At 53.2% G+C, this 57,671-nt stretch carries 44 protein-coding genes, 6 tRNA genes, 4 rRNA genes, 1 pseudogene and 1 riboswitch (1 of these 56 running past the window's edge); of the genes and pseudogenes, 14 read left to right on the top strand and 41 right to left on the bottom strand.

Annotated elements, in window-relative coordinates:
* Positions 1 to 199: 199 nt before the first annotated feature.
* Both AC1UKS_RS20860 and AC1UKS_RS20865 read right to left on the bottom strand, forming a co-directional pair.
* A tRNA-Glu gene (locus AC1UKS_RS20860) sits at positions 200 to 275 on the bottom strand.
* A 73-nt stretch (positions 276 to 348) separates the two neighbouring features.
* A 16S ribosomal RNA gene (locus AC1UKS_RS20865) occupies positions 349 to 1,889 on the bottom strand.
* A gap of 627 nt (positions 1,890 to 2,516) precedes the next feature.
* Here AC1UKS_RS20865 and purH point away from each other — a divergent pair.
* Both purH and purD read left to right on the top strand, forming a co-directional pair.
* Positions 2,517 to 4,106 carry a bifunctional phosphoribosylaminoimidazolecarboxamide formyltransferase/IMP cyclohydrolase gene (gene purH, locus AC1UKS_RS20870; RefSeq protein ID WP_482435109.1) on the top strand — a complete coding sequence of 530 codons (1,590 nt, stop codon included), beginning with the start codon at positions 2,517 to 2,519 and terminating at the stop codon, positions 4,104 to 4,106.
* 19 nt (positions 4,107 to 4,125) lie between these two features.
* Positions 4,126 to 5,406, top strand: coding sequence for a phosphoribosylamine--glycine ligase (purD, locus tag AC1UKS_RS20875; RefSeq protein WP_482435111.1), 1,281 nt, complete (start codon positions 4,126 to 4,128; stop codon positions 5,404 to 5,406).
* Between the two features lie 38 nt (positions 5,407 to 5,444).
* On the opposite strand, the gene AC1UKS_RS20880 is transcribed toward purD, so the two are convergent.
* The 8 genes from AC1UKS_RS20880 to nudC all read right to left on the bottom strand — a co-directional run bounded on the left by AC1UKS_RS20880 (position 5,445) and on the right by nudC (position 10,959).
* Positions 5,445 to 6,110 carry a DUF1481 domain-containing protein gene (locus AC1UKS_RS20880; protein WP_482435112.1) on the bottom strand — a complete coding sequence of 222 codons (666 nt, stop codon included), beginning with the start codon at positions 6,108 to 6,110 and terminating at the stop codon, positions 5,445 to 5,447.
* A 125-nt stretch (positions 6,111 to 6,235) separates the two neighbouring features.
* Positions 6,236 to 6,511: a nucleoid-associated protein HU-alpha gene (gene hupA, locus AC1UKS_RS20885; protein ID WP_013200312.1), complete on the bottom strand. Its 276-nt coding sequence runs from the start codon at positions 6,509 to 6,511 to the stop codon at positions 6,236 to 6,238.
* Positions 6,512 to 6,699: 188 nt separating this feature from the next.
* On the bottom strand, positions 6,700 to 7,290 hold the full coding sequence (locus tag AC1UKS_RS20890) for a YjaG family protein (protein WP_013200311.1): 591 nt from the start codon (positions 7,288 to 7,290) through the stop codon (positions 6,700 to 6,702).
* A gap of 65 nt (positions 7,291 to 7,355) precedes the next feature.
* Positions 7,356 to 8,024, bottom strand: a complete 669-nt coding sequence (nfi, locus tag AC1UKS_RS20895) for a deoxyribonuclease V (RefSeq protein ID WP_206404848.1) — start codon at positions 8,022 to 8,024, stop codon at positions 7,356 to 7,358.
* Positions 8,025 to 8,026: 2 nt separating this feature from the next.
* Positions 8,027 to 9,094 carry a uroporphyrinogen decarboxylase gene (hemE, locus tag AC1UKS_RS20900; protein WP_013200309.1) on the bottom strand — a complete coding sequence of 356 codons (1,068 nt, stop codon included), beginning with the start codon at positions 9,092 to 9,094 and terminating at the stop codon, positions 8,027 to 8,029.
* Positions 9,095 to 9,277: 183 nt separating this feature from the next.
* Entirely contained in the window at positions 9,278 to 9,598 is a 321-nt protein-coding gene (locus AC1UKS_RS20905) for a bactofilin family protein (RefSeq protein WP_482435113.1), read from the bottom strand.
* A gap of 54 nt (positions 9,599 to 9,652) precedes the next feature.
* Positions 9,653 to 9,994: a hypothetical protein gene (locus AC1UKS_RS20910; protein WP_482435114.1), complete on the bottom strand. Its 342-nt coding sequence runs from the start codon at positions 9,992 to 9,994 to the stop codon at positions 9,653 to 9,655.
* 191 nt (positions 9,995 to 10,185) lie between these two features.
* Positions 10,186 to 10,959, bottom strand: coding sequence for an NAD(+) diphosphatase (gene nudC / locus AC1UKS_RS20915; protein WP_013200307.1), 774 nt, complete (start codon positions 10,957 to 10,959; stop codon positions 10,186 to 10,188).
* An 84-nt stretch (positions 10,960 to 11,043) separates the two neighbouring features.
* On the opposite strand from nudC, the gene rsd reads away from it, so the two are divergent.
* The 7 genes from rsd (at position 11,044) to thiH (ending at position 17,273) form a co-directional block, all read left to right on the top strand.
* Positions 11,044 to 11,550 (top strand): sigma D regulator, encoded by a 507-nt coding sequence (gene rsd, locus AC1UKS_RS20920; RefSeq protein ID WP_482435115.1) that lies wholly within the window; start codon positions 11,044 to 11,046, stop codon positions 11,548 to 11,550.
* Between the two features lie 118 nt (positions 11,551 to 11,668).
* Positions 11,669 to 11,769, top strand: a riboswitch (TPP riboswitch).
* A gap of 88 nt (positions 11,770 to 11,857) precedes the next feature.
* A complete protein-coding gene (gene thiC / locus AC1UKS_RS20925; protein WP_482435116.1) occupies positions 11,858 to 13,792 on the top strand; it encodes a phosphomethylpyrimidine synthase ThiC in 1,935 nt (644 codons plus the stop codon).
* Positions 13,789 to 14,436 (top strand): thiamine phosphate synthase, encoded by a 648-nt coding sequence (gene thiE, locus AC1UKS_RS20930; RefSeq protein WP_482435117.1) that lies wholly within the window; start codon positions 13,789 to 13,791, stop codon positions 14,434 to 14,436. The genes thiC and thiE overlap by 4 nt, the downstream gene beginning before the upstream one ends.
* Positions 14,426 to 15,187 carry a HesA/MoeB/ThiF family protein gene (locus tag AC1UKS_RS20935; protein WP_482435118.1) on the top strand — a complete coding sequence of 254 codons (762 nt, stop codon included), beginning with the start codon at positions 14,426 to 14,428 and terminating at the stop codon, positions 15,185 to 15,187. Before thiE ends, AC1UKS_RS20935 begins: the two co-directional genes overlap by 11 nt.
* Positions 15,171 to 15,371, top strand: coding sequence for a sulfur carrier protein ThiS (gene thiS / locus AC1UKS_RS20940; RefSeq protein ID WP_482435119.1), 201 nt, complete (start codon positions 15,171 to 15,173; stop codon positions 15,369 to 15,371). The genes AC1UKS_RS20935 and thiS overlap by 17 nt, the downstream gene beginning before the upstream one ends.
* Position 15,372: 1 nt before the next feature.
* Entirely contained in the window at positions 15,373 to 16,149 is a 777-nt protein-coding gene (locus AC1UKS_RS20945) for a thiazole synthase (RefSeq protein ID WP_482435120.1), read from the top strand.
* Positions 16,146 to 17,273 carry a 2-iminoacetate synthase ThiH gene (gene thiH, locus AC1UKS_RS20950; protein ID WP_482435121.1) on the top strand — a complete coding sequence of 376 codons (1,128 nt, stop codon included), beginning with the start codon at positions 16,146 to 16,148 and terminating at the stop codon, positions 17,271 to 17,273. The genes AC1UKS_RS20945 and thiH overlap by 4 nt, the downstream gene beginning before the upstream one ends.
* Before the next feature lie 136 nt (positions 17,274 to 17,409).
* Here the strand turns inward: thiH and AC1UKS_RS20955 are convergent, their stop codons facing one another.
* On the bottom strand, positions 17,410 to 18,894 hold the full coding sequence (locus tag AC1UKS_RS20955; protein WP_265910035.1) for an aminotransferase-like domain-containing protein: 1,485 nt from the start codon (positions 18,892 to 18,894) through the stop codon (positions 17,410 to 17,412).
* Positions 18,895 to 19,065: 171 nt separating this feature from the next.
* On the opposite strand from AC1UKS_RS20955, the gene AC1UKS_RS20960 reads away from it, so the two are divergent.
* Complete coding sequence (locus AC1UKS_RS20960; protein WP_013200299.1) at positions 19,066 to 19,257, top strand: DUF1127 domain-containing protein; 192 nt, start codon at positions 19,066 to 19,068, stop codon at positions 19,255 to 19,257.
* A gap of 135 nt (positions 19,258 to 19,392) precedes the next feature.
* Here AC1UKS_RS20960 and rpoC read toward each other — a convergent pair whose 3' ends face one another.
* From rpoC to AC1UKS_RS21025, 13 genes are all read right to left on the bottom strand, one after another.
* A complete protein-coding gene (gene rpoC / locus AC1UKS_RS20965; RefSeq protein ID WP_013200298.1) occupies positions 19,393 to 23,613 on the bottom strand; it encodes a DNA-directed RNA polymerase subunit beta' in 4,221 nt (1,406 codons plus the stop codon).
* Between the two features lie 133 nt (positions 23,614 to 23,746).
* Complete coding sequence (rpoB, locus tag AC1UKS_RS20970; protein ID WP_265910034.1) at positions 23,747 to 27,775, bottom strand: DNA-directed RNA polymerase subunit beta; 4,029 nt, start codon at positions 27,773 to 27,775, stop codon at positions 23,747 to 23,749.
* A gap of 326 nt (positions 27,776 to 28,101) precedes the next feature.
* Positions 28,102 to 28,467, bottom strand: a complete 366-nt coding sequence (rplL, locus tag AC1UKS_RS20975) for a 50S ribosomal protein L7/L12 (RefSeq protein WP_013200296.1) — start codon at positions 28,465 to 28,467, stop codon at positions 28,102 to 28,104.
* A gap of 71 nt (positions 28,468 to 28,538) precedes the next feature.
* The gene (gene rplJ, locus AC1UKS_RS20980; RefSeq protein ID WP_013200295.1) at positions 28,539 to 29,042 is read right to left on the bottom strand and encodes a 50S ribosomal protein L10; all 504 of its coding nucleotides are present in this window, start codon (positions 29,040 to 29,042) and stop codon (positions 28,539 to 28,541) included.
* A 291-nt stretch (positions 29,043 to 29,333) separates the two neighbouring features.
* Positions 29,334 to 30,035 carry a 50S ribosomal protein L1 gene (rplA, locus tag AC1UKS_RS20985; RefSeq protein WP_013200294.1) on the bottom strand — a complete coding sequence of 234 codons (702 nt, stop codon included), beginning with the start codon at positions 30,033 to 30,035 and terminating at the stop codon, positions 29,334 to 29,336.
* A 3-nt stretch (positions 30,036 to 30,038) separates the two neighbouring features.
* Positions 30,039 to 30,467 (bottom strand): 50S ribosomal protein L11, encoded by a 429-nt coding sequence (rplK, locus tag AC1UKS_RS20990; RefSeq protein ID WP_013200293.1) that lies wholly within the window; start codon positions 30,465 to 30,467, stop codon positions 30,039 to 30,041.
* Between the two features lie 201 nt (positions 30,468 to 30,668).
* On the bottom strand, positions 30,669 to 31,214 hold the full coding sequence (gene nusG, locus AC1UKS_RS20995) for a transcription termination/antitermination protein NusG (protein ID WP_013200292.1): 546 nt from the start codon (positions 31,212 to 31,214) through the stop codon (positions 30,669 to 30,671).
* 1 nt (position 31,215) lies between these two features.
* On the bottom strand, positions 31,216 to 31,599 hold the full coding sequence (gene secE / locus AC1UKS_RS21000) for a preprotein translocase subunit SecE (protein WP_013200291.1): 384 nt from the start codon (positions 31,597 to 31,599) through the stop codon (positions 31,216 to 31,218).
* A 228-nt stretch (positions 31,600 to 31,827) separates the two neighbouring features.
* Positions 31,828 to 33,012, bottom strand: coding sequence for an elongation factor Tu (gene tuf / locus AC1UKS_RS21005; protein WP_013200290.1), 1,185 nt, complete (start codon positions 33,010 to 33,012; stop codon positions 31,828 to 31,830).
* A 114-nt stretch (positions 33,013 to 33,126) separates the two neighbouring features.
* Positions 33,127 to 33,202, bottom strand: a tRNA-Thr gene (locus tag AC1UKS_RS21010).
* Positions 33,203 to 33,208: 6 nt separating this feature from the next.
* Positions 33,209 to 33,283: transfer RNA gene (locus tag AC1UKS_RS21015), tRNA-Gly, on the bottom strand.
* 159 nt (positions 33,284 to 33,442) lie between these two features.
* Positions 33,443 to 33,527: transfer RNA gene (locus AC1UKS_RS21020), tRNA-Tyr, on the bottom strand.
* A gap of 20 nt (positions 33,528 to 33,547) precedes the next feature.
* Positions 33,548 to 33,623 (bottom strand) — tRNA-Thr (locus AC1UKS_RS21025).
* Positions 33,624 to 34,190: 567 nt separating this feature from the next.
* Between AC1UKS_RS21025 and coaA the strand changes: the two genes are divergently transcribed.
* Positions 34,191 to 35,141, top strand: a complete 951-nt coding sequence (gene coaA / locus AC1UKS_RS21030) for a type I pantothenate kinase (RefSeq protein ID WP_013200289.1) — start codon at positions 34,191 to 34,193, stop codon at positions 35,139 to 35,141.
* A gap of 30 nt (positions 35,142 to 35,171) precedes the next feature.
* On the opposite strand, the gene birA is transcribed toward coaA, so the two are convergent.
* From birA to pepQ, 10 genes and pseudogenes are all read right to left on the bottom strand, one after another.
* Positions 35,172 to 36,134: a bifunctional biotin--[acetyl-CoA-carboxylase] ligase/biotin operon repressor BirA gene (birA, locus tag AC1UKS_RS21035; protein ID WP_482435125.1), complete on the bottom strand. Its 963-nt coding sequence runs from the start codon at positions 36,132 to 36,134 to the stop codon at positions 35,172 to 35,174.
* Positions 36,131 to 37,168 (bottom strand): UDP-N-acetylmuramate dehydrogenase, encoded by a 1,038-nt coding sequence (gene murB, locus AC1UKS_RS21040; protein ID WP_482435126.1) that lies wholly within the window; start codon positions 37,166 to 37,168, stop codon positions 36,131 to 36,133. The genes birA and murB overlap by 4 nt, the downstream gene beginning before the upstream one ends.
* Positions 37,169 to 38,215: 1,047 nt before the next feature.
* A 5S ribosomal RNA gene (gene rrf / locus AC1UKS_RS21045) occupies positions 38,216 to 38,331 on the bottom strand.
* Positions 38,332 to 38,559: 228 nt separating this feature from the next.
* Positions 38,560 to 41,467: ribosomal RNA gene (locus AC1UKS_RS21050) — 23S ribosomal RNA — on the bottom strand.
* Positions 41,468 to 41,694: 227 nt separating this feature from the next.
* A tRNA-Glu gene (locus tag AC1UKS_RS21055) sits at positions 41,695 to 41,770 on the bottom strand.
* Between the two features lie 73 nt (positions 41,771 to 41,843).
* Positions 41,844 to 43,384, bottom strand: a 16S ribosomal RNA gene (locus tag AC1UKS_RS21060).
* The 16S, 23S and 5S rRNA genes sit together here with 1 tRNA gene alongside, the layout of an rRNA operon.
* Before the next feature lie 392 nt (positions 43,385 to 43,776).
* On the bottom strand, positions 43,777 to 44,328 hold the full coding sequence (gene hemG, locus AC1UKS_RS21065) for a menaquinone-dependent protoporphyrinogen IX dehydrogenase (RefSeq protein WP_265908473.1): 552 nt from the start codon (positions 44,326 to 44,328) through the stop codon (positions 43,777 to 43,779).
* Positions 44,329 to 44,346: 18 nt separating this feature from the next.
* On the bottom strand, positions 44,347 to 45,798 hold the full coding sequence (trkH, locus tag AC1UKS_RS21070) for a Trk system potassium transporter TrkH (RefSeq protein ID WP_013200285.1): 1,452 nt from the start codon (positions 45,796 to 45,798) through the stop codon (positions 44,347 to 44,349).
* Positions 45,799 to 45,827: 29 nt separating this feature from the next.
* Positions 45,828 to 46,438 (bottom strand): annotated as a pseudogene (locus AC1UKS_RS21075) (IMPACT family protein).
* Positions 46,438 to 47,769 (bottom strand): Xaa-Pro dipeptidase, encoded by a 1,332-nt coding sequence (gene pepQ, locus AC1UKS_RS21080; protein ID WP_482435128.1) that lies wholly within the window; start codon positions 47,767 to 47,769, stop codon positions 46,438 to 46,440. Before pepQ ends, AC1UKS_RS21075 begins: the two are co-directional and overlap by 1 nt.
* 187 nt (positions 47,770 to 47,956) lie before the next feature.
* Here pepQ and fadB point away from each other — a divergent pair, with 187 nt between their 5' ends.
* Complete coding sequence (gene fadB, locus AC1UKS_RS21085) at positions 47,957 to 50,143, top strand: fatty acid oxidation complex subunit alpha FadB (RefSeq protein ID WP_482437068.1); 2,187 nt, start codon at positions 47,957 to 47,959, stop codon at positions 50,141 to 50,143.
* Between the two features lie 10 nt (positions 50,144 to 50,153).
* Entirely contained in the window at positions 50,154 to 51,317 is a 1,164-nt protein-coding gene (fadA, locus tag AC1UKS_RS21090; protein ID WP_482435129.1) for an acetyl-CoA C-acyltransferase FadA, read from the top strand.
* Between the two features lie 100 nt (positions 51,318 to 51,417).
* On the opposite strand, the gene fre is transcribed toward fadA, so the two are convergent.
* Both fre and ubiD read right to left on the bottom strand, forming a co-directional pair.
* Entirely contained in the window at positions 51,418 to 52,119 is a 702-nt protein-coding gene (gene fre / locus AC1UKS_RS21095; RefSeq protein WP_053142087.1) for an NAD(P)H-flavin reductase, read from the bottom strand.
* 27 nt (positions 52,120 to 52,146) lie between these two features.
* Positions 52,147 to 53,649 (bottom strand): 4-hydroxy-3-polyprenylbenzoate decarboxylase, encoded by a 1,503-nt coding sequence (gene ubiD / locus AC1UKS_RS21100; RefSeq protein WP_482435130.1) that lies wholly within the window; start codon positions 53,647 to 53,649, stop codon positions 52,147 to 52,149.
* Between the two features lie 187 nt (positions 53,650 to 53,836).
* On the opposite strand from ubiD, the gene rfaH reads away from it, so the two are divergent.
* On the top strand, positions 53,837 to 54,325 hold the full coding sequence (gene rfaH, locus AC1UKS_RS21105) for a transcription/translation regulatory transformer protein RfaH (RefSeq protein ID WP_013200278.1): 489 nt from the start codon (positions 53,837 to 53,839) through the stop codon (positions 54,323 to 54,325).
* A 24-nt stretch (positions 54,326 to 54,349) separates the two neighbouring features.
* Here the strand turns inward: rfaH and tatD are convergent, their stop codons facing one another.
* The 5 genes from tatD to ubiB all read right to left on the bottom strand — a co-directional run.
* Entirely contained in the window at positions 54,350 to 55,135 is a 786-nt protein-coding gene (gene tatD / locus AC1UKS_RS21110; RefSeq protein WP_482435131.1) for a 3'-5' ssDNA/RNA exonuclease TatD, read from the bottom strand.
* A gap of 76 nt (positions 55,136 to 55,211) precedes the next feature.
* Positions 55,212 to 55,970, bottom strand: a complete 759-nt coding sequence (gene tatC, locus AC1UKS_RS21115; protein WP_265908462.1) for a Sec-independent protein translocase subunit TatC — start codon at positions 55,968 to 55,970, stop codon at positions 55,212 to 55,214.
* A gap of 2 nt (positions 55,971 to 55,972) precedes the next feature.
* Entirely contained in the window at positions 55,973 to 56,620 is a 648-nt protein-coding gene (tatB, locus tag AC1UKS_RS21120; protein WP_482435133.1) for a Sec-independent protein translocase protein TatB, read from the bottom strand.
* A gap of 3 nt (positions 56,621 to 56,623) precedes the next feature.
* The gene (gene tatA, locus AC1UKS_RS21125; RefSeq protein WP_265908475.1) at positions 56,624 to 56,869 is read right to left on the bottom strand and encodes a Sec-independent protein translocase subunit TatA; all 246 of its coding nucleotides are present in this window, start codon (positions 56,867 to 56,869) and stop codon (positions 56,624 to 56,626) included.
* Positions 56,870 to 56,989: 120 nt separating this feature from the next.
* Positions 56,990 to 57,671, bottom strand: the 3' portion of a protein-coding gene (gene ubiB, locus AC1UKS_RS21130) for a ubiquinone biosynthesis regulatory protein kinase UbiB (protein WP_265908460.1). It continues 956 nt past the right edge of the window; the window shows 682 of its 1,638 coding nt (coding positions 957–1,638); its start codon lies beyond the right edge, outside the window — the gene reads right to left on this strand; its stop codon occupies positions 56,990 to 56,992.

The following is a 57,671-nucleotide window of genomic DNA, read 5'->3' on the forward strand; positions in this document are numbered from 1 at the left end:
CTGCTGTTGTAAGCATTTGAGAGACTCGAACATATCGTTAATTTCATTCTTATTACGGAGAATGAAAACGACATGTCGTTTCAATTTTCAGCTTGTTCCGGATTGTTAAAGAGCAAATATCTCAAACGTGACTCGTCCTTGCGGAGAGAATCAGTTTTGAGATACTGGTTGATAATGTCTTTCACTCATTATCAGGAGATGGCGTCCCCAAGGGGATTCGAACCCCTGTTACAGCCGTGAAAGGGCAGTGTCCTGGGCCTCTAGACGATGGGGACTCTGTTACTGTTGCTCATTACGTTTTCTATCAGACAATCTGTTGTGGACACTACGCGGGAAAGTATCTTCAGGTAAGGAGGTGATCCAACCGCAGGTTCCCCTACGGTTACCTTGTTACGACTTCACCCCAGTCATGAATCACAAAGTGGTAAGCGCCCTCCCGAAGGTTAAGCTACCTACTTCTTTTGCAACCCACTCCCATGGTGTGACGGGCGGTGTGTACAAGGCCCGGGAACGTATTCACCGTAGCATTCTGATCTACGATTACTAGCGATTCCGACTTCACGGAGTCGAGTTGCAGACTCCGATCCGGACTACGACGCACTTTGTGAGGTCCGCTTGCTCTCGCGAGTTCGCTTCTCTTTGTATGCGCCATTGTAGCACGTGTGTAGCCCTGGCCGTAAGGGCCATGATGACTTGACGTCATCCCCACCTTCCTCCGGTTTGTCACCGGCAGTCTCCTTTGAGTTCCCGACATTACTCGCTGGCAACAAAGGATAAGGGTTGCGCTCGTTGCGGGACTTAACCCAACATTTCACAACACGAGCTGACGACAGCCATGCAGCACCTGTCTCACGGTTCCCGAAGGCACTAAGGCATCTCTGCCGAATTCCGTGGATGTCAAGGCCAGGTAAGGTTCTTCGCGTTGCATCGAATTAAACCACATGCTCCACCGCTTGTGCGGGCCCCCGTCAATTCATTTGAGTTTTAACCTTGCGGCCGTACTCCCCAGGCGGTCGACTTAACGCGTTAGCTCCGGAAGCCACGCCTCAAGGGCACAACCTCCAAGTCGACATCGTTTACGGCGTGGACTACCAGGGTATCTAATCCTGTTTGCTCCCCACGCTTTCGCACCTGAGCGTCAGTCTTTGTCCAGGGGGCCGCCTTCGCCACCGGTATTCCTCCAGATCTCTACGCATTTCACCGCTACACCTGGAATTCTACCCCCCTCTACAAGACTCTAGCCTGCCAGTTTCAAATGCAGTTCCCAGGTTAAGCCCGGGGATTTCACATCTGACTTGACAGACCGCCTGCGTGCGCTTTACGCCCAGTAATTCCGATTAACGCTTGCACCCTCCGTATTACCGCGGCTGCTGGCACGGAGTTAGCCGGTGCTTCTTCTGCGGGTAACGTCAATCGACGGGGTTATTAACCCTGTCGCCTTCCTCCCCGCTGAAAGTACTTTACAACCCGAAGGCCTTCTTCATACACGCGGCATGGCTGCATCAGGCTTGCGCCCATTGTGCAATATTCCCCACTGCTGCCTCCCGTAGGAGTCTGGACCGTGTCTCAGTTCCAGTGTGGCTGGTCATCCTCTCAGACCAGCTAGGGATCGTCGCCTAGGTGAGCCATTACCCCACCTACTAGCTAATCCCATCTGGGCACATCCGATGGTGTGAGGCCCGAAGGTCCCCCACTTTGGTCCGAAGACGTTATGCGGTATTAGCTACCGTTTCCAGTAGTTATCCCCCTCCATCAGGCAGTTTCCCAGACATTACTCACCCGTCCGCCACTCGTCACCCGAGAGCAAGCTCTCTGTGCTACCGTTCGACTTGCATGTGTTAGGCCTGCCGCCAGCGTTCAATCTGAGCCATGATCAAACTCTTCAATTAAAAGTTCGATTTGCTGAAACAAGTTCAGCGGTGCTCAAGTGTAAAACGTCATAATGAATTTCATTATGTGTTCACTCTTAAGGCTTGATATTTTTTTTCGCCTTGCGGCGCTGATATCAATCCTGCGAGTGCCCACACAGATTGTCTGATAAATTGTTAAAGAGCGTTGCGGTAAGGGCCTTGGCGCCTTACTGCGAGGTGGCGTATATTACGCTTTCCTCCTTCAGAGTCAACTTCTTTTTGGGAAGTTTTTCTCCGGCGATTCAGCTTCCTGAACCTCTCAACCCGATGACTCGTAAGTCGTTGTGCCGTGTTGATGGAGTCGCATTATAGGGAGTTCTCGCACCCTGACAACCCCTAAATTGCGAAAAACAGACCGTTCGCTGCAATCCACAGCAAAAGGGCGGTTTATACGCAGTTATGCACAATCTTATCCACATTCGTCAGCGCCCGGTAAATTAGACAAGCGCCACGCAAACGTTTTCGCTACAATGCCCCCGAAAAAATTTCCGCTGTTAAGGGCGTTACCTGAGGCTGAATTCACTCTTCTTCTATATAGAGGAAGAAAATGGCTAAGCTTGAGGTAACGATCTTATCGATGCGAACCAAAGCCAAGGGATAAACCTCATGCAACAACCTCGTCCTGTACGCCGCGCGCTTCTGAGCGTGTCTGACAAAGCCGGCATCCTCGAATTTGCTCAGGCGCTAACTCAGCGCGGTGTCGAGCTCCTCTCCACTGGCGGTACTGCTCGCCTGCTGGCAGACGCGGGCCTGCCTGTTACTGAAGTGTCTGACTACACCGGTTTCCCGGAAATGATGGATGGACGCGTCAAAACCCTGCACCCGAAAGTGCATGGCGGCATCTTAGGACGCCGCGGACAGGATGATGCCATCATGCAGGAGCACAGCATCTCCCCTATCGACATGGTGGTCGTTAACCTTTATCCATTTGCCCAGACCGTTGCCCGTGAAGGCTGCTCGCTGGAAGATGCGGTTGAGAATATCGATATCGGCGGCCCAACCATGGTGCGCTCAGCGGCGAAGAACCATAAAGACGTGGCGATTGTCGTTAAGAGCAGCGACTACCAGGCAATCGTTGCCGAGATGGATGCCAACCAGAACTCTCTGACGCTGGCCACCCGTTTCGACCTGGCAATTAAAGCCTTCGAACACACCGCCGCCTACGACAGCATGATTGCCAACTATTTTGGCAGCATGGTGCCGGCGTACCATGGTGTAACCAGCGAACCCGCTGGCCGCTTCCCCCGCACGCTGAACCTGAACTTCATTAAGAAGCAGGATATGCGCTACGGCGAAAACAGCCATCAGGATGCGGCCTTCTATATAGAAGAGAATGTCACAGAGGCGTCCGTGGCCACCGCGCAACAGCTTCAGGGCAAAGCCCTCTCTTATAACAACATCGCAGATACTGACGCCGCGCTGGAATGTGTGAAAGAGTTCACCGAGGCAGCCTGCGTAATCGTCAAGCATGCGAACCCGTGTGGCGTGGCTGTTGGCGGTTCAATCCTCGATGCTTACGAGCGTGCTTACAAAACCGACCCAACCTCCGCATTTGGTGGCATCATCGCGTTCAACCGCGAGCTGGACGAAGCCACTGCTCAGGCAATCATCAGCCGTCAGTTCGTTGAAGTGATCATTGCGCCATCCGCCAGCGAAGCCGCCCTGAAAATTACCGCCGCGAAACAGAACGTTCGCGTGCTGACCTGTGGTCAGTGGCAGGATCGTCAGACCGCCCTGGATTTCAAACGCGTCAACGGCGGCCTGCTGGTGCAGGATCGCGATCTGGGCATGGTGAATGAAAGCCAGCTGCGCGTGGTCAGCAAGCGCCAGCCAACCGAGCAGGAACTGCGTGACGCGTTGTTCTGCTGGAAAGTGGCCAAGTTCGTTAAGTCCAACGCCATCGTGTATGCCCGTGACAATATGACCATTGGCATAGGCGCAGGCCAGATGAGCCGTGTCTACTCAGCCAAAATTGCCGGTATCAAAGCCAGCGATGAAGGACTGGAAGTGAAAGGTTCGGCCATGGCGTCTGATGCGTTCTTCCCGTTCCGCGATGGTATCGATGCCGCAGCGGCTGCTGGCGTGAGCTGTGTTATCCAGCCTGGTGGCTCGATTCGTGATGACGAAGTGATTGCCGCCGCCGACGAACACGGCCTGGCGATGATCTTCACCGACATGCGCCATTTCCGCCATTAATTACGGAGCAGACTGAACAATGAAAATTTTAGTGATTGGTAACGGCGGACGCGAACATGCGCTGGCCTGGAAAGCGTCGCAGTCGCCACTGGCAGAAACCGTGTTTGTTGCCCCAGGCAACGCCGGCACGGCACTTGAACCTGCATTGCAGAACGTCGACATCAGCGCCACCGATATTCCCGCGCTGCTGAGCTTCGCGCAGAGTGAAAATATCGGCCTGACCATCGTCGGCCCGGAAACGCCATTAGTGATGGGCGTGGTTGATGCTTTCCGTGCTGCTGGCCTGAAGATTTTTGGCCCAACGCAGGCTGCTGCCCAGCTTGAAGGTTCGAAAGCCTTCACCAAAGATTTCCTGGCTCGCCACAAGATCCCAAGCGCTGAGTACCAGAATTTTACTGAAGTGGAGCCCGCTCTGGCTTACACGCGTAGTAAAGGTGCGCCAATCGTGATTAAGGCCGACGGTCTGGCCGCCGGTAAAGGCGTGATCGTGGCGATGACGCTGCAGGAAGCAGAAGACGCGATTCAGGATATGCTGGCAGGAAACGCCTTTGGCGATGCCGGACACCGCATCGTGGTAGAAGAGTTCCTTGACGGCGAAGAAGCCAGCTTCATCGTGATGGTCGACGGCGAGAACGTGCTGCCGATGGCCACCAGCCAGGATCACAAACGTGTCGGCAATGCGGATACCGGTCCTAATACCGGCGGCATGGGTGCTTACTCTCCGGCTCCGGTCGTGACCGATGAAATCCACCAGCGCGTGATGGATGAGGTGATCTGGCCAACCGTGCGTGGCATGGCCGCCGAAGGCAACATTTATACCGGCTTCCTCTACGCTGGCCTGATGATCGATCAGAGCGGTCAGCCGAAAGTGATCGAATTTAACTGCCGCTTTGGCGATCCGGAAACTCAACCGATCATGCTGCGTCTGCAGTCGGATCTGGTGGATCTGTGCCTGGCTGCCGTGGACGGCAAGCTGAATACCAAAGACTCGGTGTGGGATCCTCGTCCTTCTCTGGGCGTGGTGCTGGCTGCTGGCGGCTATCCTGGCGATTACGCTACCGGCGATCAGATCCACGGCTTACCGCTGGAAGAGACGCCGAATGGCAAAGTCTTCCATGCAGGGACCAAGATGCAGGACGATTTGGTGGTCACCAACGGCGGACGTGTATTGTGCGTGACCGCGCTGGGCGAAGATGTTGCCGCGGCTCAGAAGCACGCTTATGAGCTGGCTAAGCATATCTCCTGGAACGGCAGCTTCTGCCGCAGCGATATCGGCTATCGTGCGATTGGTCGTAAGTAGTTAAGTCATGCTGACGGGGCAAGCTGATTGCCCCGTTATTAAAAGTCCGCTTCTTTCGGTTCCGACAGGCACTGATCTTCCGCAGAAACCAGAATCAGCTGCGTCCCTTTTGGCGCTTCAAGCCATGAAATACTCACCGGTTTACCTGACTCGCGCTGATGCTGAGTGATGTAATGCATAAAGAAGCTATCAAAGGTCGGTTTTTCCTCACCGCCCTGACATAGCGTCACGGTGCCCGATGGTGACCAGTGCCCCTGCTTCAGCCATACCCGCCCATCTATCAGGTCGTCACTGATTTTCAACATCCGCCCTGCATCAAACTGATACAACGCTATCGCATCTGCTGAGAGCGCTTCCCGTCGTCCGTCCAGCTGGCGTTGCATAAAGCTCAGATTACCGTCCTGAGCAAAACGCAGCGTGACGCTTTCAGGATGCTCGCCTTTGGTCTTCCTTTCAATCGACACCAGCTTGTCTGACTGCCACTGATAATCCGTGGTCTCGCTCGTGGTTTCATTAAAGGGGGTATAGATGGTGACCAGATGGCTGGAATGCTGATGGCTGTCTTTACGCCAGATCCTCACGGTTCCGCGATCGGCCAGATAACCACTGGCGGTAAAGTCAGGGACTTTCGGGGTTGAACTGCATCCTGCCAGCGTCAGCAGCATCAGGAACAGTGTAGAAGTCGTTATTGGGTTTCGTATCATGGTGTGATTATCACACATTGCAGAAGGGTTTGCCGCAGCCTGGTTGGCGAAAGCAGAGGGAGCTCAACGGAGAGCGTCAACAAAAGGGGCTCGACGCCCCCCTGTTTAAACTCTTCACTGTCAAATTATGACTTAACAGCGTCTTTCAGTGCTTTACCTGAAACAAATGCCGGTACGTTAGCAGCAGCAATTTTGATTTCTTTGCCAGTCTGCGGGTTGCGGCCAGTACGCTCAGCACGGTGGTTAACTTTAAAGGTACCAAAACCAACCAGTTGTACTGCATCACCTTCTTTCAGAGACTCAGTAATCGCCGCCAGGGTGGATTCCAGTGCAGCTTTAGCCTGGGTCTTAGACAGGTCCGCTTTGTCCGCAATTACATCAATCAGTTGAGTCTTGTTCATAAGTTATCCTTACAGTGTATTTATCGCTTGCTAAGTATCGAGTGCGAGGGAAAAACCAGTTTCTGGCACTCTCCTGCATACACGCACCGATAGCCACATTTTTCAGCCCCCCAAATGTAGACCAGACAGGGGGCGAATGTGAAGCCTTTAGGCGCTACAAATCAGGCCTGAAGTCACGTTTTATCGCCTTACTGCTGAAAATTTATACCGATGTTACTGATCCCGGCTTCTTTGAGGTCAGATCGCAGTCCTTTGATGAGGTCAAGATCCCTCTCTTCGCAGGCGCTGAGCAGGCGAAAAATCTCCCACTGGATATCCCATTCCTCTTCAACAGCAGGATTCTCTTTTAGCTCTTCATCGGTCATTTCGCGTTCGGCCTGGGTCATTTCCAGCATCGCGACGCTGGTGATCGACGCCTCACTTACCGCAATGGCATGCGCCAGGGTTTCACCGCTCAAACGCGAATGCAGTAATTCGCTTAATGCCACGCAGGCATCGATAGCCGGGTAGACGCCGTACAGATCGTAATCCTCTGCGGCCGGGATCGCTTCTTCAAACTTTTCCAGCTGCGAGTCAAAATTCACTTTGGCGTCTTTAATCACCAGCGTTTCCCAAATCAAATCGAGAATACGGCGGTAAATCTGACTGTCGCCAAAGCCTGTCTGCTGGCAAAACGCCCAGTAGTTGGGATACATGCGTTCACACAGGCAGGCCATAAAAGTAACGTGCTGCCAGCTTTCCAGTTTCTCAAGCCGCAGATGAATGGGATTACGTAACATGTTCGGATCTCTTAAAGATAAGTGCGCGGTCTGCAGTGTAACTGAAAAGGTGACGGCTCACACCGTTAACCCCTCTGTTGCCAGCGCAGGAAAGCGGGCCGTTGGGAAGCGACGGCATCTGCCCAGCGCGTGGGTTCAGGCAGGCGATAACCTTTCAGGCAGCTCTCCACCAGGCTCAGTGCGGTAGCCGGGCTGATGCGGTGGCCAGGCGAGATAAAAAGCGGATTACAGCGGATTTTACTGCGCAGGACAAAACCGATCTGCTCGCCTTTGTCCATTAATGGCTGGCTGGCGCCCGGCTCATCGGCAAGCGGTTCGAAGGTGCCACACAGCCGGCTTTTTGCTACGCCCAACGTCGGCACATCCACCAGCAGGCCAAAGTGGCTGGCAACGCCCAGGCGACGCGGATGGGCAATGCCCTGCCCATCGACCATTAACAGGTCAGGACGATGCTCCAGCTGCTGCCAGGCGGCCATCAGCGCGGGATATTCACGGAAGGAGAGATAACCGGGGATATAGGGCATGGTGGTGGCGATGCGCGCAACACGATGCTCCACTAACTGGAGCGAAGGATATTCCAGAATCACCAGGGCGGCGCGGGTTATCTCACCGCCCTGCTCAAACCCGACATCGGCACCGCCAATGTAACGGGGCGGCATTACCTCAAAATCATCTTCACGTATCACCTCAGCGGCACGCGCAAGCTGTTCCTGTTTTAATGCCTGAATATCCATGCTTAGTCCTGATGGTATGGGCGAGACAACGTGTGGACTGCCTCGACAAACACGCCTGCGTGCTCTGGCGGCACATCCTGATGGATGCCGTGCCCCAGATTGAACACGTGACCGCTGCCATTACCGTAGCCTGCAAGGATAGTTGCTACTTCCTGCTCGATACGGGCAGGCGCGGCATACAGCATGGAAGGATCCATATTGCCCTGCAGCGCGACCTTATCGCCTACACGGCGGCGTGCATCGCCAATATCGGTCGTCCAGTCCAGCCCCAGCGCATCACAGCCGGTCGCCGCCATGGCTTCCAGCCACTGTCCGCCACCCTTGGTGAACATAGTAACCGGTACGCGACGTCCGTCGTTTTCACGCTGCAGGCCATCAATGATTTTGTGCATGTAGTGAAGGGAGAACTCAAGGTAGTCACGACCCGTCAACACGCCGCCCCAGGTATCAAAGATCATCACCGACTGCGCACCGGCGCGGATTTGCGCATTGAGGTACAGGGTGACGCTGTCAGCCAGCTTATCCAGCATCAGATGCAGGGTGGCCGGCTCGGCATACATCATCTTTTTCAGTTTGGTGAAGGCCTTGCTGCTGCCGCCTTCCACCATATAGGTCGCCAACGTCCACGGGCTGCCGGTGAAACCGATCAGCGGAACCTCGCCGTTCAGATTCTTACGGATGGTGCGCACGGCATTCATCACATAACCCAGTTCCTGTTCAGGATCGGGGATTGGCAGCTTTTCAACGTCTGCACGACAGGTAACCGGTGAAGAGAAACGCGGACCCTCACCCGTTTCAAAATAGAGGCCTAAGCCCATCGCATCTGGAATGGTCAGGATATCGGAGAACAGGATCGCCGCGTCCAGGTTATAGCGACGCAGCGGTTGCAGCGTCACTTCACACGCCAGTTCGGCATTTTTGCACAGCGACATAAAATCACCGGCTACCGCGCGAGTCGCTTTGTACTCAGGCAAATAACGCCCGGCCTGGCGCATCATCCATACTGGCGTCACATCTACCGGCTGGCGCAACAGGGCGCGCAAATAACGATCGTTCTTCAGTTCACTCATTTTTAAAAGCTCTCTAAGCACACATGCATGCGCGTAGTGTAACATTTATTGGAAATGGCGCTGCCACAGCGTCACAAAAATTGAGCGATCGCCGCGCGGCTGAGAGCGGAAGACAGGATGCGCTCACCGACCGGGCGGTGAACCTCGCGCCCGGTTGGGTGGCTGAATGCGCATATCAAACCCTTATTTTGCGGCTTTATCACTCCGCTCTTTATTGATATTTTTCCCCGGCGCTGGCGGCATTAACTCAGATATTTCTGGCTTTGTCCTCACCAGGGTAGAGGCTTTATCTGGCAGCCTGTTTTCATCAAGCACATGAGAGTTGCCAATAAAAACCCCGCCTTTCTCAATAGAGAAATCCTCGGCATAAACATCCCCTTCAATTCGGCCACGGGAAAGAATCGTGACTGACTTCGCGTAACAGCATCCTTTAAGCGAACCATTTACGACAACTTTCAAAGAAGACACCTTACCATTCACTTTCCCCTCTTGACCGATCTGCACCGTTTTCTTACTGACAATTTCGCCAACGATCTGACCATTTATCGAAACATTAGCTTAATTAATTATTTCGCCCGTCAATTTACTGCCTGACGAAATGCGGGTTTCTTTTGCCGTCGCGCTCTCATCAGCCAGCTCCAGCGCGGCCTTCGGTGCCTGCGGAGAGCCGGTACCCATTGAGCCGTTCACTGGCGTTTCTGTTTCTTTCTTATTGAAGTTAAACATATTGGGATCCATCCTTTTAGCGAGAGTTAATAAAACGAATATTAAATAACAGCCGATCGTCACCTTCAGGCAACAATCAAAGAATTTATATTGCGGGAAGAGGTAACAACAAAGAGAAAAAATCCATAAGAGCCACAAGCCCCATAAGTAATGTTCTTTCCTGAACGTTTCCATGGCATCATTCCCTGATATTATTAACATGACATTAATATTAATGCAGCCTGGTAGGCAAAATCAGAACAATAAAATATGTGATGCTGCACGATTAAGCACAGTAGTTTATTTAAAAAAATGAAAGACGATGATTAAACACCCGAGCGGGTTCAGCAAAAGCCGGCAAAGGGCGAATTTGCCGGCCTGGATACTTACTCAGCCTCTTCCCGGCAAAGCACCACGGTATCCTCAATCAGGCGACGGGCGACCGTTCCTGGAGGAGGAAGCTGCGGTAAGGCATCAAAGCGATACCAACCCGCATCCAGTAGCTCTTTGGGATCGATGACAATCTCGCCACTGTCGTAATCGGCCATAAAAGCCATCATCAACGACTGGGGGAACGGCCAGGGTTGAGAGGAGACGTAACGCAGGTTTTTCACCTTCAGCCCGCTCTCTTCCATCACTTCCCGCGCAACGGTTTGTTCCAGCGTTTCGCCGACTTCAACAAAACCGGCCAGCACCGTGTAGATGCCGTTACGGTGCTTGGTATGCTGGGCCAGCAGGATCTCTTCCCCACGGCGGATAGCCACAATGATGCAGGGCGCGATTTGCGGGTAATAGCGCTGTCGACAATGGCGGCACAGGCAGGCAAGTTCCGTTTTGCTGTGGTGCATTTCATGGCCGCAGTAGCCGCACCACTTATGCGAGCGATAGAACTCCGCCAGCTGGATCCCTTTACCCGCCAGCTGGAACAGGCCCACGTCCAGATCGAGGATCTGACGCAAGGATCCCATGCCCTCTTGACGGTTCTCACAGATCAACCAGACGGGATCGCCCTGCCATTCGCCGATTTGTGATCCGTTCGATCCTGTCAGGCTTAATTCTTGCGCGCTACCGAACGGTAATTGACCTTTCGGTAGCCAAAGTTTATGTTCATGACTGACAACCCACCAGCCAACGTCTACGCTTGAAATCTCACGTTGCATAAAATTGCTCATCCTCAGCTTTACAGACTTTCTGAATTACTGGATTGGGGCGAAATAGTAATAATTACACTCATGGAGTCACTCATGCTTAACCAGTTAGAAGTTCTGACCGCGCGCGTCGGCGGATGTAGCGACCTGGTAGACTTTTGTCTACGCTCCCGCAGGCAGTTGTTGATTGCCTATTATCGTCTGGTTGGCATCAAGCCTAACAAGGAATCGCTCACTACGCTCGATGAAAACGCGCTGGACAGCTTCTGTCAGGGATTGGTGGATTACCTTTCCACCGGGCATTTCACCGTTTATCAACGCTTTATTCAGGAGATGGAAGGCAGCGAACAGTTGGCTAAAGCCGCGCTGATCTACCCTTCCCTGCAGGCAAACACCGAGATGATCATGCAGGTGTATGATACCCATCTTGAGAAGGCCATCGATCACGATAACTGTCTCGAATTCCAGAATGCCTTGTCCACAGTGGGCGAAGCGCTGGAAGCGCGTTTCACGCTTGAAGACCGCTTTATTCAGCTGGCGCTGGAAAAAACGGCGGATAAGCTTGAGGCGGCTAATGAGAGTGCGCTTGCCCGTCCGGCGTAAACGTTACCAGATTGTAAACCCCTTGTAGTTTCAAAGAAGCCCCTTTATGCTGAAAGGGCACTATGTGGTGAGGCCAGTCCTGCCACGATTGTTTTGCTGGTGGTGTCTGCCAGCAAAATTCTTCTTGTCGGAGTGCCCTTAGGGGCTGAGACCGTTAATTCGGGATCCGCGGAACCTGATCAGGTTAGTACCTGCGAAGGGAACAAGAGTAAATCTTCAGTGACGGTGTGGATCCGACCATTTTCACACCCTGCGCTTACTCCTCCGAACTCCAGGCAAGCAAATTCCCTTTTTTCAGGAACGAGCTATGTCTACCCGTGATAAAAGACCGACCCGCCGCGAACAGCGCGCAGAAGCCCAGCAGTTTATCGACTCCCTTCAGGGCACCGCTTTCCCTAATTCTAAACGCATCTGGCTGAACGGTTCGCGCGACGATATTCGCGTGCCGATGCGTGAGATCCAGCTCAGTCCGACGATGGTCGGTGGCAGCAAAGACAATCCGCAGTTTGAAGATAACGAACCGGTGCCGGTGTATGACACGGCGGGACCTTATGGCGATCCGGACGCAAAAATTGATGTGCATCGCGGACTTGCCAGGCTGCGCAATGACTGGATTGAACAGCGTGGTGATACTCAGCACATTGAGCAGCTCAGTTCGGTGTACACCCAACAGCGCCTGGCGGATGAAGGCCTCGATCATTTGCGTTTTGACCATCTTCCCCGCCCACGCAAGGCACTGGCTGGGCGCTGCGTGACGCAAATGCATTACGCGCGTTTGGGCGTGATTACGCCAGAGATGGAATTTATCGCCCTGCGTGAAAATATGGGGCGCGAACGTATTCGGGGTGACGTGCTGTTGCAACAGCATCCCGGCAACAGCTTTGGTGCCAGCCTACCGGAAAATATCACGGCAGAGTTCGTCCGGCAGGAAGTGGCGGCCGGCCGCGCCATCATCCCGGCAAATATTAACCATCCTGAATCCGAACCGATGATTATCGGCCGCAATTTCCTGGTGAAGATAAACGCCAATATCGGTAACTCCGCGGTCAGCTCGTCGATTGAAGAGGAAGTGGAGAAGCTGGTGTGGTCCGCCCGCTGGGGCGCCGATACGGTGATGGATCTTTCCACCGGCCGCAATATTCATGAGACGCGCGAATGGATCCTGCGTAACAGTCCCGTTCCGATTGGTACGGTTCCCATTTATCAGGCGCTGGAAAAAGTGAACGGTGTGGCAGAGGATCTCAACTGGGAAGTGTTCCGCGATACCTTGCTGGAACAGGCTGAACAGGGCGTCGATTACTTCACCATCCATGCCGGTGTGCTGTTACGCTATGTGCCGATGACCGCAAAACGCCTGACGGGGATCGTTTCCCGGGGTGGATCGATCATGGCCAAGTGGTGCCTGTCACACCACAAAGAGAGCTTCCTCTACGAACACTTTCGCGAGATCTGCGAGCTGTGCGCCGCCTACGACGTTTCGCTGTCGCTGGGCGACGGACTTCGTCCAGGATCGATTCAGGATGCCAACGATGACGCGCAGTTTGCCGAACTGCATACGCTGGGCGAGCTGACCAAAATTGCCTGGGAGTATGACGTGCAGGTGATGATCGAAGGGCCGGGACATGTGCCGATGCAGATGATCCGCCGCAATATGACCGAGCAACTCGATCGCTGCCACGAAGCGCCCTTCTATACGCTCGGCCCGCTAACTACCGATATCGCGCCTGGCTACGACCATTTCACCTCCGGCATTGGCGCAGCGATGATTGGCTGGTTTGGCTGCGCAATGCTCTGTTACGTCACGCCGAAAGAGCATCTGGGCTTGCCCAACAAGGAAGATGTTAAGCAGGGTCTGATTACCTACAAGATTGCTGCACATGCCGCCGACCTGGCAAAAGGCCATCCCGGCGCGCAGATCCGCGATAACGCCATGTCCAAAGCCCGTTTCGAATTCCGTTGGGAAGATCAGTTTAATCTGGCACTCGATCCTCATACCGCGCGCGCCTATCACGATGAAACGCTGCCGCAGGAATCGGGCAAGGTGGCCCACTTCTGTTCAATGTGCGGCCCGAAATTCTGTTCGATGAAAATTACTCAGGAAGTGCGGGACTATGCCGCCAGACAGGAGGCGGAAGCCAAACCGATTGAGATTGGTATGGCCGAAATGTCAGAGGCTTTCCGTACCCGCGGCGGAGAACTTTATCACCCAGCCGATGTGCTGTCGCAGGAGGAAAAAGCATGAGCCGCTTAGCCTTCCCGCCAACGTCGGCCCGGCTTGGACTCTATCCGGTCGTGGAAACGGTGGCATGGATCGCGCGCCTGCTTGAAGCGGGCGTGCGTACGATTCAGTTACGTATCAAGGATCTGCCTGAAGCGGCTGTCGAAAACGATATCGCGGCGGCTATCGAACTGGGTAAGCGTTATCAGGCACGCCTGTTTATCAATGACTACTGGCAGCTGGCGATTAAATATCAGGCCTATGGCGTGCATCTTGGCCAGGAAGATTTGGATGTCGCCGATCTGGATGCGATCCATCGCGCCGGATTACGGTTAGGACTTTCAACCCATGACGATGCCGAGCTCGATCGGGCGCTGGCTGAAAAGCCGTCCTATATCGCCCTTGGGCACGTCTTTCCGACCCAGACCAAAAATATGCCCTCTTCGCCACAGGGACTGCAGGAATTGCAGCGCCATATTTCCCGCCTGAAAGGAATTTCCACGGTGGCGATTGGCGGCATCAGTCTGGAACGGGCACCGCAGGTATTAGCAACCGGCGTGGGAAGCATTGCGGTGGTCAGCGCCATCACGCTGGCGCCTGACTGGCAGGCAGCTACCGCGCAGCTGCTCGATCTGGCTGGAAACGGGGACGAAGCCCATGTTCAGTGACAACGACTTTTTACGCTACAGCCGTCAGCTCCTGCTGGAGGAGTTTGGCCTCGATGGCCAGCAGAAATTGCAGGCAGGCAGCGTGCTAATTATTGGCCTCGGCGGATTGGGTTCACCTGCGGCGCTGTACCTCGCTGCCGCAGGCGTTGGCAAGCTGGTGCTGGCCGATGACGATAGCGTGCATATCAGTAATCTTCAGCGCCAGGTACTGTTTCGCACGAATGAAACCGGTCAGTCCAAAGTCGCCGTGGCGAAGAAGCACCTTCAGTCGTTAAACCCGCAGGTGGAGTTTATTGCTCTGACGCAGCGGATGACGGCTGAATCACTCAGGGAAGTCGTGCAGCAGGTCGACCTGGTGCTGGATTGCAGCGACAACATGGAAACCCGCCATGCGGTCAATGCCGCCTGCGTGGAACAGGGTAAGCCGTTAGTGAGTGCCAGCGCCGTTGGCTTTGGTGGCCAGCTGCTGGTGCTTACGCCTCCTTTTGAACACGGTTGCTATCGCTGCATATGGCCAGACGCAGATGAACCCCAGCGAAATTGCCGTACCGCAGGCGTGCTGGGTCCTGTGGTGGGCGTAATGGGTACCTTACAGGCGCTGGAAGCCTTAAAGATGCTGGCAGGCCAGCCGTCCTGTCTTGAGGGCAAACTTCGGCTGTTTGACGGTAGACAACAAACCTGGCGAACGCTGTCGCTGCAACGCAGTGTGGATTGTCCGGTATGCGGGGTCAGTGATGAAAATCGTGGTTAACGATGAAAGCCTGACGCTTGCCGGCACGCTGACGCTGGCCGGGCTGCTGGAGCAGCTTTCCCGCCACCAGCCAGGCACCGCGCTGGCTGTTAACCAGCAGATTATTCCCCGCGCTCGCTGGTCCTCTTACTTATTACAGGAAGGCGATGATCTGGTCATTTTCCAGGCCATTGCCGGAGGCTGATATGCTGCAAATTGCTGATAAAACCTTTTCGTCTCGTTTATTTACCGGTACGGGCAAATTCTCCAGTCCACAAATGATGATTGCGGCGTTGCGCGAGTCCGGCAGCCAGCTGGTCACCATGGCGATGAAGCGGATTGATTTTCGCGGTGGCGATGACGGGATCCTGCGGCCTCTTCAGGAACTGGGCGTGCAGCTGCTGCCAAACACGTCCGGCGCTAAAACCGCAGAGGAAGCCATTTTTGCTGCCCGTCTGGCACGCGAAGCTCTGGGCACCCACTGGCTGAAGCTGGAAATCCACCCGGACGTTCGCTATCTGCTGCCCGATGCCATCGAAACGCTGAAAGCAGCGGAGATCCTGGTGCGGGAAGGCTTTACCGTATTGCCGTACTGCCACGCCGATCCGGTGCTGTGCAAGCGGTTGGAAGAAGTGGGCTGTGCGGCGGTGATGCCATTGGGTGCGCCGATCGGCAGTAATCAGGGGCTGAAAACACGCGATCTGCTGGCGATCATAATCGAGCAGTCCAATGTGCCGGTGGTGATAGATGCCGGCATTGGCGCACCCAGCCACGCCAGCGAAGCGCTGGAAATGGGTGCTGACGCGGTGCTGGTGAATACCGCGATGGCCTCCGCGCAGCACCCGGTGCAAATGGCGAGGGCGTTCAGACTCGCTGTTGAAGCTGGCGCACTGGCTTACGGCAGCGGGTTGGGCAGTCGCCACCATCAGGCCGTGGCCACCAGCCCGCTGACCCGCTTTTTGCAGGCAGGAGAGCCGCTATGAAAAGCTTCGTCTCACAGTGGGAAACGCTCGATTGGGATGATATTCGCCTGAGGATCCACAGCAAAACGGCTGCGGATGTTGAGCGGGCGCTGAATGCGGCCAACGTCGGGCGGGAAGAGCTGATGGCCCTGCTCTCGCCCGCTGCTCAGGGCTATCTTGAGCCGCTGGCGCAAAAGGCCCAGCGCTTAACCCGGCAACGCTTCGGCCATGCGGTTAATCTCTTTGTACCGCTGTATCTGTCCAATCTCTGTGCCAACGACTGTACCTATTGCGGCTTCTCGATGAGTAACCGCATCAGGCGTAAGACGCTAGATGCTGATGAGATTGCGCGGGAATGTCATGCTATCCGCAAGATGGGGTTTGATAACCTGTTGCTGGTGACCGGCGAGCATCAGGCAAAAGTCGGCATGGCTTACTTCCGCGAACATGTTCCCGCCATTCGTCAGCACTTCAGTTCCTTAATGATGGAAGTGCAGCCGATGAGTGAAGCGGAGTATGCCGAACTAAAAACATTAGGACTGGATGGCGTACTGGTCTATCAGGAAACCTATCATCCTTCGGTCTACAGCCAGCATCACCTTAAAGGCAATAAGCAGGATTTCTTCTTCCGGCTGGAAACGCCTGACCGGCTGGGCCGTGCCGGCGTGGATAAAATTGGCCTGGGCGCCTTGATCGGCCTGTCAGACAGTTGGCGCACCGACTGCTATATGATGGCTGAACACCTGTTATGGCTGCAGAAAACCTACTGGCAAAGCCGCTATTCGGTGGCCTTTCCCCGCCTCCGGCCTTGCACGGGCGGCATTCAGCCGGCGTCGATCATGGATGAAGCGCAGCTGGTTCAGGTTATTTGCGCTTTCCGGCTGTTTGCGCCGGAAGTGGAGCAATCGCTCTCAACCCGGGAATCACCCCAGTTCCGCGATAAGGTGGTGCCGCTGGCGATTAATACTGTCAGCGCCTTTTCGAAAACGCAGCCCGGCGGCTATGCCGACGGGCAGACGGAGCTGGAACAGTTCTCCCCACATGATAACCGTCACCCGCAGCAGGTCGCGGAAGCGTTGATTCAGTCAGGAATGCAGCCGGTCTGGAAGGACTGGGATGGCTATCTGGGAAGAGCCGCGAAGTAAAATGCCAGCGGATGTAACGGAACTCAAAAACGCTGGAAACCGCTTCGCATCGCGTCACGTCCTCACTGGCACCGTTCAGTGAGGACGGTAAACTCCCTCTCGTTGACTCCAACAGGGGAGTTAACCAGGGTCAGTATCAACCCCTCTCGCTGACCCTGCCTTCTTCCTCTCCGGCTGAGGTGACCGGATGGTGCACCTTGATACCACAGCGTTCCATTGCCCGCTCCACCGCAGCACCGAGGATTTCCAGCGCGATACCGGTTCTGTCGGTAAACGGTTGGGCATAGCTGAGGCGCAGGCAGTTACGGTACTTACCGGAGGCGGAGAAAAGCGATCCCACCGCGATTTGCAGCTTAGCCTCGCGCAACTCCTTGTTAAGTTTGACGGAGTCGAACGCTTCCGGCAGCTCTATCCACATCAGAAAACCACCCTGCGGACGGGTCACGCAAATGCCGCAAGGGAAGTAATGGCGAACCCAGTGGGTAAATATTTCCAGATTACGCTGGTACTGCTGACGCATCCGCCGCAGATGCGCCGGATAGTAGCCCTGACGAACAAATTCCGCCGCGGCCATCTGGGTTTGCGTGGCTGTTGAACCGGTCACGATGTATTTCATATGCAGTACACGATCGAGATACCGACCCGGCACAACCCACCCCACCCGCAGCCCGGGGGCGACGGTTTTGGAGAAGGAACTGCACAGCAACACCCGGCCTTCATCATCGAAAGACTTGATGGTTGGCGGCCGGGGATATTCGTACGCCAGTTCGCCGTAGACGTCATCTTCGACAATGGCCACGTCAAAACGCTGCGCCAGAGCCAGCAAAGCACGCTTGCGTGATTCGGGCATGATAAAGCCCAGCGGGTTATTGCAGTTTGGTACCACCACTACCGCTTTAATCGGCCACTGCTCTAACGCCAGCTCAAGGGCTTCAAGGCTGATCCCGGTTTCTGAATCGGTCGGGATCTCAATGGCTTTAATACCAAAGCCCCGCAGCGACTGCATGGTGCCGTGAAAGGTCGGGGATTCTACCGCCACAATATCGCCCGGCTGGCAGACAGCGCGAATCGATACCGACAAGGCTTCATGGCAACCGGTGGTGACCACAATCTCATCCGCCGTCAGATGACAACCGCCATCAATGGCCAGACGGGCAATCTGTTCGCGTAATTCCGGCAGTCCATAAATATTGTCGTAGTTCAGCATCCGCACGTCCTGCTGATGGCCGATCCGACTCATGATCTTCCACAGCGGCTTGAGCGTTGGCTGGTTCAGGTCAGGCATGCCGCTGCCTAACTGCAACACATCTTTTTCCTGACGGGCGTTTAACAGATCCAGCACCGCATCCCACTGCGTAATTTCTACCGGGCGCTGAGCCGGACGGGTTAGCGGCGGAACGGGCGGTTCGGCTTTACGCGGAGTGACAAAATAACCTGAGCGAGGCTGCGGCGTGATCAACTGCCTCTCTTCCAGCAAATGATACGCCTGCTGAACGGTACTGATGCTTACGCCATGTTCAGTACTGAGGATCCTGACCGAGGGCAGGCGCTCACCACTGCGGTAAAGCCCTTGTTCAATCCGCCCTGCCAGCAAATCTGCCAGATGTTGATAACGCGTCATCGTATCTTCTCCACACGGTATACAAGCCAGAAACCAGTACAGATCGCTCTGCATCTGACCATTCAGACCCACTATCTGCCAATCTGTATGTTAAATAAAGGTGTTTTTTGCATCTGTATTGAAATTCCGCTTCCGTGCAAAATAGCCCCATACCCCGTTGAGGAGAGCATCATGGAATTCAATGAAAATCGGGCTGCAAAGCCTTTCGCAGATTCACCGTTTCATCTGATCTACAAATTGCCTTACCGTCTGTGGAAAGCCTGGCGGAGCCGGGTAGAGACCCGCAAAATTCTCTCAAGACTTAGCGCAAGCCAGCTGAAAGATATTGGCATGACCTGTGAGGATGTTCGTCGCTATAAATGATGTGGTGTTGGGCTGACACTGCCCGTATTTAGGGTGGCTGGAGAAATCCGGCCACCCATTTTTTTGTCTGTAAATCGCAGGCATAAAAAAACCGCTCCTTAGAGCGGTTTTTAGTGGCTTGAGGGTCAGAGACGATTAATCGTCTTTGCCGCCCATGCTCGCGTTCAGCAACTCTGCCAGGCTGGCAGAAGCTTCGTCCGCAGTCACCTGAGGAACAACCGGCGTTTCGCCAGCCGCTTTACGGCGCATACGATCCTGATGATAAGCGTAACCGGTACCAGCTGGGATCAGACGGCCCACGATGACGTTCTCTTTCAGGCCGCGCAGTTCGTCGCGTTTGCCCGCAACGGCTGCTTCGGTCAGTACGCGCGTCGTTTCCTGGAACGAGGCCGCAGAGATGAAGGACTCGGTCGCCAGAGACGCTTTGGTGATACCCAGCAGATCGCGTGCGAAGGTCGCTGCGATTTTGCCGTTGGCTTCAAGCTCACGGTTAGCAATTTTAACGCGTGAGAACTCAACCTGCTCACCGTCCAGGAAGTCTGCACTTCCTGCACTTGCGATGGTTGCTTTACGCAACATCTGACGCACGATGACTTCGATGTGCTTATCGTTAATCTTAACGCCTTGCAGACGGTAAACTTCCTGCACTTCGTTAGTGATGTAACGGGTCACCGCATGCACGCCACGCAGACGCAGAATGTCATGTGGAGACTCAGGGCCATCGGAAACAACATCACCACGTTCAACACGTTCACCTTCGAACACGTTCAGCTGACGCCATTTCGGGATCATCTCTTCGTAATGATCGCTGCCATCAATCGGGGTGATAACCAGACGACGTTTCCCTTTGGTTTCTTTACCGAAGGAAATGATGCCGCTGATTTCAGCCAGGATTGCCGGCTCTTTCGGACGACGGGCTTCGAACAGGTCAGCAACGCGTGGCAGACCACCGGTGATGTCCTTGGTACCACCAGATTCCTGCGGTACACGTGCCAGGGTGTCACCAGAACTGATCTTGATGCCATCTTCCAGCTGCACAATTGCTTTACCCGGCAGGAAGTACTGAGCAGGCATATCGGAGCCTGGGATCATGACATCGTTGCCGTTAGCATCAACAATTTTCAGCGCTGGACGCAGATCTTTACCACCGGCAGTACGTTCAGCACTGTCCAGGATCACCAGAGAAGAAAGACCGGTAAGGTCATCTGTCTGACGGGTAATGGTCTGGCCGTCGATCATGTCAGTGAAGCGAATGAAACCGCTCACTTCGGTGATCACCGGCATGGTGTGCGGATCCCAGTTTGCTACGGTCTCGCCCGCTGCAACCTGCTCGCCGTCGCCTTTCGCCATGGTTGAACCGTAAGGAACTTTATAGCTCTCTTTGGTACGACCAAATTCGTCGATCATTTTCAGTTCAACGTTACGCGAGGTGATCACCAGCTTGCCAGCGGAGTTAGTTACCGACTTGGCGTTGATCAGTTTCAGCGTACCTTTGTTCTTCACCTGGATGCTGGATTCAGCAGCCGCACGAGATGCCGCACCACCGATGTGGAACGTACGCATCGTCAGCTGGGTACCCGGCTCACCGATGGACTGTGCTGCGATAACGCCGATGGCCTCACCTTTGTTGATGATGTGACCACGTGCCAGATCGCGCCCATAACAGTGTGCACACACGCCGAAGTCAGTTTCGCAACCTACTACGGAACGGACTTTCAGGCTGTCAACAGAGTGCTCTTCCAACAGGTCACACTGCTGTTCGTGCAGCAGGGTGTTGCGTGGCAGCAGAATGTCAGCAGTACCCGGCTTGATCACGTCTTCAGCCGTCACACGACCCAGAACACGCTCACGCAGTGGCTCTTTAACATCGCCACCCTCGATAACCGGGGTCATCATGATACCTTCGTGGGTACCACAGTCGTCTTCAGTGACCACCAGATCCTGTGCCACGTCAACCAGACGACGGGTCAGGTAACCGGAGTTAGCTGTTTTCAGTGCGGTATCCGCAAGACCTTTACGTGCGCCGTGCGTCGAGATGAAGTACTGGAGTACGTTCAGACCTTCACGGAAGTTCGCGGTAATTGGCGTCTCGATGATTGAGCCATCTGGCTTAGCCATCAGACCACGCATACCGGCCAGCTGACGAATCTGTGCTGCAGAACCACGCGCACCGGAGTCAGCCATCATAAAGATGCTGTTGAAGGAAACCTGACGCTCTTCTTCACCGTCACGGTTGATAACCACTTCGGTAGACAGGTTTTCCATCATCGCTTTAGCAACCCGTTCGTTGGCCGCAGCCCAGATATCGATCACTTTGTTATAGCGTTCGCCAGCGGTAACAAGACCAGACTGGAACTGCTGCTGGATTTCAGCCACTTCTGCTTCCGCTTCGGTGATGATTTCCACTTTCTTCTCTGGGATAACCATGTCGTCGATACCTACTGACGCACCTGAGCGCGCTGCATAGGCAAAACCGGTATACATGGTCTGGTCCGCAAAGATAACGGTCGGCTTCAGGCCCAGGATGCGGTAACAGGTGTTCAGCATCTTGGAGATCGCTTTTTTGCCCAGCGCCTGGTTGACGATAGAGTACGGCAGACCTTTAGGCACGATCATCCACAGGATGGCGCGACCAATGGTGGTATCGATGATGCTGGTTTTAGCAACCCACTCATCCTGCTCGTTCTTTTCGTGCTCGGTGATACGGACTTTCACACGAGCGTGCAGAGAGGCCAGACCGGCGCGGTAAACACGCTCAGCTTCTTTCGGGCCAGTCAGCACCATGCCTTCGCCTTTGGCGTTAACACAGTCGCGGGTCATGTAGTACAGACCCAATACAACGTCCTGAGAAGGAACGATGATTGGCTCACCGTTCGCTGGAGACAGGATGTTGTTGGTAGACATCATCAACGCACGCGCTTCCAGCTGGGCTTCCAGCGTCAGCGGTACGTGAACAGCCATCTGGTCACCATCGAAGTCGGCGTTATAAGCCGCACAAACCAACGGGTGCAGCTGGATAGCTTTACCTTCGATCAGTACTGGCTCAAATGCCTGGATGCCCAGACGGTGCAGAGTTGGTGCACGGTTCAGCAGGACCGGGTGTTCGCGGATCACTTCGTCGAGGATATCCCAAACGATAGCTTCTTCACGCTCAACCATTTTCTTGGCGGCTTTAATGGTGGTAGCAAGACCACGCAGTTCCAGCTTGCCGTAGATGAACGGTTTGAACAGTTCCAGTGCCATTTTCTTCGGCAGACCACACTGGTGCAGACGCAGGTATGGACCGACGGTGATAACCGAACGACCAGAGTAGTCGACACGTTTACCCAGCAAGTTCTGACGGAAACGACCCTGCTTACCTTTGATCATATCGGCCAAAGATTTCAGAGGACGCTTGTTAGAACCGGTGATCGCACGACCGCGACGGCCGTTATCCAACAGCGCATCGACCGCTTCCTGCAACATACGTTTTTCGTTACGTACGATGATATCTGGCGCAGCCAGATCCAGCAGGCGTTTCAGACGGTTGTTACGGTTGATCACGCGACGATACAGATCGTTCAGATCCGACGTAGCGAAACGACCGCCGTCCAGCGGTACCAGCGGACGCAGATCCGGTGGCAGTACAGGCAGCACGGTCAGGATCATCCACTCTGGCTTGTTACCAGACTGAACGAACGCTTCCAGCAGCTTGATACGCTTGGTCAGTTTTTTGCGTTTGGTTTCGGAGTTGGTTTCGGTCAGCTCTTCACGCAGCGTCTCGCATTCCTGCTCCAGATCCATGTTTTTCAACAGGGCCTGAATTGCTTCCGCACCCATCTTCGCGTCGAATTCGTCACCGAACTCTTCCAGCGCATCCAGATACTGCTCTTCAGTCAGGATCTGACGACGCTCGAGGTTGGTCATGCCGCCTTCAACCACAACGTATGATTCGAAGTACAGCACGCGCTCGATGTCACGCAGTGGCATGTCCAGCAGCAAACCGATGCGCGAAGGCAGCGATTTCAGGAACCAGATGTGCGCAGTTGGTGATGCCAACTCAATGTGGCCCATGCGCTCACGGCGTACCTTGGTCTGTGTAACTTCAACGCCACACTTCTCACAGATCACACCACGGTGTTTCAGGCGCTTGTACTTACCGCACAGGCACTCATAGTCTTTTACCGGCCCGAAAATACGCGCACAGAAAAGCCCGTCACGTTCTGGTTTGAACGTACGGTAGTTGATGGTTTCTGGCTTTTTAACTTCACCAAAAGACCATGAACGGATCATGTCTGGCGATGCCAGAGCAATTTTGATCGCACTAAACTCTTCGGTCTTAGTTTGCGCTTTCAGAAACTTTAGTAAGTCTTTCACGGATTAGCTCCCGTCGGAGTGAGACTTCTCAGCACGTCCAGGCGGACGTGCTGTAACCAGTACAAATTCGAGTGCTTTTCCCGTTCTCTCTCAGGCTGTATCCACATGGGCTACAGCCTGAAATTCACAGGGATTACTCGTCTTCCAGCTCGATGTTAATACCCAGCGAGCGGATCTCTTTCAACAGTACGTTGAAGGATTCCGGCATGCCCGGTTCCATCTGATGGTTACCGTCCACGATGTTTTTATACATCTTGGTACGGCCATTAACGTCATCAGACTTCACGGTCAGCATTTCCTGCAGGGTATAAGCGGCACCGTATGCTTCCAGTGCCCACACTTCCATCTCACCGAATCGCTGTCCACCGAACTGCGCCTTACCACCCAGCGGCTGCTGAGTAACGAGGCTGTAAGAGCCGGTAGAACGTGCATGCATCTTGTCATCCACTAAGTGGTTGAGTTTCAGCATGTACATGTAGCCAACGGTAACCTGACGCTCGAACTGCTCGCCAGTACGACCATCAAACAGCGTGATCTGACCGGAAGAAGGCAGGCCGCCAAGCTGTAACAGCTCTTTGATTTCGCTTTCTTTCGCGCCGTCAAACACTGGTGTTGCGATTGGCATCCCCTTCTTCAGGTTTTCTGCCAGACGCAGCACTTCGTCGTCGGTGAAGGTGTTCAGATCGACTTTCTGACGTAAATCGGAGCCCAGATCGTACGCACGCTGAATAAACTCACGCAGCTTAGACACTTCTTCCTGCTTCTTAAGCATGGCGTTGATCTTCTCGCCGATGCCTTTCGCAGCCATACCCAGGTGGGTTTCAAGAATCTGTCCAATGTTCATACGTGATGGTACGCCCAGCGGGTTCAGTACGATGTCGACCGGCGTACCGTTCTCATCGTATGGCATATCTTCGATCGGGTTGATCTTGGAGATAACACCTTTGTTCCCGTGACGACCAGCCATCTTGTCACCAGGCTGGATCTGACGTTTAACGGCCAGATACACTTTAACGATTTTCAGCACACCAGGTGCCAGGTCATCGCCCTGAGTGATTTTGCGGCGCTTCGCTTCGAGTTTCTTCTCAAACTCGTGCTTCAGCTCGTCGTACTGCTCAGCCAGCTGTTCCAGCTGGTTTTGCTTGTCTTCGTCGGTCAGGCCGAGTTCCAACCAGCGCTCGCGAGGCAGCTTTTCCAGTTTTTCCGCTTCAACGCCACCGGCAACCAGCAGGTAGCTAATACGGCTAAACAGGCCAGCTTCGAGGATCTGCAATTCTTCAGACAGGTCTTTCTTCGCCTGCTTCAGCTGCATCTCTTCGATTTCCAGCGCGCGCTTGTCTTTTTCCACGCCATCGCGGGTGAAGACCTGCACATCAATAATGGTGCCTGATACGCCGTTTGGTACACGCAGAGAAGAGTCTTTAACGTCAGACGCTTTCTCACCGAAGATTGCACGTAACAGCTTCTCTTCTGGCGTCAGCTGGGTTTCACCTTTCGGCGTTACCTTACCAACCAGAATGTCGCCGCCAGTCACTTCAGCACCGATATAAACGATACCGGATTCATCCAGCTTGGAGAGCGCAGCTTCACCCACGTTAGGGATGTCAGCGGTGATCTCTTCCGGCCCCAACTTGGTGTCACGAGACACACATGCCAGTTCCTGAATGTGGATGGTGGTGAAGCGATCTTCCTGTACCACACGCTCGGAGACTAAGATGGAGTCTTCGAAGTTGTAGCCGTTCCAAGGCATGAACGCGACGCGCATGTTCTGACCCAGTGCCAGTTCGCCGAGATCCGTTGAAGGACCATCAGCCAGCACATCACCACGTTCAATTGGCTCACCCAGGTTCACGCAAGGCATCTGGTTGATGCAGGTGTTCTGGTTAGAACGGGTGTATTTGGTCAGGTTGTAAATGTCGATACCGGCTTCGCCCGGGTACATTTCGTCTTCGTTAACTTTGATAACGATACGGGATGCATCCACGTACTGAACAGTACCACCACGTTTTGCTACGGCTGTAACACCGGAGTCAACCGCTACCGCGCGTTCCATACCGGTACCCACCAGCGGCTTATCAGCACGCAGAGTTGGAACCGCCTGACGTTGCATGTTTGCACCCATCAATGCGCGGTTGGCGTCATCGTGCTCCAGGAACGGGATCAGAGACGCACCAACAGAAACGATCTGCTGGGTGGATACGTCCATGTAGTCAACCTGATCGCGGCTGAACAAGCTCGATTCGCCTTTACTACGGCAAGTAACCAGATCGTCTACGAAGTGACCTTCGTCGTCGAGGTTGGTGTTCGCCTGAGCGATAACGTAGTTACCCTCTTCAATTGCAGAGAGGTAATGAATTTCGTCGGTCACCACGCCTTCGCGAACGCGACGGTATGGGGTTTCCAGGAAACCGTACTCATTGGTCTGTGCGTACACGGACAAGGAGTTGATCAGACCGATGTTTGGACCTTCAGGCGTTTCGATTGGGCACACGCGACCGTAGTGCGTCGGGTGAACGTCTCGAACTTCAAAGCCTGCACGCTCACGCGTCAGACCGCCCGGGCCAAGTGCAGAGATACGACGTTTGTGCGTGATCTCAGACAGTGGGTTGTTCTGGTCCATAAACTGGGACAGCTGGCTGGAACCAAAGAACTCTTTAACTGCTGCAGAAATTGGCTTGGCGTTGATCATGTCCTGAGGCATCAGGGTATCCAGATCGCCTAAAGACAGACGCTCTTTCACCGCACGCTCAACACGGACCAGACCAACACGGAACTGGTTTTCTGCCATTTCGCCAACGGAACGAATACGACGGTTGCCGAGGTGGTCGATATCATCCACTTCGCCAATACCGTTACGGATCCCGATCAGTTTACGCATCACCTGAATGATGTCGTCTTTGCTCAGAATACCGGAACCTTCGATCTCTTCACGCAGCAGAGAACGGTTGAACTTCATACGACCAACCGCAGACAGATCGTAGCGGTCTTCAGAGAAGAACAGGTTCTCGAACAGGTTTTCAGCCGCTTCACGCGTTGGTGGTTCACCAGGGCGCATCATGCGGTAGATCTCAACCAGTGCGCTCAAGCGATCGCTGGTTGGGTCGACGCGGACGGTTTCGGAAATGTACGCACCGTGATCCAGGTCGTTGGTGAACAGCGTTTCGATGCGCTTGTGACCAGACTGGCTCAGCTTAGCCAGCAGATCCAGCGACAGCTCCATGTTGGCAGCAACTATCAGCTCACCGGTGCTCTCGTCAACATAGTCTTTAGCAACGACTTTGCCGGCGATGTATTCAACAGGAACTTCGATGTGCTCAATGCCATCTTTTTCCAGCTGACGGATATGACGTGCAGTAATACGACGGCCTTTCTCAACGTAGATAGTACCGTTGGATTCGATATCGAATGAGGCAGTGTCTCCACGCAGGCGCTCAGGAACAAGTTCCATCTGCAACTTGTTGTCGCGGATTTCATACACGATTTTGTCAAAGAACAGGTCAAGGATCTGCTCAGTGGTGTAATTCAGTGCACGCAGAATGATGGTCGCAGGCAATTTACGGCGACGGTCAATTCGAACGAACAGGTTGTCTTTCGGGTCGAACTCAAAGTCCAACCACGAACCACGGTAAGGAATGATACGTGCGTTATAAAGCACTTTACCCGATGAGTGGGTTTTACCCTTATCGCTGTCGAAGAAGACACCAGGACTACGATGCAGCTGAGAAACGATAACCCTTTCTGTACCGTTGATGACAAAGGTACCGTTATCGGTCATGAGTGGAATTTCACCCATGTAAACTTCTTGTTCTTTGATGTCCTTAACGGTACCTTCCGGCGCTTCGCGCTCGTAGATCACCAGGCGCAGTTTTACGCGCAGGGGTGCAGAGTACGTGACGCCACGAATCTGACACTCTTTCACATCAAAAACAGGTTCGCCTAAACGGTAGCTGACATACTGCAGTTCAGAATTACCGCTATAGCTTTGGATTGGGAATACGGAACGGAAAGCCGCTTCCAAACCATGTTGACCTTCCGGGTCTTGCTCGATGAACTTCTGGAACGAGTCAAGCTGGATAGAAAGGAGATAAGGAATGTCGAGCACCTGGGGGCGCTTTCCAAAATCCTTACGAATACGTTTTTTCTCGGTATAGGAGTAAACCATAGGGTTCCTCAGCTCGCTGAAAGGTAGAACCTCGCTGTCCGTCCAGAGGGGACAGTTCATGCAACACTATTTTGTGACGCGGAAAGAAGACTCCCCTTCCGTAATACCTCTTTCTATCACGCTTAAATCATTTCGTTGCCGTAGCAAAGCAGAGAAGCGCCGCAGGAGGGCAATATATTAAGTCGTCGATAGAGAAAGATATTAAGCAATTCAATGACTAAACAGTGTGAAACGTCATTGACGCTGTAGAGCGCAAAAAGGCTGGTGACTAAAAAGTCACCAGCCGTCAGCCTAAATCAGATTAGGCTGCAACCTGAAAGGTTGGCTTACTTAACTTCAACTTCTGCGCCAGCTTCTTCCAGTGCTTTCTTCAGAGACTCAGCGTCGTCTTTGCTGATGCCTTCTTTCAGGGCAGCAGGTGCAGACTCAACCAGGTCTTTAGCTTCTTTCAAGCCCAGACCAGTTGCGCCACGTACTGCTTTGATCACGGCAACTTTGTTAGCGCCGATAGCTTTCAGTACAACGTCGAACTCAGTTTTTTCTTCTACAGCTTCAGCAGCAGCGGCTGGGCCAGCAACTGCAGCAGCAGCTGAAACGCCGAATTTTTCTTCCATAGCGGAGATCAGTTCAACGATTTCCATTACAGACAGGGCTGCAACGCCTTCAATGATTTGTTCTTTAGTGATTGACATGTCAAATGTTCCTGAAATTCAGTTTAGGTGTAAATACGTTAGCAAGAGTACGGAAAATGAAAGGCTTAAGCTTATGCAGCTTCAGCTTCTTTCTGATCACGTACTGCAGCCAGAGTGCGAACCAGTTTGCCGGCAGCGGCTTCTTTCATGGTTGCCATCAGGCGTGCGACTGCTTCATCGTAAGTAGGCAGAGTTGCCAGGCGGTCGATCTGAGCCGCACTGATTAACTCGCCTTCAAAGGCCGCAGCTTTAACCTCAAATTTTGCATTCGCTTTAGCGAAATCTTTGAACAGACGAGCAGCAGCGCCCGGGTGTTCCATAGAATATGCAATCAAGGTTGGACCGACGAACGTGTCTTTCAGGCACTCAAACTGAGTACCTTCAACGACGCGGCGCAGCAAGGTGTTACGAACAACACGCATGTAAACGCCAGCTTCACGACCTGCTTTACGCAGTTCAGTCATTTTGCCTACTGGTACGCCACGAGAATCCGCAACTACCGCAGACAGCGCGCCTTTGGCTACTTCGCTGACTTCAGCAACAATCGCTTGTTTGTCTTGAAGATTTAAGGCCATTAGCTTTTGCTCCTGGATTTTGCCGGAGATGAATTTCTCCGGAACTCACTTCACCTGACCGCGTTTCCGAAGTCAGGCGCTTAACACGGTGAGCAGAATCCAGCAAAGACTATAAAAATATTCTTCAGGTTCTGTCACCGTCTACGCAGGAGATTAAGCCTCTTTCGAGACACCTGCGGTCTTGGACGGAGGCCTGGATAAGGCCAGGCTCCAACCGAAAATTCTGGTTCCGCAATTAACGGAACAACGGGCGTAAGATTCTAATAGAAACTTGCGCCCGCGTAAAGCAGATTAAACTGCAGCGTTCAGGCCAGCCTGATCGATTGCAACACCTGCACCCATCGTGGTGGACAGGCTAACTTTCTTGATGAAAACGCCTTTCGCCTGTGAAGGTTTTGCTTTTTTCAGCGCAACCAGCAGGGATTCCAGGTTTTCTCTCAGTTTATCTGCATCGAAATCAACCTTACCGATAGTGGTATGGATGATGCCGTTTTTGTCGTTACGGTAACGAACCTGACCGGCTTTAGCGTTCTTAACCGCTTCAGCAACGTTAGGGGTTACGGTACCCACTTTCGGGTTAGGCATCAGACCACGTGGGCCCAGTACCTGGCCCAGCTGGCCAACAACGCGCATTGCATCAGGAGATGCGATAACAACGTCAAAGTTCATTTCGCCTTTTTTGATCTGGTCAGCCAGATCTTCCATACCTACCAGCTCAGCGCCTGCAGCTTTAGCAGCTTCAGCGTTTGCGCCCTGGGCAAATACGGCAACGCGAACAGAACGGCCAGTACCGTGTGGCAGTACAGTTGCACCGCGAACGTTCTGGTCAGATTTACGGGCATCAATGCCCAGGTTTACCGCTACGTCAACGCTTTCAACGAACTTGGCAGTAGCCAGTTCTTTCAGCAGAGCAACAGCTTCGTTGATGTCATACTGTTTAGTTACATCAACTTTGTCGCGGATCACGCTCATACGCTTGGTCAGCTTAGCCATTTCTTAGTCCTCTACAACCAGGCCCATGGAACGAGCAGTACCTTCAATTGAGCGAGCCATCGCTTCAATATCAGCACCAGTCATGTCCGCAGCTTTAGTTTCTGCGATTTCACGTACCTGAGCACGCGTTACTTTACCGACTTTGTCTTTGTTCGGCTTACCGGAACCAGACTTAATACCAGCCGCTTTCTTCAGCAGAATAGGTGCTGGAGGCGTTTTGGTAACGAAGGTGAAAGAACGGTCAGAGTAAACGGTAATCACAACTGGAGTAGGCAGGCCTTTTTCCAGGGATTCTGTTTTGGCGTTAAACGCTTTACAGAATTCCATGATGTTAACACCCTGCTGACCCAGTGCCGGACCGACCGGAGGACTTGGGTTTGCCATACCAGCTGCAACCTGCAGCTTGACGTAGGCTTGTACTTTCTTAGCCATGATAATTCCTCAATTGGGTTCAGACGCTCCGTGAAGAGCTCCCCGTGATTAATATTCCACACGCTGCGAACAGCGCATAAAAACAAAAGGCGCGAAATTGTATGGCAATTTCGCGCCTCTCGCAACCAATTTTCACTCACAGAGATCATTTTATGTGCAGGGAATGGTTACCCCACAATCTGTCTCCGCACAGAGTGATTATCAGCCTTTTTCAACCTGACCAAAGTCCAGCTCAACCGGCGTAGCACGCCCAAAGATTGAAACGGACACTTTCAGGCGGCTTTTCTCATAATCCACTTCTTCAACCACACCGTTAAAGTCTGCGAACGGACCGTCACTAACACGGACCATTTCACCAGGTTCAAACATGGTTTTCGGACGTGGCTTATCACCAACCTGCTGCAGGCGATTCATGATCGCATCGACTTCTTTATCGCTAATAGGTGCCGGACGATCGGAGGTACCACCAATGAATCCCATGACGCGAGGCACGCTACGCACTAAGTGCCAGCTTGCATCATTCATGAGCATTTGGACCAGGACATAACCCGGGAAGAACTTACGCTCGCTTTTACGACGCTGACCACCACGGATCTCAACCACTTCTTCAGTTGGAACCATGACATCGCCAAAAAGCTCTTCCATGTTATGTAACTTGATATGCTCGCGCAGCGATTGGGCTACGCGGCCTTCAAAACCGGAAAACGCCTGAACGACGTACCAGCGCATTTTTGGAGCTTCAGACATCTCAGAACCTCAGGCCAGTGATAAACGATACCAGACGGACCAGAATACCATCCAGTCCCCACAAAATCAGTGACATCACGGCAGTAACCGCGGCAACGATTAACGTGGTATGCAACGTTTCCTGGCGAGTCGGCCAAATGACCTTGCGAACTTCGGTGCGTGCTTCACGGGCAAACGCCAGTGTAGACTTACCTTTCGTGGTCAGCAGCGCAATGCCACCGGCTACAGCGATAAGGACAACGACGGCCAGCGCACGCAATGGTAGCGAGACTTCACGGTAAAAGTAGTTACCTACGATGGCCAGAATCAGTAGTAACACTACGACCAGCCACTTTACCGCTTCCAGGCCACGCCCGCTCCCTTGAGCTTCGGTATTAGCACTCATAAACCAACCTGCCACAATAAACAGAAACTATTTTGCCCCGTAATACGAGGCAACCAAACCGAATGAGGCTTTCAGGCGAAACTCGGCATATAACGCCGTGCTACAGAGCCTGCCTCAGCAATGATTATGGTTGAAAATCACTGATGAGCCAGGTTCTATGTTACAGCGTGCAAAAAGGGCATCAAATGATGCCCTTTTCATGTGCGTTGCGTCAAATATTATCCGCGATTATGCGATAACTTTAGCAACAACACCCGCACCAACAGTACGGCCACCTTCACGGATTGCGAAACGCAGACCGTCATCCATCGCGATTGGGTGGATCAGGGTAACAACCATCTGGATGTTGTCACCAGGCATTACCATCTCAACGCCTTCTGGCAGTTCGATGGTACCGGTCACGTCAGTTGTACGGAAGTAGAACTGTGGACGGTAGCCTTTGAAGAACGGAGTATGACGGCCGCCTTCATCTTTGGACAGAATGTAAACTTCTGACTCAAATTTGGTGTGTGGTTTGATTGAGCCTGGCTTAGCCAGAACCTGGCCACGCTGAATGTCTTCACGCTTGATACCACGCAGAAGAACACCACAGTTCTCGCCTGCACGACCTTCGTCAAGCAGCTTACGGAACATTTCAACGCCAGTACAAGTTGATTTAGCCGTATCTTTGATACCAACGATTTCAACTTCTTCGCCAACTTTGATGATTCCGCGCTCTACACGACCGGTAACAACAGTACCACGGCCGGAGATGGAGAATACGTCTTCGATTGGCAGCAGGAATGGCTTGTCAATTGCGCGCTCTGGTTCTGGGATGTAGTTATCCAGGTGGCCAGCCAGCTCAATGATTTTCTCTTCCCACTCAGCTTCGCCCTGCAGGGCTTTCAATGCAGAACCGCGAACGATTGGCAGGTCATCACCAGGGAAGTCGTAGGCAGAAAGAAGTTCACGAACTTCCATCTCAACCAGTTCCAGCAGCTCTTCATCATCAACCATGTCACATTTGTTCATGAATACGATGATGAAAGGAACGCCAACCTGGCGACCCAGCAGGATGTGCTCACGGGTCTGAGGCATAGGGCCGTCAGTTGCAGCAACAACCAGAATTGCACCGTCCATCTGCGCAGCACCGGTGATCATGTTTTTCACATAGTCGGCGTGGCCTGGGCAGTCAACGTGCGCATAGTGGCGTGATGGGGTGTCATATTCAACGTGGGAAGTGTTGATGGTGATACCACGTGCTTTTTCTTCTGGTGCGTTATCGATCTGGTCGAATGCACGAGCAGAACCACCGTAGGTCTTCGCCAGAACGGTAGTGATAGCAGCAGTCAGGGTAGTTTTACCGTGGTCAACGTGGCCGATTGTACCAACGTTGACGTGCGGTTTGGAACGTTCAAATTTTTCTTTAGACATAACTTGTCCCTCTAAGACACGGATAAATCGGTGATATCACCACATCAACCAGGCAAAGCCTGAACAGTTGAATTTTAACGTACAGAGAAAGAATCAGGGAGGGAGAATTAGAAGTGGTGCTGATACCCAGAGTCGAACTGGGGACCTCACCCTTACCAAGGGTGCGCTCTACCAACTGAGCCATATCAGCACGGCTTGGAGCGGGCAGCGGGAATCGAACCCGCATCATCAGCTTGGAAGGCTGAGGTAATAGCCATTATACGATGCCCGCATCCTGGAACTCGGCTACCTGTTCTGTCTGTAGCTTTTGAACAACAAGAAGATGCCCCCTTGCTATTCGAGTCAACCCGCATACGCTTGATGACCCTGACTGCGCTGGTGCTCAGTCTAAAATCTTCATTCATTTCAACCTTAACGTTCGGGGTCGAAATGGTGGTGGGGGAAGGATTCGAACCTTCGAAGTCGATGACGGCAGATTTACAGTCTGCTCCCTTTGGCCGCTCGGGAACCCCACCAGGGGTATTTCGTTACTTGATGGTGCCGGCTACCGGAATCGAACTGGTGACCTACTGATTACAAGTCAGTTGCTCTACCAACTGAGCTAAGCCGGCATCAAGTGGTGCGCATTCTAGGAAGACCTGGCCTCTGATGCAACAAAAAAATTGCGATAAATGTTCTTATGCTTACTATTTGTGCAATTCTTCGCAAATTCTCGCATTGGGGCAGAAAAACAGTTCAAAGAAGCGCCATTTTAGCGAATTTTTCACCAGCACCCACGCAGATGATTTTGCGATTCAACTGCGCCACTAAGTTTAAAAGATGCATGATCGCGGCAAAAAAATTGCGATGGCAACACTTTACGCTTAAAAAGTCGACAATTGACAGTCATCGTGCCATGACTGACTAAACAGAGGCGGCGTATAAGCGATTTTTTCTTGGCGTGTGTGATCAGTTTCTTTTGCTGATTGCCAGCACATTATTCAATAAATGCGGGTGCCGTTCCGTTTGCGCTCGCAGAATATATTTTTCCTTCAGCTACTGTCTCTCTGGTGGTAACCTCCTGCCCATTGTTTTCTGAAATTTACCTTAGTCACATGAGCTGGAAAAGGCGGGTTTATCCCCCTCGACAGAGTAGTTAACTCTACGACAGGCAAATTCTTGCTGGCAGAAGCATGCATATGAGCAAAAAAGACTCCTTGTTGACCACCCCCTATCTACAATTCAATCGTGATCAATGGGCTGCGCTCCGCGATTCAGTCCCTATGACCTTGAGTGAACAAGAAATTGCCCGCCTGAAGGGGATAAATGAAGATTTATCTCTTGAGGAAGTAGCCGAGATCTACCTACCCCTCTCACGTCTGCTTAATTTCTACATCAGTTCTAATGTCCGTCGTCAGGCTGTGCTTGAGCAGTTCCTGGGAACCAATGGCCAGAAGATTCCCTATATCATCAGTATTGCTGGCAGCGTTGCCGTGGGTAAAAGCACCACAGCGCGCGTACTGCAGGCTCTGCTGAGCCGCTGGCCTGAACATCGGCGGGTAGAGCTGATCACCACTGACGGCTTCCTGCACCCTAATGAGGTGCTTAAAGAACGCGGTCTGATGAAGAAGAAAGGCTTTCCGCAGTCTTACGACATGCACCGACTGGTGAATTTCGTATCAGATTTGAAATCAGGCGCTTCGCAGGTCACGGCTCCGGTTTACTCGCATCTTATTTATGATGTTATCCCGCAGGGTGACAAGGTTGTGCAGCAGCCTGATATTTTGATTCTTGAAGGGCTGAACGTCTTGCAGAGTGGGATGGACTATCCTCACGATCCGCATCACGTCTTTGTCTCTGATTTTGTGGATTTTTCAATTTATGTCGATGCCCCGCAAGATCTGCTGCAGAGCTGGTACATTAATCGCTTCCTGAAATTCCGCCAGGGCGCCTTTACCGATCCAGACTCTTATTTCCACAATTACGCGAAACTCTCAGAAGAGGAAGCGGTAGGCGTGGCCACTCAGCTATGGGAAGAGATCAACCTTATGAACCTTAAGGAAAATATCTTACCTACCCGAGAGCGTGCCAGCCTGATAATGACCAAAAGCGTCGATCATGCGGTGGACCTGGTCCGCCTGCGTAAATAAAAAAAGGGGCGAAAGCCCCTTTTCTTACAATTAATCTTGCGGACGAAGCGAAATTTCGCCCCCAACCCAAGATCTCCTTACCCCATCCTGCTCCAGAATTAATCCACCTTGCTGATCGATGCCGCGCGCAATTCCCGGGATTTCTTTATCGCCAATCAGCAATTTAACCGGCCGATTAATAAAGTTATCCAGCTCGCTCCAGCGATCGATAAAGGGTTCCAGTCCCTCGCGCTCAAATATCGGCAACGATTCACGCATATTGTTGATCAGATGCGCCGTTAGCGTATTTCGGTCCACGTTGACGCCGGCTTCCTGCAGGTTTATCCAGCCCTGGTTCACAATCCCGGCATCGGGTGAGCGCATAGCAAGATTGATACCCGCACCGATCACCAACTGAGCGGCATCGCCGGTTTTTCCGATCAACTCAACCAAAATGCCGGCCAGTTTGCGATCGTTCAGATAGAGATCGTTAGGCCACTTTACCCGAACGTCTTTAGCACCCAGCGATTGCAAAACTTCGGCAATGACAATCCCGATAACTAAACTCAGGCCCATTGCCGCCATTGGCCCCTGGTCCAGGCGCCAGTAGAGAGATAAATAGAGGTTTGAACCAAACGGGGAGAACCACTGACGGCCTCGCCGTCCTCGGCCTGCCTGTTGATACTCTGCTACACAGGCATCACCTGATTGCAGTGAATCCATTCTTTCCAACAGATACTGATTAGTTGAATCAATCACAGGGATCACGGCCAGCCGTTTTTCCTTCAGCTGCGCCATAATCGTTTCTTCATCCAGCAGCTGCATCGGTGCCGGCAAGCTATAGCCTTTGCCGGTAACAGTGAAGACATCAATCCCCCAATCCTTCAGGGTCTGAATGTGCTTATTGATTGCGGCGCGGCTCATGCCCAGCTGTTCACCAAGCTGCTCTCCGGAATGGAACTCGCCATCGGCCAACAGGCCAATCAGCGTTAACGGGACGGTATTTGCTTTCATGCAATGACTCCAACTGCATCCTTTTCACCCTGCGCGCCAATAAAGCGCACCTCAGGCTCAAGCCACACGTTAAATTTCGTGCCCACTCGTTGGCGCACTTCATGCGCTAAAGCCACTATGTCGCTGCCTGTCGCCTTCTCTTTATTGATCAGAACCAGCGCCTGCTGCTGATGCACCGCTGCGCCGCCAACGCTAACCCCTTTTAGCTCACACTGCTCAATCAGCCAGCCCGCAGCCAGTTTTACTGTACCATCCGCTTGAGGATAAGCGGGCAGCGTTGGGTAGGCAGTGCGGATCGCCTCTGCGGCTTCAGGAGTGACTACCGGATTCTTGAAGAAGCTGCCAGCGTTACCTGTTATCGCCGGATCTGGCAGCTTACTGCTACGCATTGCGCAGACCGCATCGAAAATCTGTTGGGGAGTGACCGTCTGTGGATCTAATGCTCTCAGGTCGCCGTAAGTCATTACCGGAAACCACTGTTTGTTCAACACCAGTCCTACGGCAACAATGGCATAGCCCAGCTGATACTGGTGCTTAAAGATGCTGTCCCGATAACCGAACTGGCAGGCGGCTGCCGTCAGACGTTCGACTTCACCGCTGTTTAAATCCAATACATCAACATAAGCACAGACATCCTTCAGCTCTACGCCATAAGCCCCAATGTTCTGGATAGGTGCTGAACCGACACAACCCGGGATCATCGCCAGGTTTTCCAGTCCCGGTATGCCTTTCTCCAGCAGAACCTGCACCAGATTGTGCCAGTTTTCACCCGCGCCAATATGCAGCTGCCAGTGATGCTGATCTTCCTCGATCTGTATGCCTTTAATTCTGTTGATGATCACCCGGCCAGAAAAGTCTTCCAGGAAAAGAATGTTGCTACCTTCTCCCAGTAGCAACACCGGCTGGTTGTGTAGCAGGCTCTGCTGCCAGCTTTGCAGAAGCGACTCTGTGCTGGTCGCTACATCAAGATTAGCGGCATGGGCGTCAAGGCCAAAAGTATTCCAGCATTGAAGGGAGTTATGTTGAGAGGACATGCTCAAACCTTAATAAATTAATCTACGGGAGAGTGTACCCCATCCATCCGCAAGCTTGCAGTGGATTTTGATTTAATAAATACTTTTCTTGTAATACGAGAATGAGTTACGTATAACCCCTTAAAAACCAAACTCTTGAATATTTATTTATATTAAAACTTTGGGGACAAAATCCCATCCTAATCAATCTATTATTTCAGAAAAATAATCACCCACCATTAAATAACATTTTTTAAAAATTGTGAGGCTTAATAAAATTCATGATAGTAATAATGAATTTCGATCACATAAGACGACGCGACGATATTCATTTCATCTGAAGACTATTTGATACAGGTTAGGCAATGAAGGTCTATCCGACTACAACTGTCGATATGCTAGCTGGTGAGATGGGATTATTTGAACGCTATTCTGATTCAGTTTTTCATATTTCCTCGGTACGTCATCAGCAGGATGATTAGTCATAAAAACTGGCTAATACATTACGCGACTGGTTAGTATTTACCTTCACGGAATCATTTAAACATTCTGAATCCCCCTGTCTACCTTACGTCAGGTACAATGTGCGCTATGGAAGGTTAGGGTGTAGTAATATCAGCAGCCGTGTTATTTCACTCAACAAACTTTTCGCTCAGTGTATTTATCCTCTGCACTTTCATGCTGTCATTATAATTTAAAAATTATCTGTAGAAACCCATAATCAGAATAGATTTTGGACCATTACTCTTATGGTTTGGCTATTTCATTAGGTTTATAGATCTTAATAAAATTACCATTATGTTCTCCTTAATAAGGCCGGGTAATTAGCGCTTCCAGAACACGACGTTATCTACCTGTTATTAACTTTGAAGGCGTCGTGCGGCAGCACGGCGTCTTTTTTTGTCTGGTTTTGGGGTGGTTTGGGGTGGTTTGGGATTTGAGTGGCCGGCTCTGGCCGTTAGCAGGCGGGTCCGTAGGCGTCCGGAAACCGTTCTGAGGCGGGTTTTGCCTTATTACGCACGCAAAAAAGCCCCATGCTTTCGCATGAGGCTTGTCTGCTTGTTTGATGCCTGGCAGTTCCCTACTCTCGCATGGGGAGACCCCACACTACCATCGGCGCTACGGCGTTTCACTTCTGAGTTCGGCATGGGGTCAGGTGGGACCACCGCGCTAAAGCCGCCAGGCAAATTCTGTGCTCTGTCCTGTGTATTTCGCTCCGTGGCCGCGTTGGCCGCGCTTGTAAACTCAGTCACATACCTCAGTATGCTCCTTCCTTCACGGCGCTTGCCGCCTTGCCACAAAGCAAAATCCCACGGACCGGGGTCCGCAGAACAGATAATTCTTTATCCGGTTCAAGCTGAAAATATCTGTTTGTGTCTCTCAGACACACACCAGAACGCTTCTGGTGTTGTAAGGTTAAGCCTCACGGGTCATTAGTACCGGTTAGCTCAACGCATCGCTGCGCTTACACACCCGGCCTATCAACGTCGTAGTCTTCAACGTCCCTTCAGGGGCCTTAAAGGCCCAGGGAAGATTCATCTCGAGGCAAGTTTCGCGCTTAGATGCTTTCAGCGCTTATCTTTTCCGCACTTAGCTACCGGGCAATGCCATTGGCATGACAACCCGAACACCAGTGGTGCGTTCACTCCGGTCCTCTCGTACTAGGAGCAACCCCTCTCAATCTTCCAGCGCCCACGGCAGATAGGGACCGAACTGTCTCACGACGTTCTAAACCCAGCTCGCGTACCACTTTAAACGGCGAACAGCCGTACCCTTGGGACCTACTTCAGCCCCAGGATGTGATGAGCCGACATCGAGGTGCCAAACACCGCCGTCGATATGAACTCTTGGGCGGTATCAGCCTGTTATCCCCGGAGTACCTTTTATCCGTTGAGCGATGGCCCTTCCATTCAGAACCACCGGATCACTATGACCTGCTTTCGCACCTGCTCGAGCCGTCACTCTCGCAGTCAAGCTAGCTTATGCCATTGCACTAACCTCACGATGTCCGACCGTGATTAGCTAACCTTCGTGCTCCTCCGTTACTCTTTAGGAGGAGACCGCCCCAGTCAAACTACCCACCAGACACTGTCCCCACGCCGGATCACGGCGCCAGGTTAGAACATCAAACGTTAAAGGGTGGTATTTCAAGGTTGGCTCCACGCAGACTGGCGTCCACGCTTCAAAGCCTCCCACCTATCCTACACATCAAGGTTCAATATTCAGTGTCAAGCTATAGTAAAGGTTCACGGGGTCTTTCCGTCTTGCCGCGGGTACACTGCATCTTCACAGCGAGTTCAATTTCACTGAGTCTCGGGTGGAGACAGCCTGGCCATCATTACGCCATTCGTGCAGGTCGGAACTTACCCGACAAGGAATTTCGCTACCTTAGGACCGTTATAGTTACGGCCGCCGTTTACCGGGGCTTCGATCAAGAGCTTCTCCTTGCGGATAACCCCATCAATTAACCTTCCGGCACCGGGCAGGCGTCACACCGTATACGTCCACTTTCGTGTTTGCACAGTGCTGTGTTTTTAATAAACAGTTGCAGCCAGCTGGTATCTTCGACTGGCTTCAGCTCCGGGAGCAAGTCCCTTCACCTACGCGCCAGCGTGCCTTCTCCCGAAGTTACGGCACCATTTTGCCTAGTTCCTTCACCCGAGTTCTCTCAAGCGCCTTGGTATTCTCTACCTGACCACCTGTGTCGGTTTGGGGTACGATTCCGTGTTACCTGATGCTTAGAGGCTTTTCCTGGAAGCAGGGCATTTGTTACTTCAGCACCGTAGTGCCTCGTCATCACACCTCAGCGTTAATAAGAGTCCGGATTTACCTAAACTCTCCGCCTACATGCTTAAACCGGGACAACCGTCGCCCGGCTAACATAGCCTTCTCCGTCCCCCCTTCGCAGTAACACCGAGTACAGGAATATTAACCTGTTTCCCATCGACTACGCCTTTCGGCCTCGCCTTAGGGGTCGACTCACCCTGCCCCGATTAACGTTGGACAGGAACCCTTGGTCTTCCGGCGAGCGGGCTTTTCACCCGCTTTATCGTTACTTATGTCAGCATTCGCACTTCTGATACCTCCAGCAGCCTTCACAGGCCACCTTCGACGGCTTACAGAACGCTCCCCTACCCAACAACGCCTAAGCGTCGCTGCCGCAGCTTCGGTGCATGGTTTAGCCCCGTTACATCTTCCGCGCAGGCCGACTCGACCAGTGAGCTATTACGCTTTCTTTAAATGATGGCTGCTTCTAAGCCAACATCCTGGCTGTCTGTGCCTTCCCACATCGTTTCCCACTTAACCATGACTTTGGGACCTTAGCTGGCGGTCTGGGTTGTTTCCCTCTTCACGACGGACGTTAGCACCCGCCGTGTGTCTCCCGTGATAACATTCTTCGGTATTCGCAGTTTGCATCGGGTTGGTAAGCCGGGATGGCCCCCTAGCCGAAACAGTGCTCTACCCCCGAAGATGAGTTCACGAGGCGCTACCTAAATAGCTTTCGGGGAGAACCAGCTATCTCCCGGTTTGATTGGCCTTTCACCCCCAGCCACAAGTCATCCGCTAATTTTTCAACATTAGTCGGTTCGGTCCTCCAGTTAGTGTTACCCAACCTTCAACCTGCCCATGGCTAGATCACCGGGTTTCGGGTCTATACCCTGCAACTTAACGCCCAGTTAAGACTCGGTTTCCCTTCGGCTCCCCTATACGGTTAACCTTGCTACAGAATATAAGTCGCTGACCCATTATACAAAAGGTACGCAGTCACACCACGAAGGTGCTCCCACTGCTTGTACGTACACGGTTTCAGGTTCTGTTTCACTCCCCTCGCCGGGGTTCTTTTCGCCTTTCCCTCACGGTACTGGTTCACTATCGGTCAGTCAGGAGTATTTAGCCTTGGAGGATGGTCCCCCCATATTCAGACAGGATGTCACGTGTCCCGCCCTACTCATCGAACTCACAGCAAGTGCATTTTTGTGTACGGGAGTATCACCCTGTACCCTGCGACTTTCCAGACGCTTCCACTAATGCACAAGCTGATTCAGGTTCTGGGCTGTTCCCCGTTCGCTCGCCGCTACTGGGGGAATCTCGGTTGATTTCTTTTCCTCTGGGTACTTAGATGTTTCAGTTCCCCAGGTTCGCCTTGCAACACTATGTATTCATGTTGCAATGATGCACCAAAGTGCACCGGGTTTCCCCATTCGGGTATCGTCGGTTATTGCGGTTCATATCACCTTACCGACGCTTATCGCAGATTAGCACGCCCTTCATCGCCTCTGACTGCCTAGGCATCCACCGTGTACGCTTAGTCACTTAACCTCACAACCCACAAGCGCCCCGAAAGACACTGCTGTTGTAAGCATTTGAGAGACTCGAACATATCGTTAATTTCATTCTTATTACGGAGAATGAAAACGACATGTCGTTTCAATTTTCAGCTTGTTCCGGATTGTTAAAGAGCAAATATCTCAAACGTGACTCGTCCTTGCGGAGAGAATCAGTTTTGAGATACTGGTTGATAATGTCTTTCACTCATTATCAGGAGATGGCGTCCCCAAGGGGATTCGAACCCCTGTTACAGCCGTGAAAGGGCAGTGTCCTGGGCCTCTAGACGATGGGGACTCTGTTACTGTTGCTCATTACGTTTTCTATCAGACAATCTGTTGTGGACACTACGCGGGAAGGTATCTTCAGGTAAGGAGGTGATCCAACCGCAGGTTCCCCTACGGTTACCTTGTTACGACTTCACCCCAGTCATGAATCACAAAGTGGTAAGCGCCCTCCCGAAGGTTAAGCTACCTACTTCTTTTGCAACCCACTCCCATGGTGTGACGGGCGGTGTGTACAAGGCCCGGGAACGTATTCACCGTAGCATTCTGATCTACGATTACTAGCGATTCCGACTTCACGGAGTCGAGTTGCAGACTCCGATCCGGACTACGACGCACTTTGTGAGGTCCGCTTGCTCTCGCGAGTTCGCTTCTCTTTGTATGCGCCATTGTAGCACGTGTGTAGCCCTGGCCGTAAGGGCCATGATGACTTGACGTCATCCCCACCTTCCTCCGGTTTGTCACCGGCAGTCTCCTTTGAGTTCCCGACATTACTCGCTGGCAACAAAGGATAAGGGTTGCGCTCGTTGCGGGACTTAACCCAACATTTCACAACACGAGCTGACGACAGCCATGCAGCACCTGTCTCACGGTTCCCGAAGGCACTAAGGCATCTCTGCCGAATTCCGTGGATGTCAAGGCCAGGTAAGGTTCTTCGCGTTGCATCGAATTAAACCACATGCTCCACCGCTTGTGCGGGCCCCCGTCAATTCATTTGAGTTTTAACCTTGCGGCCGTACTCCCCAGGCGGTCGACTTAACGCGTTAGCTCCGGAAGCCACGCCTCAAGGGCACAACCTCCAAGTCGACATCGTTTACGGCGTGGACTACCAGGGTATCTAATCCTGTTTGCTCCCCACGCTTTCGCACCTGAGCGTCAGTCTTTGTCCAGGGGGCCGCCTTCGCCACCGGTATTCCTCCAGATCTCTACGCATTTCACCGCTACACCTGGAATTCTACCCCCCTCTACAAGACTCTAGCCTGCCAGTTTCAAATGCAGTTCCCAGGTTAAGCCCGGGGATTTCACATCTGACTTGACAGACCGCCTGCGTGCGCTTTACGCCCAGTAATTCCGATTAACGCTTGCACCCTCCGTATTACCGCGGCTGCTGGCACGGAGTTAGCCGGTGCTTCTTCTGCGGGTAACGTCAATCGACAGGGTTATTAACCCTGTCGCCTTCCTCCCCGCTGAAAGTACTTTACAACCCGAAGGCCTTCTTCATACACGCGGCATGGCTGCATCAGGCTTGCGCCCATTGTGCAATATTCCCCACTGCTGCCTCCCGTAGGAGTCTGGACCGTGTCTCAGTTCCAGTGTGGCTGGTCATCCTCTCAGACCAGCTAGGGATCGTCGCCTAGGTGAGCCATTACCCCACCTACTAGCTAATCCCATCTGGGCACATCCGATGGTGTGAGGCCCGAAGGTCCCCCACTTTGGTCCGAAGACGTTATGCGGTATTAGCTACCGTTTCCAGTAGTTATCCCCCTCCATCAGGCAGTTTCCCAGACATTACTCACCCGTCCGCCACTCGTCACCCAAGAGCAAGCTCTCTGTGCTACCGTTCGACTTGCATGTGTTAGGCCTGCCGCCAGCGTTCAATCTGAGCCATGATCAAACTCTTCAATTAAAAGTTCGATTTGCTGAAACAAGTTCAGCGATGCTCAAGTGTAAAACGTCATAATGAATTTCATTATGTGTTCACTCTTAAGGCTTGATATTTTTTTGCGCCTTGCGGCGCTGATATCAATCCTGCGAGTGCCCACACAGATTGTCTGATAAATTGTTAAAGAGCGTTGCGGTAAGGGCCTTGGCGCCTTACTGCGAGGTGGCGTATATTACGCTTTCCTCCTTCAGAGTCAACTTCTTTTTGGAAGTTTTTCTCCGGCGATTCAGCTTCCTGAACCTCTGACCCGGTGACCGTTAAGTCGTTGTTCCGTGTCAGTGGATGCGCATTATAGGGAGTTCCTGACGAAGGACAAGTGTTTATTGCAGAAAAATGACTGACAGCGTCATTTTTCATCAAAGCGCCTTTTTTTCCTGCATTTTGCCTGATAATCCAGCAAATTCATGGGCAAAGCGACCCACCTGAACCCAATCTGTGTACTCAACTTCTTTACTGACATCGGTTTCGCCGCCGGTCATACGCATAATCAAGCGGATCATAAAGCGATCGAAGAAGCCATAGCGCGGATAACGCAGTGCGCCAGCGAATACCGCACAGCAGTCCGGCTGCCATGGCGACTGCAACAGGAACTTGCGGGTATACGCATTGGTCTGCGGCGTACGCTTCTCTGCTTTACGGGCGGTCAGGTTGACGGAGAAGAAGCCTCCTGGCCTTTCATTTAGCTGAGTCAGGTTCTTCTTCACAAATTTGGTTACCGCCGGATGGAAGTGACCGTAGTGAATAGAGGCCCCGATCAACACCCGATCGTACTTAGACCAGTCAACAGAAGAAGCATGTTCGATATTTAATACCTCACACTCCTGCTGCTCTTTAAGTTGGTTAGCTATATAAGCTGCAATCTCGCGGGTTTGTCCCTCGCGGCTGGAAAACAGAATCAACGCTTTCATATTCATTACTCGTTTTAGTTACTCGCGCCAGAAGGTCGGCGTAAACAGGACTAGCAACGTGAACACTTCAAGACGACCAAACAGCATCGTCAAGATTAAGATCCATTTCGCCGTATCATTCATGGTGGTGAAGTTATCTGCCACCACTCCCAATCCTGGGCCCAGATTGTTCAGGGTAGCTGCCACCGCCGCAAACGCAGAAAAATCATCAACGCCGGTGGCGATAATCGCCAGCATGCTCAACAGAAACACCAACGCATACGCAGAGAAGAATCCCCACACCGCTTCAAGGATACGTTCCGGCAGCGCGCGCTGTCCCAGCTTGATGGTGTAAACCGCGTTCGGATGCACCAGGCGCTTTAACTCACGGTTACCCTGTTTGAACAGCAGCAGGATACGGATGACCTTAAGCCCCCCGCCCGTCGAACCGGCACAGCCACCAATAAAGGCAGAGCACAACAACAAAACCGGCAGGAACAGCGGCCAGCGCGCGATGCTGTCGGTGGTAAAACCGGCGGTGGTGGCCATCGACACGACCTGGAAGAAGGCCTGGTTCAGCGTTTGCAGTCCGGAATGATAGACATCGTGGAACCACAACACGATGGTGCAGATCACCACTAAGGTCAGCTGTACCCCAATGAACATGCGGAATTCTGGATCGCGCCAGTAAACGCGAAGATTGCGGCCACTCAGCAGAGAGAAGTGCAGGCCGTAGTTACAGCCGGAAATCAGCAGGAAGATGGCAATGATCGTGTTAATCGTCGGGCTGTTGAAATAGCCGATACTCGCATCATGGGTGGAGAAGCCGCCGATGGCGATCGTTGAAAAGCTGTGACCGATGGCATCAAACAGCGGCATGCCCGCCAGCCAGAGAGCCAGCGCACAGACGACGGTCAGCAACACGTAGATCAGCCACAGGGTTTTCGCCGTCTCAGCAATACGCGGCCGCATCTTATTGTCTTTCAACGGGCCGGGCATTTCAGCGCGATACAGCTGCATGCCCCCCACGCCCAGAATCGGCAGAATCGCCACGGCCAGCACAATGATCCCCATGCCGCCCAACCATTGCAGCATTTGCCGGTAGAAGAGGATCGCTTTGGGGAGCGAGTCCAGCCCCACCAGCGTCGTGGCACCGGTCGTCGTCAGACCTGAGAAGGATTCAAAGAAGGCATCGGTAATTGAAAGGTTGGGATGTTCCGCAAAGATAAAGGGCATCGCCCCCACACTGCCCAGCACTGTCCAGAACAGCACGACGATCAGGAAGCCCTCTTTAGGCTTCAGCTCTTTTTTCTGCTTTCGATTGGGCCACCACAGCATCGAGCCGATCAGCAGTGCCATAAAGAAGGTCTGAGTAAAGGCTCGTCCGGCACCATCGCGGTAGATTAACGCGACCAGGCCCGGCACGATCATCGTCCCCGAGAACAAAATGACCAGCAACCCAACGATGCGGGTAATGGCACGATAATGCATGTAGCCTTTCCTTCCTGACGATGATGAGGTTAGTCGAGCGGTGTGAGCGTGAGCGCCCCTCGGCTAAAGTCTGTAAGATTTTGCGAAAACCCGGCCACCTGCGCATGGGGCAAGGCCAGCGTCAGCGAGACGCATGCCAAAAATTCTGTCTGCAACAGTTGGCCATGAAAGCGGCAGTCATTCTTTCTATCTCTGCCAGTTGAGCATAGTCACAGGAGAGCGTGAAGGTCAGCATCGGGACTTTTTGCTGACGCAGAAGCAGCTTTAATGCCTGTTGAACACCCCCGCCATACGCCTTCACTAAGCCGCCCGTACCCAACTGGATACCACCGTAATAACGCACGACGACGGCGGTCACTTCCCCGATGTTGTTTCCCATCAGCTGGGCAAGCATCGGTTTACCTGCCGTGCCAGAGGGTTCCCCGTCATCAGAGAACCCAAGCTGTTGTGAGTCGGAAGGGGCTCCCGCCACCCATGCCCAGCAATGGTGGCGGGCAGAAGGATGCTCGCCTTTCACCTGCTGAACAAAGGCCCGCGCCGCTTCCACGCCGTCAGTATGGGCCAACAGTGTAATAAACCTGCTTTTTTTGATCTCCTCGCTGACGCTGAAGCGCTCAGCGGGGATGTCATACGCGTCCATCAGTCCAGCTTCAGGTCACGCGTCATATTTTCCACGCCCTGTTCGCGAATAATGACGTTATCCTCGATACGGATGCCGCCATAAGGCTTGAGCGCATCAATGCGGTCCCAGTTGAAATGCTGGCTGAACTTGCCTTCACGCCATGGCGCCAGCAGGGAATCAATAAAGTAGATGCCAGGTTCAATGGTGACCACCATCCGCGGTTCCATAATGCGCGTGCAGCGCAGGTAAGGATATTGCGCAGGTGCGGCCTGATGCGTGCCCTCTTCATCCTGCATAAATCCGGCGACATCGTGAACCTGAAGTCCCAACGGATGGCCAATACCATGCGGCATAAACGGCCCGGTCAAATCTTCCGCCACCAGCGCTTCTTCACTCAGCCCTTTCACCAGCTGATGCTTAAGCAACAGTTTGGCAATACGCTGGTGCATTTGCAGATGGTATTCGGTGTAGCGAACGCCCGCTTTCATTGTGGCGATCAGCGCCAGCTCTTCTTCATTCATATCGCGGATCAGCTGGGCATAGTCATTGTCACTTTGCGCTGAATAGGTGCGGGTCAGATCGGCCGCATAGCCGTTGTATTCTGTTCCGGCATCAATCAGGAAGCTACGCGACTGCGCAGGGGGCAGATGATCCAACTTGGTGTAATGCAGCACCGCAGCGTGTTCATTCAGCGCAATGATATTGCCGTAAGGCACATCAATATCGCGATGCCCGGTGGCGCTCAGGTAAGCGCCATTGATATCAAACTCGCTCATGCCAGAGAGGAACGCCTCTTTGGCAGCACGATGACCGATCACCGCGGTTTTCTGCGCTTCGCGCATACAGTACAGCTCATAGTCAGTTTTCAGCGAGCGATGGTAATGGAGGAAATCGATAGCGGCTTTCGGGTTAGTCAGCTCCGCTTTGATGCCTAACTGCGCCGCGCGCGCGGGCACAGGGCCGATATAAGCCACATTACCCAGCTTAGCAGGCAACAGCTGTTGAATCTCATCGGCATTTTTTAACGCCACGATGTCGATTTCGTCGGTCCAGAAGCTTTGCGGCAGCGGTTCAACGTTGTGCCAGTAATCAACCGGCGAGTAGAACCACAGCTTAGGTTTGTTTACGCCATCCACCCATAGCCAGCAGTTCGGCACAGAGGTCACCGGCACCCAAGCTTTGAATTGCGGATTCACTTTAAAGGGATAGGTATGATCGTCGAGGAAAACGGTAAGCAGTTCTCCCGAATGGATCAACATGGCATCCAGCTTGCTGCGAGCTAATACCTGCTGAGCACGCGCCTGTAGTGTTTTCAGGTGGTCCTGATAAAGAGTGACCAACGATTCCATAACTCCGTCTCCATTAACGTGAAATTGAGCGCATCTTATCACAGCCCTTTACCCGATGCCGTTTTGCCGCGCCTGTGATCTTGTTTGCAAATTAGCAAACTCTCGTTTGCAAATAATTAACATCCCTTCCACACTCTCGATCATCTGGTATGACCAGATCCCCTTTATGCGGCTTCAGGAGATCAACATGCTCTACAAAGGCGACACGCTTACCCTGGACTGGCTGGAAGATGGCATCGCCGAGCTGGCTTTTGATGCGCCCGGCTCGGTGAACAAGTTGGATACACAAACCGTGGCCAGCCTGGGTGAAGCTATTTCGGTTCTGGAGAAGCAGCCAGGGCTGAAAGCGCTGCTGCTCAGCTCCCGCAAACCGGCTTTTATTGTTGGCGCGGATATCACTGAGTTCCTTTCCCTGTTTGCGGCACCGGCTGAAAAGCTGGAACAATGGCTGGGATTTGCCAACGGCATCTTTAGCCGACTGGAAGACCTGCCCGTGCCGACGTTATCCGCGATCCAGGGCTATGCACTCGGTGGCGGATGTGAATGCATTCTGGCGACCGATTTCCGTATCGCCACCCCGGACGCCCGCATCGGCCTGCCGGAAACCAAATTAGGCATCATGCCTGGCTTCGGCGGATCGGTACGTCTGCCTCGTCTGTTAGGTGCGGACAGCGCGCTGGAAATTATAGCCGCCGGCAAAGATGTCGATGCGCAAAAAGCGCTGGCCATCGGTCTGGTTGATGCCGTGGTCCCGGTTGAGAAATTGCAGCAGGCCGCGCTGGCCATCCTGCAGGAAGCGATATCCGGCAAGCAGGACTGGCGCGCACGCCGTCAGCCGAAGCTTGCGCCGCTGAAACTGAGCAAAATTGAAGCCACCATGAGTTTCAGCATTGCAAAAAGTATGGTGCTGCAGACCGCCGGGAAACATTACCCGGCACCGATGATGGCAGTGAAAACCATTGAGGCCGCAGCAGGTCTGGGCCGTGATGCCGCGCTGAAGCTGGAGACGCAGGCCTTTGTGCCACTGGCCCGTTCTGACGAGGCTCGCGCACTGGTGGGGATCTTCCTCAACGATCAGGCGGTGAAGGCCAAAGCCAAAAAGCTGACCCGCGACGTTGAAACGCCAAAACACGCCGCTGTGCTGGGCGCCGGTATTATGGGCGGCGGCATTGCTTATCAGTCCGCCTCGAAAGGCGTACCGGTGATGATGAAGGACATTAATCCTGCTTCGCTGGAATTGGGCATGAAAGAAGCCGCGAAACTGCTGAATAAACAGCTGGAACGCGGGAAAATCGACGGCATGAAACTGGCTGGCATTATTGGCACCATTCAACCCACGCTGGACTATGCCGGCTTTGAGCGGGCAGACATTGTGGTTGAAGCCGTTGTTGAAAACCCGAAGGTAAAAGCCGCGGTGCTGGCAGAAACGGAAGGCTATCTTCACAGCGGTGCGATCCTGGCGTCGAATACCTCCACCATCCCAATCAGCCAGCTGGCCCACGCGTTGAAGCGGCCAGAAAATTTCTGCGGCATGCACTTCTTTAATCCTGTTCACCGCATGCCACTGGTCGAAGTGATCCGGGGTGAGAAAACCTCAGACGAGACGTTGGCTACCGTGGTGGCCTGGGCCAGTAAAATGGGCAAAACGCCGATCGTTGTTAATGACTGTCCGGGCTTTTTCGTTAACCGGGTGCTGTTCCCTTACTTTGCTGGCTTCAGCCTGCTGCTGCGCGATGGCGCGGACTTCCGCCAGATAGATAAAGTGATGGAAAAACAGTTCGGCTGGCCAATGGGCCCGGCCTGGCTGCTGGACGTGGTGGGGATTGATACCGCCCACCATGCACAGATGGTGATGGCTGACGGTTTCCCTTCCCGCATGAAGAAAGATTATCGCGATGCGATTGACGTGCTGTTCGATGCCAAACGCTTTGGTCAGAAAAATCAGCTTGGTTTCTATCGCTGGGAAACGGACAGCAAGGGTAAACAGAAGAAGGTGGCGGATCCGGCGGTCGATGACCTGTTGCAGACGGTCTGTCAGCCCAAACGTGTCTTCAGCGATGACGAGATCGTTGCCCGCATGATGATCCCGATGATCAATGAAGTCGTGCGTTGCCTGGAGGAAGGAATTATTGCCTCCCCAGCCGAGGCCGATATGGCGCTGGTTTATGGCCTCGGCTTCCCGCCTTTCCACGGCGGCGCTTTCCGCTATCTCGATACGCAAGGCAATGCGCGTTTTGTCAGCCAGGCTGAACCGTTCAGCGAGCTGGGTGCGCTTTATCAGCCGCCTGCTGGCCTGAATGAAAAAGCGCAGAAAAACGAAAGCTGGTATCCACAGGCAGCGCCAATCGGCGATGCCACTCTGAAAACGGCGTGAGGGTAAGATAATGGAAAAAGTCGTGATTGTTGATGCCATCCGCACGCCGATGGGTCGTTCTAAAGGTGGCGCTTATCGCCACGTTCGTGCTGAAGATTTATCGGCACATTTGATGCGCAGCCTGTTGAGCCGCAATCCGGCGCTGGACGCGGCTTCGCTGGACGATATTTACTGGGGCTGCGTGCAGCAAACCCTCGAGCAAGGTTTCAATATTGCCCGCAACGCGTCTCTGTTGGCGGAGATCCCGCACAGCGTACCGGCCACCACGGTCAACCGTCTGTGTGGTTCCTCAATGCAGGCCCTGCATGATGCGGCCCGTGCCATTATGGTGGGCGATGCCCATGCCTGTCTGATTGGTGGCGTTGAACATATGGGCCACGTGCCGATGAACCACGGCGTGGACTTTCATCCGGGATTGAGCAAAACCGTCGCCAAAGCGGCTGGGATGATGGGGTTAACCGCCGAGATGCTCGCGCGCATCCATAAAATTAGCCGTGAACGTCAGGACGCCTTTGCCGCGCGCTCTCATCAACGAGCCTGGGCTGCCACGCAGGCGGGCCACTTTGCCAATGAGATTGTGCCAACCAGCGGACATGATGCCGATGGCGTACTGCGTCGTTACGACTTCGATGAGGTGATCCGTTCAGATACTACCGTTGCGGGCCTCGCCGCATTACGTCCCGCTTTCGATCCGGTCAACGGCACGGTCACTGCAGGCACCTCTTCTGCACTTTCCGACGGTGCCGCAGCGATGCTGATAATGAGTGAATCCCGTGCGCGTGAGCTGGGCCTCAAGCCGCGAGCGGTGGTCCGCGCGATGGCGGTGGTGGGATGTGACCCTTCGGTAATGGGATACGGCCCGGTTCCGGCGTCAAAACTGGCGTTAAAAAGGGCCGGTCTGAACGTGAGGGATATTGGCGTCTTCGAACTGAATGAAGCGTTTGCCGCACAAACGCTGCCCTGTATTCAGGATCTCGGCCTGCTGGAAGTGATGGATGAAAAGGTCAATCTGAATGGCGGTGCGATAGCGTTAGGTCATCCGCTGGGCTGTTCGGGTGCCCGCATCAGTACCACCTTGCTTAATCTGATGGAAAGGCGCGATGCGCAATTTGGTCTGGCGACCATGTGTATTGGTCTGGGACAGGGGATCGCCACCGTCTTCGAACGCATCTGATACGTTGAACTGGCTGTTTCACTGATTCAATTCCCGCCTGTCAGGGGCGGGTTTTTTCGTTGCTCAGGTTCAGGGGCAGAGATTCCTGCCCCCGGCAACCTCAGATAAAGGCGAAGGCATCGCCGAACATCTGATCTTCCTTCGCGCCGCGCTCGGCACAAAAACGCTCACGGGCGATTTTAGCCATCTCGAAACGGCCTGCAATATAGATGTCATGACCGGCAAGCGTGGCATAATCATTCATCACGGCGGTCAACACCGTGCCACTGCGCCCATCCCAACCCGCTTCAGGCTGCTCGACAACCGGAATAATTTTCAGGTTAGGGTGCTTGATGGCCAGCGCGTCTAACTCTTCCAGATCGTAGAGATGTTTCAGCTCGCGTCCGCCCCAGTAAAGGGCGATATCACGATCCGGCTGTTGAGAAAGAGCGGTCAGCAGAATAGAACGGGCATAGGAGAACCCGGTTCCACCCGCAACCAGCACCAGCGGGCGATCGCCCTCTTCCCGCAGCCAGGCATCACCATGGGGAATATCGACGGTGATTTTGCGCTGTTCCTGAATGCGTTCCATCACCGCCATGGCATAAAGATTCAGTTCTGAGGCACCAATGTGCAGCTCGATAATGTCTTTTTCCATCGGCGTGGAGGCCAGTGAGAACGGACGCTTGTCACGCTCGTCCATCACCACCATCAAATACTGGCCAGCACGGAAGCTAAAATCAGCTTCCGGCACCATTCTCACTCGGTACACAGTATCGGTAATCGCCTCTACTGAGGTCACTTTGCAGCTTAACGTTGTCATGCGTTCCCTCTGTCGGGTCTCTGGCAGTTATTTGCCGGGCGTGTTATTGCGCGTAGGTGGCTCACTGAAGATGCCCAGTTCGTCCCAAATCTCATCAATACGGGCTGTTACCGCCGGATCTTTACGGATTGGACGTCCCCACTCTCGCGTCGTTTCGCCTGGCCATTTATTGGTCGCATCCAGTCCCATTTTCGAGCCTAAACCGGAAACAGGTGAAGCGAAGTCCAGGTAGTCGATCGGCGTATTTTCAACTAAGACAGTATCTCTCGCCGGATCCATTCGCGTGGTGATCGCCCAGATGACGTCGTTCCAGTCACGGGCATTCACATCATCATCGCAGACAATAACAAATTTGGTATACATAAACTGACGTAGGAAAGACCAGACGCCCATCATTACGCGCTTGGCATGTCCCGCATACTGTTTTTTCATCGTAACCACGGCCAGGCGATAGGAACATCCTTCCGGCGGCAGATAGAAATCGACAATTTCCGGGAACTGCTTCTGCAGGATCGGCACAAAGACTTCATTCAGCGCCACGCCTAACACCGCAGGTTCATCCGGTGGACGACCGGTGTAGGTCGAATGATAGATCGGATTGCGGCGCTGGGTGATATGCGTCACGGTGAACACCGGGAAACTGTCTACTTCATTATAGTAACCCGTATGATCGCCGTAAGGGCCTTCTGGCGCCATTTCGCCAGGCTCGATATAGCCTTCAAGCACAATTTCGGCGCTGGCGGGCACTTCCAAATCGTTGGATATGCACTTCACCACTTCCGTTTTAGTGCCGCGCAGCAGGCCGGCGAAGGCATATTCAGAAAGGGAATCAGGAACGGGGGTCACGGCACCCAGAATCGTGGCCGGATCGGCGCCCAACGCCACGGATACCGGGAAACGTTCCCCCGGATGCTGCTGCGTCCACTCATGGAAATCCAGCGCGCCGCCGCGATGGGAGAGCCAGCGCATAATCAGCTTGTTCTTGCCAATCACCTGCTGACGATAGATGCCGAGATTCTGCCGCTCTTTGTGCGGACCGCGTGTGACGGTCAATCCCCAGGTAATTAACGGGGCCGCATCTTCAGGCCAACATTTCATTACCGGGATTCTATGCAGATCGACCTCGTCGCCCTGCCAAATCTCTTGCTGGCACGGCGCATCGCGCAGACGCTTGGTCGGCATGTTCAGCACCTGCTTCCACTGCGGCATCTTATCGAAGAAATCACGGAAACCGCGAGGTGGCTCAGGTTCTTTCAGGAACGCCAGCAGGCGGCCAACATCACGCAGCGCCGAGACATCTTTCTGTCCCATGCCCATGGCCACACGGTCCGGCGTACCGAACAGGTTGCACAACACCGGCATGTCGTACCCTTTTGGATTTTCGAACAGCAGTGCTGGGCCGCCAGCTCGCAGGGTGCGATCGGCGATTTCGGTCATCTCAAGATCCGGGTCGATCTCTTGCGTAATACGTTTTAATTCCCCGCGCTGCTCAAGCAAGGCAAGGAAATCGCGTAAGTCGTGGTATTTCATGACTTCTCATCAATACGGTCAGTGAATCGGCCATTATAGGGAGGATTGTTACGCTATGCTTAGTTTTTTGGAGCGACCGCGTTCTGGAAACCAAATTCTTGCCAGGGCCCCCTCTCTGCGGGATCCCGCTATAACTCTGGCGATGAGTTTGGTATTCTTAGTGGCCCTGTTATCAAAAAGTGACGTTATGGAATCCTGGTATTTACTTTATTGCAAACGTGGCCAGCTGCTTCGCGCGAAAGAACATCTTGAGCGTCAATCGGTGCATTGTCTTAGCCCAATGATTGCATTAGAGAAATTGGTTCGCGGAAAACGCACCCAGGTGGATGAGCCGCTCTTCCCCAATTATCTGTTTATTGAGTTTGATCCGGAAGCGATTCATACCACAACCATAAGCGCCACGCGGGGCGTCAGCCATTTCGTTCGCTTCGGCAGTCTGCCGGCCAGCGTTCCTCATGACGTGATTATGGCACTGCAAACCGACACGCCAATCACCATGGTCGATCCTGACGTGCCTCAGCCCGGCGACCGCGTGTTAATTACCTGCGGCGCGTTTGAAGGGCTGAAAGCCATCTTCACCGAGCCCGATGGGGAAGCGCGCTCAATGCTGCTGCTGAACCTGCTCAATAAGCAGATCACGCGCAGCCTCGACAACAAGCAGTTCCACAAGCTTTAACCCTTCCTGCCGGTGATGCCGGAATTACGCCGGCAAACGAAACAGCTTACGCGCATTAGCCTCGCACTGACGTGCCAGCGCCTCGGGTTCTTCCCCACGTAATTCCGCCACAACCTGCACAATATGCGGCAGGAAGCAGGGCTCATTACGTCGTGAAGGTGGCCTCGGGCGCATGTCGCGGGGCAGCAGATAGGGTGCATCCGTTTCCAACAGCAGGCGGTCGGCCGGGATCAACGGCATTAACTCACGAAGCTCTACGCCACGTCGCTCATCGCACACCCAACCCGTAATCCCAATTGAGAGTCCCGCCGCCAGACAGGCTTCAAGCTCTTCGCGCGTGCCGGTAAAGCAGTGCACCACGGCACCGGGCAACGTTGGTAACCAGGGCGTGAGGACGGCGAGGAAACGGTCGTGGGCATCGCGACAGTGGAGAAATACCGGCATTGCCAATTCGGCAGCCAGCTCAAGCTGGGCATTGAACGCATAAACCTGCTGCTCAGGTTCAGAGATATTGCGGTTGAAGTCCAGACCACATTCGCCAATGGCGACCACTTCAGGGCTCTCCGCCAGCCGTTTCAGGGTCGCAGCGGTTTCGCCTGACCATTCACTGGCATGATGGGGATGAACACCGGCGGTGGACCAGCAATAACCCGGACGACGCGTGGCCAGGCTTTGTGCCTGCTGGCTTTCCAGCGCGTTGGTACCGGTGATCAGTAAGCCGGTGATCCCGGCGTCTTTCGCACGTTTTACGACCTGGTCGCGATCTTTCGCGAACTGCGTGCTGGTCAGGTTCACACCAATATCGAACATAGGATTTTCCAAACAGTAACCGCCCTTTCGGGCGGTTACGTTACTTCATGTAAGGGAGCGTTGGACCTGCTTTACGCTACTCTGGGCCCGATTCATCCGGGTCCATGTCCTGGCGACGCTTGCCAACATAGAAGCGCGCGAAGAACACGCCGACTTCAAACAGGCAATACATCGGAATAGCCAGAAGCGTCTGAGAGAAGACATCTGGCGGGGTCAACAGCATTCCCACCACGAAAGCACCCACCAGTACATACGGGCGCTTCTTCTTCAGGTCTTCCGGGGTTGTCATGCCGGTCCAACAGATCAACACGATAGCGATTGGCACTTCAAAGGAGACGCCAAACGCCATAAACAGTGCCATCACAAAATCGAGATAGTTGTTAATGTCAGTGGCAATCAGCACGCCCTGCGGCGCGGTCTTGGCGAAGAAGCCAAAGGCCAGCGGAAAGACAACAAAGTAGGCGAAAGCCATGCCGGTATAGAATAGGAATGAACTGGAAAACAGCAACGGCATAACCAGTTTACGCTCATGGCGATAAAGCGCAGGGGCGATAAAGGCCCAGATCTGATACAGGATCACCGGTACCGCAAGGAATACCGAGACGATCATCGTCAGCTTTATTGGGGTGAAAAACGGAGACGCAACGTCAGTGGCGATCATGCTGGCGCCCGCTGGCATCTGCTTAATCAGCGGTGCGGAAACCAGCTGGTAGATGTCATTGGAAAAATAAGCCAGACAGATAAAGATGCCGACGACGGCAATAATACAGTTCAACAAGCGCTTACGGAGTTCAATCAAATGACTGATAAGCGGTTGGGTATCTTCAACAGCCATGTTTATCGTTCATCGCTCGGTAAATGGGTGGAAACAGGAGCACGGCTGGACAGGATTGGCGCGTCGCCACTCGTGGTCACGGCCGGTTGCGGTTCAGGTTTCACTGTCGAGGCCTGAGCTGGCGCGGTAGCCACTTCGGGTGCCTGAACGGGCGTAGATGCCACGTTAGTAGCCGGAATGGGTGAGGTTGCCGCTTCAGATACCTGAACCGGTGTGGTCACCGCGTCAGGGGCTGTGACAGGGGAACTGGCCTGATGGTCGGCTTCCGCTGGCGTCACACCCTCATGCGTCTCGGCAGAGTTCTTCACAAGGGGGTTATGGATGGTGTTGGCTTCGTCATCGGCTTTTTCATTTTCGCCGAGGTAAGACCGCTTCATGGATTCTGCTGATTGCTTCAGCTCTTCCATTGACGCCTTCAGCTCAGGAGAAAGGCTGTTCTTACTGGCCTCTTCCACCTTTTTCAGGCTGTCCTGCAGCTCCTGCAATTTAAGTTCCTGAGCGAGTTCGTTCTGCACACTGGTCGCCAGTGAACGCAGAGCGCGGATCCAGCCAACGACGGTTCTGACCGCCACCGGTAAACGCTGTGGACCCAGCACGACCAGCCCGATAACGAACACCAAAATCAGTTCACTAAAGCCTATGTCGAACACGGTTTATACCTTGTCGTTCTTGACGTCTTCTTTCTTCGCTTCTGTCCGATCTTTTTCCGCCAGTTTGGCGTGGAAGTCAGCATCATTAGCATGGTCTTTATCTTTCTCGTTTTCGTCGCCCATGGCTTTTTTGAAGCCTTTGATCGATGAACCCAAATCAGATCCCAGCGTACGGAGTTTGTTGGTACCAAACAGAAGAACAACAATTACGGCAATGATTAACAATTGCCAGATACTAATACCGCCCATGATTTTGCCTCTGATATTGAGTTGTGGTGCCAGTTTTTCAGTATATACAGCTTGTGTTGCGCTGACGATGAACAAACCATCACCAGCGCGGGATAACCTTCTGTTTACCTTTCATGACAATCAGCTGGTTTTACGCCAGCCAACCAGCCAGCTAACCAGACCGGCGGCGATCATCGCCGCGGAAATCAGATCCCAATCTGGCCGTGTCAGCAAGATGGCCGTGCCGCTGAGCAACAAGGTTGCACCGACGCCGAACAGGTAACGGGACTTATGCTGTCTGATTCGCTCACCTTTTAAATCGTTGGTCAGCTTGTCGACGCTGTGTTGCAAATGCTTGTGCTGGCGCAGGCTGTCATAGAAGAGTTCCGGCAGTTCTGGCAATTTCTCAGCCCAGAAAGGCGCTTTCTCTTTCAGTGCCCTGACAATGGCCGGAATACCGATTTGATCTTTGATCCAGTCTTCCAGGAACGGTTTGGCTGTTTTCCACAGATCCAACTGCGGGTAAAGCTGCCGCCCAATGCCTTCAACATACAACAATGTTTTCTGCAGGAGAACCAGTTGTGGCTGAACTTCCATATTGAAGCGTCTGGCGGTGTTGAAAAGATTCAGCAACACGTGGCCAAAGGAGATCTCCGCCAGCGGCTTTTCAAAAATGGGTTCGCACACGGTGCGGATGGCAAATTCGAAATCTTCCACGTTGGTGTCCGGCGGAACCCAACCTGAATCGACGTGAAGCTCGGCCACCTTGCGGTAATCACGATTGAAGAAGGCGATGAAGTTTTCGGCGAGATAGCGCTTATCT

Source organism: Erwinia sp. AK-PDG3-5, assembly GCF_056821705.1.

Coding starts and splice junctions, on each gene's coding strand:
- hemG (WP_265908473.1), bottom strand. CDS start 44,328: ATGAAAGCGTTGATTCTGTTTTCCAGCCGCGAGGGACAAACCCGCGAG.
- purD (WP_482435111.1), top strand. CDS start 4,126: ATGAAAATTTTAGTGATTGGTAACGGCGGACGCGAACATGCGCTGGCC.
- rplA (WP_013200294.1), bottom strand. CDS start 30,035: ATGGCTAAGCTGACCAAGCGTATGAGCGTGATCCGCGACAAAGTTGAT.
- hupA (WP_013200312.1), bottom strand. CDS start 6,511: ATGAACAAGACTCAACTGATTGATGTAATTGCGGACAAAGCGGACCTG.
- rpoB (WP_265910034.1), bottom strand. CDS start 27,775: ATGGTTTACTCCTATACCGAGAAAAAACGTATTCGTAAGGATTTTGGA.
- hemE (WP_013200309.1), bottom strand. CDS start 9,094: ATGAGTGAACTGAAGAACGATCGTTATTTGCGCGCCCTGTTGCGCCAG.
- fadB (WP_482437068.1), top strand. CDS start 47,957: ATGCTCTACAAAGGCGACACGCTTACCCTGGACTGGCTGGAAGATGGC.
- AC1UKS_RS20935 (WP_482435118.1), top strand. CDS start 14,426: ATGTTCAGTGACAACGACTTTTTACGCTACAGCCGTCAGCTCCTGCTG.
- fre (WP_053142087.1), bottom strand. CDS start 52,119: ATGACAACGTTAAGCTGCAAAGTGACCTCAGTAGAGGCGATTACCGAT.
- murB (WP_482435126.1), bottom strand. CDS start 37,168: ATGTCCTCTCAACATAACTCCCTTCAATGCTGGAATACTTTTGGCCTT.
- birA (WP_482435125.1), bottom strand. CDS start 36,134: ATGAAAGCAAATACCGTCCCGTTAACGCTGATTGGCCTGTTGGCCGAT.
- AC1UKS_RS20910 (WP_482435114.1), bottom strand. CDS start 9,994: ATGGAAACGTTCAGGAAAGAACATTACTTATGGGGCTTGTGGCTCTTA.
- coaA (WP_013200289.1), top strand. CDS start 34,191: ATGAGCAAAAAAGACTCCTTGTTGACCACCCCCTATCTACAATTCAAT.
- thiE (WP_482435117.1), top strand. CDS start 13,789: ATGAGCCGCTTAGCCTTCCCGCCAACGTCGGCCCGGCTTGGACTCTAT.
- tatD (WP_482435131.1), bottom strand. CDS start 55,135: ATGTTCGATATTGGTGTGAACCTGACCAGCACGCAGTTCGCGAAAGAT.
- pepQ (WP_482435128.1), bottom strand. CDS start 47,769: ATGGAATCGTTGGTCACTCTTTATCAGGACCACCTGAAAACACTACAG.
- AC1UKS_RS20960 (WP_013200299.1), top strand. CDS start 19,066: ATGGAATTCAATGAAAATCGGGCTGCAAAGCCTTTCGCAGATTCACCG.
- ubiD (WP_482435130.1), bottom strand. CDS start 53,649: ATGAAATACCACGACTTACGCGATTTCCTTGCCTTGCTTGAGCAGCGC.
- trkH (WP_013200285.1), bottom strand. CDS start 45,798: ATGCATTATCGTGCCATTACCCGCATCGTTGGGTTGCTGGTCATTTTG.
- rplK (WP_013200293.1), bottom strand. CDS start 30,467: ATGGCTAAGAAAGTACAAGCCTACGTCAAGCTGCAGGTTGCAGCTGGT.
- nfi (WP_206404848.1), bottom strand. CDS start 8,024: ATGGATATTCAGGCATTAAAACAGGAACAGCTTGCGCGTGCCGCTGAG.
- purH (WP_482435109.1), top strand. CDS start 2,517: ATGCAACAACCTCGTCCTGTACGCCGCGCGCTTCTGAGCGTGTCTGAC.
- thiH (WP_482435121.1), top strand. CDS start 16,146: ATGAAAAGCTTCGTCTCACAGTGGGAAACGCTCGATTGGGATGATATT.
- tatC (WP_265908462.1), bottom strand. CDS start 55,970: ATGGCTGTTGAAGATACCCAACCGCTTATCAGTCATTTGATTGAACTC.
- AC1UKS_RS20955 (WP_265910035.1), bottom strand. CDS start 18,894: ATGACGCGTTATCAACATCTGGCAGATTTGCTGGCAGGGCGGATTGAA.
- thiS (WP_482435119.1), top strand. CDS start 15,171: ATGAAAATCGTGGTTAACGATGAAAGCCTGACGCTTGCCGGCACGCTG.
- rplJ (WP_013200295.1), bottom strand. CDS start 29,042: ATGGCCTTAAATCTTCAAGACAAACAAGCGATTGTTGCTGAAGTCAGC.
- AC1UKS_RS20890 (WP_013200311.1), bottom strand. CDS start 7,290: ATGTTACGTAATCCCATTCATCTGCGGCTTGAGAAACTGGAAAGCTGG.
- thiC (WP_482435116.1), top strand. CDS start 11,858: ATGTCTACCCGTGATAAAAGACCGACCCGCCGCGAACAGCGCGCAGAA.
- rsd (WP_482435115.1), top strand. CDS start 11,044: ATGCTTAACCAGTTAGAAGTTCTGACCGCGCGCGTCGGCGGATGTAGC.
- nudC (WP_013200307.1), bottom strand. CDS start 10,959: ATGCAACGTGAGATTTCAAGCGTAGACGTTGGCTGGTGGGTTGTCAGT.
- nusG (WP_013200292.1), bottom strand. CDS start 31,214: ATGTCTGAAGCTCCAAAAATGCGCTGGTACGTCGTTCAGGCGTTTTCC.
- fadA (WP_482435129.1), top strand. CDS start 50,154: ATGGAAAAAGTCGTGATTGTTGATGCCATCCGCACGCCGATGGGTCGT.
- rplL (WP_013200296.1), bottom strand. CDS start 28,467: ATGTCAATCACTAAAGAACAAATCATTGAAGGCGTTGCAGCCCTGTCT.
- AC1UKS_RS20880 (WP_482435112.1), bottom strand. CDS start 6,110: ATGATACGAAACCCAATAACGACTTCTACACTGTTCCTGATGCTGCTG.
- rfaH (WP_013200278.1), top strand. CDS start 53,837: ATGGAATCCTGGTATTTACTTTATTGCAAACGTGGCCAGCTGCTTCGC.
- AC1UKS_RS20945 (WP_482435120.1), top strand. CDS start 15,373: ATGCTGCAAATTGCTGATAAAACCTTTTCGTCTCGTTTATTTACCGGT.
- tuf (WP_013200290.1), bottom strand. CDS start 33,012: ATGTCTAAAGAAAAATTTGAACGTTCCAAACCGCACGTCAACGTTGGT.
- secE (WP_013200291.1), bottom strand. CDS start 31,599: ATGAGTGCTAATACCGAAGCTCAAGGGAGCGGGCGTGGCCTGGAAGCG.
- tatA (WP_265908475.1), bottom strand. CDS start 56,869: ATGGGCGGTATTAGTATCTGGCAATTGTTAATCATTGCCGTAATTGTT.